We start from the raw sequence: 57671 nt of genomic DNA, 5'->3' as shown, positions 1-57671 counted from the left end.
CCGAGTATGACCAGACCCTCTACGCCAGCGTCGAGCAGGCGTTCAACATGGGGGCGGTGGCGGTCGGGGCGACGATTTACTTCGGCTCTGAACAGTCTCGTCGTCAGATTGAAGAGATCTCTGCGGCATTTGAGCGCGCGCACGAGCTGGGTATGGTGACCGTGCTATGGGCGTACCTGCGTAACTCGGCGTTCAAAAAAGACGGGGTGGATTATCACGTCTCCGCCGACCTGACCGGCCAGGCGAACCATCTGGCGGCCACCATCGGCGCGGACATCGTGAAGCAGAAAATGGCGGAGAATAACGGTGGCTATAAAGCGGTGAACTTTGGCTACACCGATGACCGCGTTTACAGCAAGCTGACCAGCGATAACCCGATCGACCTGGTGCGCTACCAGCTGGCGAACTGCTATATGGGTCGTGCAGGGCTGATTAACTCCGGCGGCGCGGCGGGCGGCGATACTGACCTGTCCGATGCGGTGCGTACGGCGGTTATCAACAAACGCGCGGGCGGCATGGGGCTGATCCTTGGCCGTAAGGCGTTCAAGAAATCAATGGCCGACGGCGTGAAGCTGATCAATGCGGTTCAGGACGTCTATCTGGACAGTAAAGTCACAATTGCCTGACGTCTCCATCTCCCTCTCCCTGCGGGAGAGGGTTGGGGTGAGGGCATCATCGCGCACCGTGTGAAACATCAGCGCAAAAGCACACAGTCCGGCGGCAGCCTGCACTCCAGCGCGCCGGGCAATACCTCAATGCGGAACTGCGTCCCGCTAAGAGGCTCTCCGTCGAGGTTAAACGTCATCCCGTGCGGAGCATTCACCTCGAACCACGCCGATTTACCGTCAATGATATTCGGGCTCTCTTCCGGCTGCGTCAGCGTGGTAAACAGCGCGGGCAGCAGACCGTCGCCGGTGAAAATGCGCAGCTGTAGCTGACCATCGTTAATCAGCGCCTCCGGGCAGAGCTGCTGTCCGCCGCCTGCCTGACGTCCGTTGCCAATCCCAATTACCAGCGCGTCGCCCTGCCACTGAAAATCCTCACCGCGAATTTCGCATCGGTCCGGCTTGAGGGTGTCCATACGCATCAATCCGTGGATCAGGTACGACACGCCGCCCAGCGCCGCCTTCAGTTTTTCCGGCGTTTCGCTGGTAATGCGCGTGCCGAATCCACCCGTCGCCATATTGATAAAGCAGGTTTTGTCATTCACCTGGGCGATATCCACGGCGGTGGCTTTGCCGAGGATCGCCAGCTGAAGCGCCTTCTCTAAATCTTCCGGGATCCCGGCGCTGGTGGCAAAATCATTGGCGGTGCCGAGTGGTAATATGCCCATCACCGGGCGATCTGCCGGTGGCAGGTCGATGAGCGCAGAGGCGATCTCATTGATGGTGCCATCGCCGCCGCCGGAAATGATGGTGCTGATACCTAACGCTAAGCCTTCGTTGATATAGCGTGCCGCGTCGCCTTTTTCCCACGTCACGCGCACGTGGATACGTGCGCCGTCGTCACGCAAACCCATAATCGCCTGACGCAACGGATCGTTGCCTGCACTTTTGCCATTGAGAATCAATAAACTGTCTGGATAGGTTGCCATCCGCGCTGCTCCCTTTTTTAGCGTTAGTAAGAGTGTATAGCAGAGAGGAAAAAAGCGGGTAAGAACAGGATGAAAGGAACAAAATATGCCCGAAAGCGCGTTACACTTCAGCGATGAGATTAATGTAATCACAGGAAAGTGATGATGAATAAAATTTTGGTAAGCGCTTGCCTGATGGGCTTCAGGGTCCGTTATAACGGAAGTGAAAAAGCGCGAATGAACGAGCAACTCGCTCGCTGGCAACAGGAACAACGTCTGGTTATCCACTGCCCAGAGCTTGCTGCCGGGTTGCCTGTGCCTCGTCCACCGGCAGAGATTATGTCTGCTGATGGGAAAAACGTGATGCACGGGCAAGCCAGAATTATTGAAAATACCGGGCAGGACGTTACTGAGCAGTATCAGCTTGCAGCCTGGCTCGCGCTACGCGCTGCTCAGGCGTCGGGGTGTAGCGCTGCATTGTTAACCGATGGCAGCCCAACGTGCGGCAGTGAGTTTATTTATGACGGATCTTTTCGCGGTATACAGAAGGCTGGGATGGGGGTTGCTGCATCGTTGCTCGCTGAGAATGGGATCGCCGTGTTCTCAGAGAAGCAAATCGACGAACTCATTGCCTGGGTTGAGGAGAGAGAAGGCAAAAAATAAGCCCGCGTAAGGGAGATTACGCAGGCTAAGGAGGTGGTTCCTGGTACAGCTAGCATTTATGGGTTATGTTTTTCAGCGGGGGGATAATACCCGTATTGAACGAAGCGGTATGTGATCCGATTCTAAGAATTATCCCAGCGCGAAAAAATTTCCCTGATTGACTATTTGCCGTGTGGATTACGTGTGCTTTCACCGTTAAAGTTACGCATCAGCAGCGCGAACTTCAGCTCCACCTCTTCCGGAACCGGCAGCCAGACGGTATGCCCGTCGCCCGGCGCAACCTCAATCGCTTCGCCTTTGCCGTTTTCCAGATGCTCCAGCGTGAAGTTCATGTTGCCCTGCGGGGTCATCAGCTCCAGGCTGTCGCCTTTGGTGAACTTGTTTTTCACCGCCACCGCCGCCAGCGCGCCTTTGCGCTCGCCGGTGAAGTCGCCGACAAACTGCTGGCGCTCGGAAACGGAGTAGCCGTGCTCGTAGTTCTGGTAGTCGTCGTGGGTATGGCGGCGCAGGAAGCCTTCGGTATAGCCGCGGTGCGCCAGGCCTTCCAGCGTTTCCAGCAGGCTGGTATCGAACGGTTTACCGGCCGCCGCATCGTCGATGGCTTTGCGGTACACCTGTGCGGTACGCGCGCAATAGTAATAGGATTTGGTGCGGCCTTCGATCTTCAGGGAGTGCACGCCCATCTGCGTCAGGCGCTCAACGTGGGCGATGGCGCGCAGATCTTTTGAGTTCATGATGTAGGTGCCGTGCTCGTCTTCAAAGGCGGTCATGTACTCGCCCGGACGTTTGGCTTCTTCAATCATAAACACGCTGTCGGTTGGCGCGCCGATGCCCAGCGTTGGCTCAACGTTGGTTACCGGGAGCGGCTCATGCTTGTGGACGATGTTGCCGATGTCATCCTCTTTGCCTTCCTGAACGTTATATTCCCAGCGGCAGGCGTTGGTGCAGGTGCCCTGGTTCGGGTCGCGCTTGTTGATATAGCCAGAGAGCAGGCAGCGGCCGGAGTAGGCCATGCACAGCGCGCCGTGAACGAAGATTTCAATTTCCATGTCCGGCACCTGGGTGCGGATCTCTTCGATCTCTTCGAGGGAAAGCTCGCGGGACAGAATGACGCGGGTCAGCCCCATCTGCTTCCAGAATTTTACCGTCGCCCAGTTGACGGCGTTAGCCTGTACGGAGAGGTGAATATCCATCTCCGGGAAGTTCTCCCGAACCAGCATGATTAAACCCGGGTCCGACATGATCAGCGCGTCCGGCCCCATATCAACCACAGGCTTCAGGTCGCGGATGAACGTTTTCAGCTTGGCGTTGTGCGGCGCGATATTCACCACCACGTAGAATTTTTTACCCAGGGCATGCGCTTCGTTGATGCCGAGCTGCAGGTTCTCGTGGTTGAATTCGTTGTTACGCACGCGCAGCGAGTAGCGCGGCTGGCCCGCATACACGGCGTCGGCGCCATAGGCGAAAGCGTAACGCATATTTTGCAGCGTTCCCGCCGGGGAAAGGAGTTCCGGTTTAAACATGTTTGTTCTCGTTCTGATGACAGGTCAGATCCGCATGCACCAGGTGCAGCGGTAAGGGGAGATCCCCCACTTTAAGGGCGGGCATTGTAGCGCTGCGGGGCAGGGAGGTAAAGTTATTGTGCCGGGTGACGGCTTCGCCTTACCCGGCCTGGATTAACCAGCGGCTAACTAGGCAATCCTGCACGCATCCGCTTCCCAGCGATATCCCACGCCGTACACCGCGCGAATAAATGACTGCTCGGCGTCCAGCGCCTCCAGCTTGCGGCGCAGGTTTTTGATGTGGCTGTCGATGGTGCGATCGGTCACCACGCGGTAATCGTCGTACAGGTGGTTCAGCAGCTGTTCGCGGGAGAAGACTTTTCCCGGCTCGTGGGAGAGGGTTTTCAGCAGGCGGAACTCCGCAGGGGTGAGGTCCAGCAGCTTGCTGCGCCAGCTCGCCTGGAAGCGGCTCTCATCCACAATCAGCGGGCTTTCGGCGTCCAGCATCTGAAGCTCGCGCTGCGGCCTGCAGCGGCGCAGAATGGTTTTCACGCGGGCCACTACCTCACGCGGGCTGTAGGGCTTGCAGATGTAGTCGTCCGCGCCGATTTCGAGCCCCAGCAGGCGGTCAATCTCTTCGATTTTAGCGGTAACCATGACAATAGGCACGTCGGAGAAGCGACGAATCTCCCGGCACAGGGTCAGGCCATCAACGCCAGGCAGCATTAAATCCAGCAGGATCAGATCCGGCGGGGTCTGGCGCACGTACGGCAGCACCTGGTCGCCGTGGCCGATCAGTGACGGGGCATAGCTGGCCGCGCGTAAATAGTCGATCAGCAGCTGTCCCAGCTTGGGTTCGTCTTCGACGATCAAAATGCGCGGCGTGTTTTCGTCAATCGGTAACTCGGTCATACTTCTCTCGATAAATCCCGTTCCAGAGGTAACTCTACTGTAATGCTAACCCCGCCAAAAGGCGAATGGGCGGCGCGAATGGTGCCATTATGCGCCTCGACGATGTTAACGCAAATCGCCAGCCCCAGGCCGGAACCGCCGCTGGCGCGGTTGCGGGAGCCTTCGGTGCGGTAAAAGCGCTCAAACAATTTTTCAAGCTGCGCGTCCTGCACGCCGGGGGCGGAATCCGCGAAGGTGAGGGCGAAGCGTCCGTTTTCCTGTTTGCCGGAGATATGCAGCCCGCCACCGCTGTCGGTGTAGCGCAGGCTGTTCTCCAGCAGGTTGTTGAACAGCTGCATCAGCCGGTCTTTGTCCCCAAATACCACCGCGCTGTCCGGCAGGGAGAGGTCGATTTTCAGGTTGCGGCTGGCAAACCGTTCCCGGAAGGCGCCGCTGGCAACTTCGAGCACGTTAATCACATCGACGGGCGCCTTCTGGTAGGCCAGTGCGCCTTCGTCGGACATGGAAAGCTGGTGGAGATCGTCCACCAGCTTGGTGAGCGTGCCCACCTCCGCCTGCAGGGAGGCCACCGATTCGGGCGTAAACTGGCGCACGCCGTCCTGAATGGCCTCGAGCTCACCGCGCAGCACCGCCAGCGGGGTGCGCAGCTCGTGGGAAATATCGGCCATAAAGTCGCGGCGCATCTGCTGGTTTTTCTCAAGCGTGCTGGCGAGTTGGTTAAAGTCCTGCGCCAGCTTGCCCAGTTCGTCCTGGCTGCGGGTGTCGACGCGGGTGGTGAAATCCCCGGCGGCCAGCTTGTGCGTGCCTTCCACCAGCCGTTTCACCGGCGCGAGCAGACCGCGCGCCAGCGGGAAGGTGGCGAGCGCGGCGAGCAGGGTGGAGAGAGCGACGATCAGCCAGCTGGTCCGGCGCTGCTGGCGGTCAAAGTTGATATCGGTGTTGCGCGTCAGGCGCTCCACCGGTGAGGCGATAACCCAGCCGACGGTCGCGTTATTCACCTTAATCGCCCGGCGGGTGCCGTCCGGCGGTATCGGCGCGCGCGGCCCAACCAGCGTGCGCATATCCTGATCGATTACCCAGAACTGGGTGCGCCAGCCGTGCGGCGGCATGCCCGGCCCCGGGCGATCTTCACCGGCATCGTGCTCCAGCGAGCGCAGGATCTGGAAAATAAAGCGGTCATTGTTGCGCAGAAAACGCCAGTTGCCGTGCTGGGCGTACTGTTCACTCAGCGCATCGCTTAAGCCCTGCAGGCGCTGCTCGTTGCCATGCTTAATGTAATCAATAAAACCGCGCTCAAAGCTGATCCGCACCGCCCAGTGCATAGTGATCAGCAGGACGATACAGGTGGCAAAAATCGCCACAAAAAGCTTGCCGGTAATACCCGGACGCCAGAATTTCATGAGCCACTCCTTTTGCCGCGCCTAATCACGACGTTCTTGCTGGTATCATCCGGCACGCGGGCAAAGATGACGGCGGGCAGGGCGATAATCACCGCCATGCTGATATAGGTATATAAAAAGACCTGATGCGCCACCGGCGTGTCGACGCTGAGGTGATGCTGGCCGTACATGCCGAGCAATAAACCCGCGATGGTCACGCCGACGCTCATGGAGAGCTGCATCACCATCGACAGCAGGCTGTTGCCGCTGCTCGCCAGATCGTCCGGCAGGTCTTTCAGCGTCAGGGTATTCATCGACGAGAAGCGCATGGAGTTGACCATCCCCTGGCAGAACAGCACCAGCGGCAGGACGTAGTACCAGCCCATCAGCGCCACGGTCATAAACAGCAGGCTGACCAGCGACAGCCCCAGCGTGGCGGCCACCAGCACGTGACGGTAGCCAAAGCGGTTCACCACCTGCACCACGATGCGCTTCATCCCCATGCTGCCGAGCACCATCGGGATCATCATCAGGCCCGCGTGGAACGGCGAAAACCCCATGCCAATTTGCAGAAACACGGGCGTCATAAACGGCAGCATGCCGCTGCCGATACGTCCGGCGAAGCTGCCGAACAGGCCAAGACGGTAGGTAGGGTTTTTAAACAGATTCAGGCTGAACAGCGCCTGGTCATTCCCGCGAGCGTGCCACCAATACCATCCAATGGCGGTAAGGCCGAGGGCAACCAGAACGCCCAGCGTCAGGGACGAAATGCCCAGCCCCTTTTGCCCGTCGAGCGCCAGGGTGAGCGTGGCCATGCCCGCCGCCAGCAGAATAAAGCCGAAGAAATCAAAGCGTCGGGTCTGCATTTTGTAGTTCGGCATCAGCGTTAGGGTGGCGATAGCGCCAATGATGCCAACAGGAAGATTGATTAAGAAAATCCAGTGCCAGGAGGCGTACTCCACCAGCATCCCGCCGAGCGCCGGCCCCAGCAGCGGCCCCACCTGACCGGGCAGGGTGACGAAGGTCATGGCCGCCATGTACTGCTCGCGTGGCACAATCTTCATCACCGTTAACCGCCCGACGGGCACCATCATCGCCCCGCCGACGCCCTGCAGCACGCGCGCCGTCACCAGCTGGTCGAGGGTGCTGGCCTGGGCGCAAAACAGCGAGCCAGCGGTAAACAGCACGATGGCGGTAAAGAAGATATTCCGCACGCCCACTTTGTCCGCCAGCCAGCCGCTGGCGGGCAGCATCACCGCAACCGTCAGCACGTAGGCGACAATTACCATATGCATATGCAGCGGGCTCTCCCCCAGGCTTTTCGCCATCGAGGGGAGGGCGGTGTTAACGATGGTCGTATCCAGCGACTGCATAAAGAAGCCGAAGGCGACTATCCACAATTGCCAGCGAACGTTGCTGGGAAGCTCAGTCATTTACCCGTTTACCGTTTCTCTGTTTTTACGCGAAAAGCGCAGCCGCAGGCGGTCGAAGAACAGATAGACCACCGGCGTGGTGTACAGCGTCAGCAGTTGGCTCATCACCAGGCCGCCGACGATGGTGATCCCCAGCGGCTGGCGCAGCTCTGAGCCGTCTCCGCCCGAGATAACCAGCGGCAGTGCGCCAAACAGCGCCGCCAGGGTGGTCATCATGATTGGACGGAAGCGCAGCAGGCAGGCCTGGAAAATGGCCTCTTCCGGCGAGAGGTTGCCGTTGCGCTGGGCGTCCAGCGCAAAGTCCACCATCATGATGGCGTTTTTCTTTACGATGCCGATTAACAGCATAATTCCGATAAGCGCGATCAGGCTGAATGGCGCGCCAAACAGCTCCAGCGCAAGCAGCGCCCCCACGCCCGCCGACGGCAGCGTAGAGAGGATGGTCAGCGGGTGAACGTAGCTCTCATACAGGACGCCCAGCACAATATAGACCGTGGCAATGGCCGCCAGGATCAAAATCACCTGCGAGTTCATCGTCTCCTGGAACACCTGCGCGGTCCCGGCAAAGCTGCCGCGCACGGTGGACGGCACGCCAAGCTGCGTCATCGCGCGGTTAATCGCGTCGCTGGCCTCGGAAAGCGATGAACCGGCGGGCAGGTTAAAGGAGATGGTCGACGCCGCCGACAGCCCCTGATGGTTCACCGACAGCGGCGCGTTGGCTGGCCGCCAGCTGGCAAAGTACGAGAGCGGTATCGCCTTGCCGTCGCTGTTAATCACAAACATTTTATCCAGCGCGCTGATGTCCTGGGTGTAGCGCGGATCCACCTCCATCACCACCTTATACTGGTTCATCGGCTGATAGATGGTGGAGATCTCGCGCTGGCCGAAGGCGTTATTTAGCAGGCTGTTGGCGGCTTCAACGTTGATGCCCAACCGCGACATGGTTTCGCGGTCGTAGGTGAGCGCCATCTCCGCGCCGTTGTCCTGCTGATCGGAGTTCACGTCCGCCAGCTCCGGCAGGGCGGCCAGCGCCTTACGGATCTTCGGCTCCCACTCGCGCAGGGCGGCTAAATCATCCGAGAGCAACGTGTACTGGTAGCTGGCGTTCGCCTGCCGCCCGCCGACGCGGATATCCTGAACGGCCATCAAAAACAGGTTTGCGCCCGGCTCTTTGGCGAGCTTCACACGCAGGCGGTCAATCACCTGCTGCGCCGTTTCGTTGCGCTCGCCGCGCGGCTTAAGGGTAATGAACATCATCCCGCTGTTAACGCGCGAGCCGCCGGTAAAGCCAGTGACGTTGTCTACAGCCGGATCCTCACGAATGATCTTCATAAAGTCCTGCAGCTTGCCGCGCATCGCCTGGAATGAAATGCTCTGGTCCGCCTGAATGCCGCCCATCAGCACGCCGGTGTCCTGCTCCGGGAAGAAGGTTTTAGGGATGGTGATGTACATCCAGACGTTGAGCCCAATGGTGGCGATCAGCACCAGGCCGACCAGCCGCGTGTGGTTCAGCACCCACTTCAGCGATTTGCCGTAGCTTTCCTGCATCGCCATCAGAAAACGACCAAAGCCTTTGCGGCGCGGCTGCGAGTGAGGCTTGCTGCGCTTGAGCATCCAGCCGCACATCATCGGCGTCAGCGTCAGGGAAATCACCAGCGAAATCCCGATGGCGACCGAGAGCGTGACGGCAAACTCCCGCAGCAGCCTGCCCGGCAGCCCGCCCATCAGCAGCAGCGGCAGGAAGACCGCCACCAGCGACAGGCTCATGGAAAGTACCGTAAAGCCCACCTCGCGCGTGCCCTGCAGCGCGGCCTGCAGCGGTTTCACGCCCGCTTCAAGGTGGCGGGAAATGTTCTCCAGCACCACGATGGCGTCATCCACTACGAAGCCCGTCGCAATCGTCAGGGCCATCAGCGACAGGTTGTTAAGGCTAAAGCCGCACAGGTACATGGCGGCAAAGGTCCCAATCAGCGACACCGGCACGGCCACCGCCGGGATCAGCGTCGCGCGGCCGGAGCGCAGGAACAGGAACACCACCAGGATCACCAGCGCGACGGAGATAATCAGCGTTTGCTCCACCTCTTCCAGCGAGGCGCGGATGGTCGGGGAGCGATCCTGGGCAATTTGCAGATCGATTGCTGCCGGGATGGTCTCCTGCAGGTCCGGAAGACGGGCGCGAATGCTGTTCACCGTCTCAATAATGTTCGCCTCCGGCAGCTTGCGGATCATCAGCAGGATGGCCGGTTTAGCGTTGGTCATCCCGGCGTTGCGCACGTCCTGCACTGAGTCAGTGACGCTGGCGACGTCGCTCAGGCGTACCGCCGCGCCGTTGTTGTAGTGAATGATCAGCGGCTGGTATTCCGCGGCGGTTTTTAGCTCGTCGTTGGTCTGGATCTGCCAGCGGTGGCTGCCGTCCTCAATCGCCCCCTGCGGTTTACGCACGTTGGCGCTGCTGATGGCGGAGCGCACGTCGTCCAGCGACACGCCCTGATTGAACAGCGCCTGCGGGTTCAGGCCCACGCGCACGGCGGGCAGAGAACTGCCGCCAACGCTCACGTCACCCACGCCGTTGATTTGTGAAATCGTCTGCGCCAGCTGGGTCGACGCAAAATCGTACAGCTGCCCCTGAGAATAGGTGTCCGAGGTCAGCGTCAGGATCATGATTGGCGCGTCGGACGGATTGGCCTTGCGGTAGGTCGGACGGCTCGGCATCCCGCTCGGCAGAAGGCTTTGCGCGGCGTTAATGGCCGCCTGCACGTCACGGGCGGCACCGTTAATATCCCGGTCGAAGCTGAATTCCAGAATGATGCGTGTGCTGCCCAGCGAGCTGCTGGAGGTCATCTCGTTGACCCCCGCAATCCGCCCAAGAGAACGCTCCAGCGGCGTGGCAACGGACGAGGCCATGGTCTCCGGTGACGCACCCGGCAGCGAGGCGCTGACCATAATCACCGGGAAATCCACCTGCGGCAGGGGGGCAACTGGCAGCAGCCGGAAGCCCAGCACGCCGCACAGGGTAATGGCGACGGAGAGTAAAATCGTCGCCACTGGACGGTAAATGAAGAGGGCGAAAAACTTCACTTACGCCTCCTCTTCACGTTTCGGGAAACGGCTTTTGGTCCACAGCGCCAGGCGGTCAAACAGCAGATAGATCACCGGCGTAGTGAAGAGCGTCAGCACCTGACTCACCAGCAGGCCCCCGACCATACCGATACCCAGCGGGCGGCGCAGCTCCGCGCCGACGCCGGTGCTGAGCATCAGCGGCAGCGCGCCCAACAGGGCGGCCAGCGTGGTCATCAGGATCGGACGGAAACGCAGCAGGCAGGCCTGGAAGATGGCATCGCTCGGCGACATGCCCTGCTCGCGCTCGGCGGCCAGCGCAAAGTCGATCATCATGATGGCGTTTTTCTTCACGATCCCGATAAGCAGGATGATGCCGATGATGGCAATAACGTCCAGCTCGCTGCCCGCCAGCATCAATGCCAGCAGCGCCCCCACGCCCGCCGTTGGCAGGGTAGAGAGGATGGTGATCGGGTGGATAAAGCTTTCGTACAGCACGCCGAGCACGATGTACATCGCCACGACCGCCGCGACGATCAGCCAGACGGTGTTGCCCAGCGCGGCCTGGAACGCCAGGGTGCTGCCCTGGAACTGGGTCTGAATGTCGGACGGGAAGCTGAGCGCTTTTTCAGCAGCCTGGATGGCTTCCACCGCCTCGCCCAGCGAGTAACCGTCCGGCACGTTGAAGGAAATGGTGGTGGACGGGAACTGATCCAGGTGGTTAATCGACAGCGGGGTATAGCGCTCCTCCACCGTGGCGATGGCGCTCAGCGGCACAATGCCGCCGTCTTTGCTGGTCAGGCGCACCGAGTCCAGGCCGGCCAGGCCGGGGGTGTGCTCGGTGTTGTGCTCCAGCACCACGCGGTACTGGTTCGCCTGGGTGTAGATGGTGGAGATCAGGCGCTGCCCGAAGGCGTTGTACAGGGCGTTGTCCACATCAGACATGGTGATGCCCAGACGGCTGGCGGTGTCGCGGTTAACGTTGACGTAGGCCGCCAGCCCCTTGTCCTGCCAGTCGCTGCTGACATCGGCGAGCTGCGGCAGGGTGTTAAGTTTTTCAACCAGCTGCGGCACCCAGGTGCTGAGGGCATCAAGCGACGTAGCCTGGAGCGTGAACTGATACTGCGTGCGGCTGACCTGGGTATCAATGGTCAAATCCTGAATCGGCTGCAGGTAAAGCTCAACGCCCGGCACGCGGGCCACGGCGCTTTGCAGGCGCTCGATGACGGCGTTCACGCGGTCGTCGCGCTCATCCAGCGGCTTGAGGTTGATCTGCAGACGCGCGCTGTTGAGCGACGGATTGGTGCCATCCACCCCCACGTAGGACGTCAGGCTCTCCACCGCCGGGTCTTTCATGATGATTTCAGACACCTGCTGCTGGCGCTGCGCCATGTTCGCGAAGGAGACCGACTGCGGAGCCTGAAGAGTGCCCTGAATAATGCCGTTATCCTGGATGGGGAAGAAACCTTTCGGAATAAAAATCCACAGCATTACGCTGAGCGCCAGCGTGCCCAGCGCCACGCCAAGTGTGGCCCACGGATGGTTCAGCACTTTCGCCAGCACGCGACCGTAGGCGGCAATAATTTGCTCGAACATCCGCTCGGAGGCGCGGGAGAAGCGGTTTTGCTTGCGCAGGGATTCGTGGCTCAGCATGCGGGCACACATCATCGGCGTCAGGGTCAGCGACACCACGGCAGAGATCAGAATGGCGACCGCCAGCGTCACGGCAAACTCGCGGAACAGCCGCCCGACGATGTCGCCCATAAACAGTAGCGGGATCAGCACCGCAATCAGCGAGAAGGTCAGCGAGATAATGGTAAAGCCGATTTCCCCTGCGCCCTTCAGCGCGGCGGCCAGCGGCTTTTCACCTTTTTCGATATAGCGCGAGATGTTCTCGATAACGACGATGGCGTCATCCACCACGAACCCGGTGGCGATGGTGAGCGCCATCAGCGTCAGGTTGTTAATCGAAAAGTCGAGGAACACCATCACCGCAAAGGTCCCGACCAGCGAGAGCGGCACGGCGACGGCGGGGATAATGGTTGCCGGAACGTTGCGCAGGAACAGGTAAATGATCATTACCACCAGCGCAATCGCCAGCATCAGCTCGAACTGGGTATCGGTGACCGACGCGCGAATGTTGGTGGTGCGGTCGGAAAGGACTTTTACGCTGACCGATTTCGGCAGGCTTTCAATCAGCTGCGGCAGCATGGTGCGGATGCTGTCGGCGGTTTCGATGATGTTGGCGCCCGGCTGGCGCTGCACGTTCATCACGATCGCCTGCTGCTTGTTCGCCCACGCGCCGAGCCAGCTGTTTTCCGCGCCTTGTTCCACGGTGGCGACATCGCCCAGGCGGATCGGCGCGCCGTTCTGGTAGGCCACAATCAGCTGACGGTATTCGTCGGCGGACTGCATCTGGTCGTTTGCCGAGAGGGTGACCGCACGGGTCGGGCCGTCCAGCGAGCCTTTCGCCGAGTTGACGTTGGCACTGCTGATGGCGGTGCGGATGGTTTCGCTGGTCAGCCCCAGCGCGGCAATCGCCTGTGCGTTAAGCTTCACGCGCACGGCCGGGCGCTGGCCGCCCGCCAGCGTGACGAGGCCGACGCCGGAGACCTGAGAAATCTTCTGCGCCACGCGGGTTTCGACCATGTCTTCGACCTGGGTCATCGGCATGGCGGAGGAGGTGACGGCCAGCGTCATGATTGGCGGATCCGCCGGGTTCACCTTGCTGTAGACCGGCGGGTTAGGCAGGTCCGACGGCAGCAGGTTGGTGGCGGCGTTGATGGCGGCCTGCACTTCCTGCTCGGCGACGTCCAGCGACAGCGTTAGCTGGAACTGCAGCGTCACGACGGATGCCCCACCGGAACTCTGGGAGGACATCTGTTTTAACCCGGACATCTGGCCAAACTGGCGCTCCAGCGGGGCGGTAATGGCGGACGTCACCACGTCCGGGCTGGCGCCAGGATAGAGAGTGACAACCTGAATCGTTGGATAATCCACCTCCGGCAGCGCCGACACGGGCAGAAAGCGGTAGCCAATGATCCCGGCCAGCAGGATCGCCACCATCAACAGCGTGGTGGCGACAGGGCGGAGGATAAACAGGCGTGACGGCCCACCTGTAGAGCTCGGGGGCATAACCTGCATCAGGAGGTCGCTCCCTGTTTCGCAGGTTCAACCACCTCAACTTTCGCGCCTTCGGTGAGGCGGTCGATGCCGTCGGTGACCACGCGGTCGCCGGCGGAGAGCCCGGCGCTGATGACCACCGTCTGGCTGTCCTGAATCCCGGTTTTCACCAGATGCTTGCTCACTTTATTGTCGCTGTTCAGCACCCAGACAAAGCTTCCTTCGTTACCCATCTGCAGCGCTGCGGTGGGGATCACTACCGCGTTCTCTTCGGTAGCGACCAGCATTCGCGCGTTGACGAACTGGTTCGGGAAGAGGGCATCGTCCTGGTTGTTAAAGCGCGCCTTCAGCTTGATGGTGCCGGTGGTGGTATCGATCTGGTTGTCCAGACTGAGCAGGGAACCCTCGCTCAGCTTCTGCTTGTTGGTGCGGTCCCAGGCTTCCACCACCAGGCCTTTACCGGCTTTTTGCGCCTGCATGACGGTTGCGATATCGCTTTCCGGCAGGGTAAAGACTAAATCAATCGGGTGGGTCTGGGTGATCACCACGATGCCCGTGGTGTCGCCGCTGGAGATCTGGTTACCGATATCGACCTGCTTCAGGCCCACGCGTCCGTCAATCGGCGCGGTGATGCGGCTCCAGTCCAGCTGCAGCTGCGCGCTGGCGACGGCGGCCTCGTCGGCTTTGATGGTGCCCTGCGTTTCGCTGACCAGCGACTGCTGGGTGTCCAGCTCCTGACGAGAAACGAGGTTGGTTTTCACCAGCTGCTGGTAGCGCGCCAGATCGCGACGGGCGTTGGCGAGGGTGGCTTTGTCTTTCGCGAGCTGCCCCTGCGCCTGAGCGAGGGCGACTTTAAACTGGCTCGGGTCGATTTCCGCCAGCAGATCGCCCGCTTTGACCTGCTGACCTTCCTGGAAGTGGATCGCGATGAGCTGACCGTCAACGCGGCTGCGCACCGTGGCGGTGTTGGCGGCGGTGATGGTTCCGAGCCCCGTCAGATAACGCGGAACGGCTTTGCTCACCGCCGTTGCCGCCTGAACCGGTGCCAGCGCGCCGCCGCGCATGCCGTGACGGCCGCCGCCAGCCGGGCGCTGGGCCTGGCTGCTGGCGCCAGCGGGAGCGGCGGAGTTCGCAGATTGACTGTGCCAGTACCAGGCGGCGGCAAGGACCACCACAATGATGCCAGCGGCGATTGCCCAGCGGGATTTGTTACTGCCTTTCATCGTTATACGTTCTCATCCTGAATACTTCGGGGAATGATACTAGTTTAGTCAGCTAACACAGCGGAAAAATGGAGGAAATATGGAAGACTGTCAGGAATGGTCTGAGTGTGGCGATCGTTTTAGCCGGGTAAGGCGAAGCCGCCACCCGGCACAACCGCATTAGCTAAACATCACCTGCGCCCAGCGCGCCAGCCCTGCGGTAACGGAGCCAAAGTCATCCCCACCGGCAATCGGAATGCCCGGCAGCTGTTCCGCCAGCGCTTTCTTGATCAGCGGCGAACGGGCGCTACCGCCGGTCAGGTAGATCACATCCGGCTTCTCTTTGCCGTTCTCCAGCGCCAGCTGGACTTGCTCCAGAATGCGCTGCAGCGGCTGGGCAAGCGCCGTTTCCAGCCCCTCCTGTGAAATCGCCGTGGCCAGATCCTCGCTGATAAACGGCAAGGAGACCGCATGTTCAGGACGGTCGGAAAGGGCGATTTTGCACTCCTCCGCAGTACGCACCACGCGGTAGCTCAGGCGCTGACGCCAGACTTTATAGAGCAGGGCGACCTTCTCGGCATCCTGCGCGTCGCGCACCAGATCGTTGAGGAAGCGCCCGTTCGCGGTGCTGTAAAAATCACTCTGCGCCGGAACGTCGTTGATGGCAATCGCGTTCCACCACGGCAGGATCGGCAGGGCGATGCCTTTTTCCGTTTGCCCGCCCATGCCCAGCAGCGGCATCAGGCTCTTAAAGGCCAGGGCGATATCCAGATCGTTGCCGCCTACGCGGCAGCCGCTGTGCCCGAGCAGGCTGTTTTCGCGGTCACGACGGTGATGCCACTGCGGTCCCATCAGCAGCAGCGAGCAGTCCGTTGTACCGCCCCCGATGTCGACGACCAGCACGCGCTTCTCTTCCGTCAGCGTGGCTTCAAAATCCAGCCCCGCCGCAACCGGCTCGTACTGAAACACCACGTCGCGGAATCCCGCCCGGTGCGCCGCACGTTCGAGGATCCCCTGCGCCTGCTGGTTGGCTTCGTCACCGCCCAGCCCCTGGAAGTTGATCGGGCGGCCAATCACCGCCTGGGTGATAGTATCCGGCACCTGCGACTGCGCCTGATTGCGGATATGCAGCATCATGGCGCACACCAGATCTTCAAACATCGCCACCTGCTGCGGCTTCAGGCCGCTCGCGCCGAGGAAGGACTTTGGCGATTTAACGAAGTAGACCTCTTCCGGGTCTTCAATGTAATGCCCGAGCGAGGAGAGGCCAAACTGCACGCTTGAAGGGGTAACGTCGATGTCTTCCTCGCGGTTAAAGCTGACCGCCCGACGCAGCAGCGCCTGGGTCTCCGCCGCGGTAGCCGGAACCTGATGGTGGCGGAACAGCCACTCGCTCACCGCCTCACGCGTCGGCGCGCAGAGCATTGATGGCAGCAGCGTGCTCTCTTTTTCCATTTTCAGAAGCTGCGGTTGGCCGTTTTGCATGATCGCAACCGAGCAGTTTGCCGTACCGTAGTCAAATCCAATAAACACGATTAATCCCCATGCCGGTGAGAAGGGGCGAGACTTTAACGAAATGTCTGCACCGCGACAACAGGAATATGAAAGCAAGGCAAAACAAGGTCTTTCCGTTTATGCTGATAAAAATAAAAAAGGAGCAGCGATGTATACCCTGACGTGGCAACCCCCTTACGACTGGCAGTGGATGTTTGGCTTTCTCGGCGCTCGTGCGGTGACGGGCATTGAAACCGTCACGAGCGACTACTACGAGCGCAGCTTTGCCTGCGACGGCCATCAGGGGATATTTCGCGTGACGCCGGATATCGCTACCCATACGCTGACCGTGACGCTCAGCCCGGGGTTGGTTCCGGTTGCGCAGACGTGTCTTGAACGCATCGCGCGCCTGTTCGATCTCGCCTGTAACCCGCAGCACATCGCGGATACGCTGGGGGATCTCGGCGCTGCCCGCCCCGGCTTGCGTCTGCCGGGGGCGATGGATGCGTACGAGCAGGGCGTACGGGCCATTCTCGGGCAGTTGGTCAGCGTGGCGATGGCGGCGAAACTGGCTTCCCGCGTTGTCGCCCTGTGCGGTGAGCCGGTGAAGGATGCACCGGGTTATGTCTGCTTTCCCTCCCCGCAAGCGCTGGCCGCTGCCGATCCGCTGGCGCTCAAGGCGCTCGGGATGCCGCTAAAACGCGCGGAGGCGCTGATTCATCTGGCGCAGTCGGTTGTTGACGGGACGTTTCCGCTGACGCCGCCCGAGGACGTTGAGGCGGGCATGAAGGCGCTACAGCAGCGGCCGGGCATCGGGCGCTGGACGGCAAATTACCTGGCCCTGAGAGGCTGGCAGGCGAAAGATGTGTTCCTGCCGGATGATTATCTGATTAAGCAACGCTTCGCCGGGATGACCCCCGCGCAGATCCGTCGTTACGCCGAGCGCTGGCAGCCGTGGCGCTCCTACGCGCTGCTGCACATCTGGTATACCGACGGCTGGACGCCGTCAGTTGATGGCGAAATAACTGGTGTTGAGCAGTAGATCCAGCGGCTGCGGCTCGGCGATGGTGTCGCCATAGATAAAATCAATGCCGATGCCGGAAAGCGTATCCATCATGATGGGCTGGTTGCAGGGACCCGCGATGGTTTTCATCCCCAGACGCTGGGCGTGGCCCTGAACGATGGTCACCATCATCTCATCCATCAGATTACCATACACGTTGCTCACCACCTCGGCGTCCAGCATCAGATAATCGGCCATGTTCGGGCTCAGGTGGCTGAAGACGTTCATGTCGCGCCCTATCTGGCTGAAGATCACCCGGCAGCCCGCCTGGCGAAGCTTTTGCAGCCCTCGCTGCAGGTTCTCATCCGGGTTACACACCACGTCGCTCGCGATAACCAGATGCAGCAGACGGCCCGGCATGGGGCTGTTATCGAGCAGCTCGAGGAGTTCATCGACCAGCGTTACGCTGGCTAAACCGGCGGCAGAAAGCGGCAGTGCTACCCCCATCCCTTTACGGGCGACCTGTGCGGCAGAGGTGCGGAAAAACTCACCAAAGATACGTCTGTCGAGGGCGTGCAGCAGTTCGGGCTCCGCCAGACCAGAACGGAAGGCGTGCTCCTCCTGGACTTCACCCTGGCTGGTCCACAGGCGTAGCGAAATCAGCCAGAAGTTACAGCTTTCCGGTATGCGCGGGGAGGCGACGCTGCGGGCTATCATCATCAGATGATTGTCTTTGATCATATGCCACTGTTCGTCCAGCGACATCATGCTGCGCGCGCTCCGATCCCGCTCCTGCTGCGGTTCGTACACCGTCACGATGCCGCGGCCGCTGTTTTTCGAGGCATAACAGGCAATATCCGCCTGCGACATCACTTCTGACGCCTGGTTATTATGCTCATCAATCAGCGTGATCCCTGCGCTGGCGCCAATCCGGTGCAGGCGACCTTCCCACATAAAGTGATAGTCATTGATGGTATGGATCAAACGACCGGTGATATAGCGCGCGCTCTCAATATTGCAGTCCGGCAGCAGCAGCCCAAACTCGTCGCCGCCCAGGCGCGCCAGCACGTCGCTGGAGCGAAGCATGGTTAACATCATGGAAGAGAGTTCCCGCAGCAGGGCATCTCCCGCCGCATGGCCTGCGCTATCATTGACGGCTTTGAAGCGGTCCAGATCGATAAAGACCAGCGCATGACGCTGACGCGTCTCGCGAACGGTTTGCAGAAGCCGTTTGAGATGGTTTTCGAAGCTGACCCGATTTGCCAGGTGGGTGAGGGCATCGTGCGACGCGCTGTAGCTTAGCTGACGCAGCATTTTGCGCGACTCGGTGACGTCCTGAATAACGATCACCGAGCCAATACTGTGCCCATCAAGGGTACCGAGTGGCGTAATGCTGTAGTGGATATCAAACGATCCGCCGGTGCGGCAGTTCAGCACTACATCCTGGTCGATATCGGAGCGTGACATATCGCCGCTGTGAATATTCTCCATCAGCGGGCCCCGTTCCCCAAAGGTGATGTGTAACACCTTCAGGATCGGCTGGCCGATGGCCTCGGTCTGCAGCCAGCCGCTCATCTTCTCGGCGACCGGGTTCATAAAGGTGACGTTCATGTCGATATCGGTACAGAGCACCGCTTCGCCGATGGAGTCGAGCGTGATGTGCAGGCGCTCTTTTTCCTGAAACAGCGCTTCGTTAAGCTCCTTCACCTCGGTCATGTCCATATTGATGCCGAGCAAACGTTCGACTTCACCCTCTTTATTCAGCACCCGGTTGGCCAGGGAGCGTATATGGCGCACGCCTTCCTTCACGCGGATACGGAATTCAAGCTTAAACGGCAGACGCGAAACCAGTGAATCCCGCAGCACCTGCTCCGCATGGGCGCGATCCTCCGGCAATATTCTTTCGTGCCAGAGCTGCCAGGTGGGCTTAATGTGCGGCGGAATTTCATACAGCTCAAACATCCGCTTATCCCAGCTGATGATGTCTGGCTCCAGATCCCACTCCCAGATACCGATGCCGCCCGCTTCGTTGGCCAGCGTAATGCGCTCCATCAGCCGTTTATTGACCCACTCGGTTTGCTTCAGATCGTTAATGTCTTCAATCTGGGCGATGAAATAGAGCGGCGAGCCATCGGCATGGCGCACGACGGAGACGGCCAGAAGCGCCCAGACGACCTCTCCGTTGCGCGTGTAATAGCGCTTTTCAAGGGTGTAGGTGTTGATCTCGCCGTTGACCAGCTGTTCCAGCTGTTCCAGGTCGGTATGCAAATCTTCCGGCCAGGTGAGCTGCTGGAAGGTGAGCGACTGTAGCTCGGTCTGGCTGTAACCGAGGAAATTGCACAGCGCCTTGTTGGCCTGAAGCCACTGGCCCTCCATGCTGACTAACGCCATACCGATGGCGGAATACTCCATTGCATTACGAAAGCGCTCTTCGCTCTCGGTGATGTGTTTGCGTTCGGCACGGAAGGCATACATCACCATGGTCATCACGTTAGCGGGGAGGAGGAGCATCAGGAACGGCAGCCACGGCGCGTTCATCATCGGCCCGGCATGTTGGGTGGTCAGCGCCGAAGGGTTATGGGCAATCATCAGTGAAACGACCATCACGGTAACCAGAAACACCATGAACGCTTCCATCCGCGGCAAGCGCACAGCGCTCCACATCAGCAGGACAATCACGCAGGTAAAGGGCCACGGCAGCCAGGTGATGGATGCCCAACTGAGGGCCAGCGTTACGGCCATGGTAACCAGGGTTTCCAGCAGCAATCTCGGATCACGGTGGCGGAGCAGGTAATGGGATTTAAACAGCAGCCCCAGCGGCACCAGCGCCAGCGCGCCAATGGATTCAGATAGCACCCAGACGATGAAATTACGCAGCGGCTCAGGGCCGGGGATCAGAAGCGTCATCAGAATACCGCCCACCAGCGGCGGCACCAGCGCGCTGCCTATTGCCAGGCGGATCCAGTCGTTTAAATTTTGCAGCGGGTTGTACCACGGAAGCAGCTTGCGCAGTAACACGGCACCGATGATGGCCTCAATAACGTTTATTGCGGTGTAGGTGGGGTTTATCGACGCCCAGGAGAACAACATCCACGAGGCCAGAATATTGCCAAATGAACAGGCCAGGGCTATCCCGGGCCACATTTTTCCTGCATGGCGGTAAAACGCCACCATCATAATGGCGGTAGGAAACCAGAGTGGCGCCAGCAGGGTACCGAAGCGGGTAAGCTCCAGCGAAAATAAGGTAAAGATAAAGGTGACCAGGCCCAGACAGACAAGTCGTAATAAAGGATGTGGGGTGGTAACCAAAACCCGCTGGTATTGTTTATTCATTACCGCTTTATCCAGAGACGCCATGCCGTCAGGAGAGAAGTGCGCACGAGTGAATTTGATAATTTGGTTTATGCTAGTACAAACAATTTACAATTCATATGGCGACTGCTCATAATTTGACATCATAGACTTATTAAATAGTTACTCGCTAAAAAATTCCTGTTAAACGCTGAAAAAACGGTCATTAAAATTTCTCTCAGGGATCAATGCGCCACTTTTCAGCCTGTCTCGCAGAACCTGCGCATTCGACTGGTATCACGCCCGCGAAATCCCTATAATTGCCGCGTTTGACGCTCCGGCGTCGTCCTTCCTTAACATCCAGGTTATTCAGGTCGCTAAATTTATGACTGATAAGTCTCATCAGTGCGTCATTATAGGCATCGCCGGCGCATCGGCTTCAGGTAAAAGTCTAATTGCCAGTACGCTTTATCGCGAACTGCGTGAACAGGTAGGTGATGAGCATATCGGCGTCATTCCCGAAGACAGCTACTACAAAGATCAATCCCATCTGTCGATGGAAGAACGTGTAAAAACCAACTACGACCACCCGAATGCGATGGATCACAGTTTACTGTTCCAGCATTTAGAAGCGCTTAAGAGCGGCCAGGCGATCGAACTGCCCGTTTACAGTTACGTAGAACACACCCGTACCCAGGAAACGATCCGCATCGAGCCGAAGAAGGTCATTATCCTTGAAGGCATCCTGCTCCTGACTGACGCCCGCCTGCGTGAATCCATGAACTTCTCCATCTTCGTCGATACCCCGCTGGATATCTGCCTGATGCGCCGCATCAAGCGTGACGTTAACGAGCGCGGCCGTTCGATGGACTCCGTCATGGCGCAATACCAGAAAACGGTCCGTCCGATGTTCCTGCAGTTTATTGAACCCTCCAAACAATACGCCGATATCATCGTGCCTCGCGGGGGCAAAAACCGCATTGCTATTGATATCTTAAAAGCGAAAATCAGCCAGTTTTTTGAATAAGCCGCGCGAATTGTGTACCGTTCAGAGATAACCTGGTTTTACCCTGAGCGTTCAACGGCTCAGGGTACGATGCATGAAAGGAGAAAGAACCATGCGTCTTTGCGATCGTGATATTGAAGCCTGGCTGGATGAAGGCCGCTTGTCTATTACCCCACGTCCCCCCGTGGAGCGTATCAATGGGGTGACCGTTGATGTGCGGTTGGGGAATAAATTCCGCACCTTTAGCGGCCATACTGCGCCGTTCATCGACCTCAGCGGGCCGAAGGATGAAGTCAGCGCCGCGCTCGATCGCGTCATGAGTGATGAAATCATCATTGACGAAGGTGAAGCTTTTTATCTGCACCCGGGTGAACTGGCGCTGGCGGTGACGTATGAATCCGTGACCCTGCCTGCGGATCTCGTCGGCTGGCTTGATGGCCGTTCTTCTCTGGCCCGCCTGGGGTTGATGGTTCACGTGACCGCGCACCGTATCGACCCAGGCTGGTCCGGCCGTATCGTGCTGGAGTTCTTCAATGCCGGTAAACTGCCGCTGGCGCTGCGCCCCGGAATGATGATCGGTGCGTTAAGCTTTGAACCGCTCACAGGCCCGGCAGACAGGCCTTATAACCGCCGCCAGGACGCAAAATACCGCGACCAGCAGGGTGCGGTTGCCAGCCGTATTGATAAAGACTGATCGTTAGTCCATTGAGGATGCCATGAGAAGAGTTCTGACAACGCTGATGATTTTGCTGGTAGTGCTGGTTGCTGGCCTTTCGGCGTTGGTTCTGCTGGTTAACCCGAATGATTTCCGCGCTTACATGGTGCGGCAGGTCGAGGCACGCAGTGGTTACCAACTGAAGCTTGACGGGCCGCTGCGCTGGCACGTCTGGCCGCAGCTCAGCATTCTCTCTGGCCGCATGTCGTTAACCGCGCCGGGCGCGGCACAGCCGCTGGTCTCTGCGGACAACATGCGTCTCGATGTGGCGCTGATCCCGCTCATCTCCCATCAGCTGCAGGTTAATCAGGTGATGCTGAAGGGCGCGGTCATTCAGCTTACCCCGCAGACCGAAGCCGTGCGCGACGCGAATGCGCCGGTTGCGCCGCGCGAGAATACCTTACCGGATGAACCGTCCGATGAGGGCTGGTCCTTTGATATAGGCAAACTGAAAGTGGCCGATAGCGTGCTGGTATTCCAGCATGAGGATCAGGAGCAGGTCACCGTTCGCAACATCAACCTGCAGATGGAACAGGATGAACACCATCTTGCGTCGCTGGAATTTAGCGGACGGATAAACCGCGACCAGCGCGATCTGTCCCTCTCGTTGAATGCAAACGTGAATGCGTCGGACTACCCGCATCAGTTGACGGCCGACATCAAGCAGCTTAGCTGGCAGCTGACGGGAGCGGATCTCCCGACCCAGGGGATCGCCGGGCAGGGGACGCTGCAGGCCGTATGGCGCGAAGAGCAAAAACAGCTGGCGCTGGAAAACCTTAATCTGCAGGCCAACGACAGCAGCCTGAAAGGGCAGGCGAGCGTCACGCTCGACGATAAGCCGAAGTGGGTGCTGAACCTGCAGTTTGACAAGCTCAACCTGGAGAACATCCTGCCACCGGTGCCGGCAAGCGCAACGGACAGCGATGCCGTGCAGACGGGGCAAAGCCAGTCACCGGTGTCGCGTCCGGTTATCTCATCCAACCTTGAACAGCCTGACTATAACGTGCTGCGCGGCTTCACGGCGGATATTCTGCTGAAAGCCAACAGCGTGCGCTGGCGCGGTATTGATTTTACCGACGTGAGCGGCCAGATGTTCAACCACAACGGGTTGCTGGTAATTTCAGAACTGAGCGGCAAAATGGGGGCGGGTCACCTGTCACTTCCGGGTACGCTGGACGTGCGTAAGGACGTTGCCAGCGCTGAATTCCAGCCGCGTCTCGACAACGTTGAGATTGGCAGCATCCTCAAAGCCTTTAACTATCCGATATCCCTGACGGGTCAGCTGACGCTGGCGGGCGATTTCTCAGGCACCAAAATTGATGCCAACGCCTTCCGCCGTGAGTGGCAGGGCGAGGCGCATGTTGACCTGAAAGATTCGCGAATGGAAGGGCTCAACTTCCAGCAGCTGGTTCAGCAGGCGGTGGAGCGCAGCAGCGATGTTAAAGCCCAGGAAAACTACGACAGCGCAACTCGCCTCGACAGCTTCACCACTGACCTGACGCTGGATAATGGGGTGCTGACGCTGGCCGGGATGCAGGGAACTTCATCTATGCTGTCGTTAACCGGAGAAGGCTCGCTGGATCTGGTCAAAGAGACGGCGGACACGCGCTTTAACGTCCGGGTGCTTTCCGGCTGGCAGGGCGAAAGCAAGCTGATTGACTTCCTCAAAGAGACGCCGGTTCCGCTTAGCGTATACGGCAAATGGCAGGCGCTGAACTACAGCCTTCAGGTAGATCAGATCCTGCGTAAGCATCTGCAGGATGAAGCGAAGCGTCGGCTCAACAGCTGGGCGGATCGTAATAAAGATTCCCAGAACGGCAAGGATGTGAAGAAGCTGCTGGATAAGCTTTGACGGCGGTGTGGCCTGATGGCCTCACCCCGACCCTCTCCCACGGGAGAGGGAGCAAACACTAAAACGGCAACGGGGTTGCCGTTTTGGTTTACCTAGACCTCAAAATCCAGCTCTTCCTCATCCCGCAGTGGAATTAGCTGAACTTTCTGCACGCGATGGTTTTCAATCTGCAGTGTTTTAAGCAGATAGTCGCCCACCTGAACCTCTTCCCCCGGCTGCGGGATGCGCTGCAAATACTCCATCAGCAGACCGGCAATGGTGTGGTATTCCCTTTTTTCATCCAGCGGTAGCGGCACGTACTGCACAAGGTCTTCCAGCGGCATGTGGCCGTTGGCCGTCCACGAGCCGTCTGCGTTTTTCTGAATGTCGTGGCGGGCATCAATCTCATCCACCTCGTTTGGCAGATTACCGGCGATGGTTTCCATTACGTCGCTGAGCGTGACCAGCCCTTCCACCGAACCAAATTCATCCACCACAAACGCGAAATGGGTGCGCGCGTTGCGGAACTGCTCCAGCGCGGAGAGCAGCGGAAGCGCTTCCGGGAAGACCAGCGGCTGGCGTACCAGCGCGCGCAGGTTGAGCGGCTCGCCGTGCAGCTGCTGCTGGAGCAGGTCAATCACGTGTACCACCCCCAGCAGCTCCTCTTCCTCTTCACCGCCGGTGACCACCAGCCGGGTGTGCTGGTTTTTATCCAGCAGGGCGCGGATCTGCTCTTCTGGTGCCGTGAGGTCAATATGCTCAATGTCATGCCGGGAGGTCATGATGCTGCTGACCGTGCGCTGATTCAGGTTGAGCACGCGCTCGATCATCAGCCGCTCCTGCGTGTTAAAGATTTGCCCGTCGCTGTGATCGGCCAGCAGGGCAGAGGATTCGGCGTCCAGCTCGGCATCCTCTTTCCTGCCGCTCAACAGGCGCATCACGGTGTCGGCCGTGCGCTGGCGCAGGGTCTGATTCGCGGAGAGAAACCGGCGGCGGTTAAATATCGCCAGCTGGTTGAGCGCTTCAATCATGACGGAGAAGCCAATGGCGGCGTACAGGTAGCCTTTCGGAATGTGGAAGCCGAAACCGTCGGCGACCAGGCTGAAGCCAATCATCAGAAGGAAGCTGAGGCAGAGGATCACGATTGTCGGGTGGCTGTTCACAAAGCGGGTCAGTGCTTTGCTCGCCATCACCATCAGCGTGATGGCGATAATTACCGCGGCCATCATGACGGCGAGATGGTCCACCATCCCGACGGCGGTAATCACCGAATCCAGGGAGAAGACTGCATCGAGCACCACAATTTGCGCCACCACCGGCCAGAATCTCGCCCCGCGTCGCTGGGTCGGGTTCTCGCTGTCCTTGCCTTCGAGCCGCTCGTTAAGCTCCACCGTGGCTTTGAACAGCAGGAACAGCCCGCCGAAGAGCATGATCAGGTCGCGCGCGCTAAAGCTCAGGCCACGAACGGAGAACAGAGGCTGAGTGAGCGTGACCATCCAGGAGATAGAGGCCAGCAGCAGTAAACGCATCACCATCGCCAGCAGCAGACCCGTCACGCGCGCGCGGTCGCGCTGGGAAGGGGGCAGTTTTTCAGCGAGGATGGCGATAAACACCAGATTATCAATACCGAGCACTAATTCGATGACGACCAGCGTCACCAGCCCGGCCCAGATTGATGGATCGGCAATCCATTCCATAGTAATAGCAATACCTTCTGTTATATGACGAATGTCACACTTCGATCATGGATAAAGCTGGGGGAAAATGCAATGTCGGGCTGAGATTTCTCTTAATACGATGCATAAAAAAGAGAGCAGTCTCAGGTGAGTGTAAATAAGCAAAATATGTATATTTTATTATTCTGAGTGCTTTTTAGGATATATCGCAGATAATGGTTTTTACTCTCTTTTTGTCAATATAAAGAAAATCCTAAAAGGTCAAAACTTTGCTCTTAATATTAATCTTAAAAACAGATATTAGGACAGTTGTCTCCTTGCCTGCTATTAGGTTAGCTGCAACAATTCTCCCAGCATCAAATGTTAAATCTTGTTGTTGCTATTATTGTTTTGGTCTTCGGAATGGTCATTCATTATCCGTTGTGTATTTCAAGCGGCTGATATATTTCCAGAAGACCTTACTCAAGAGGGTGTCTATCCATAACACATTGTTTAGTCAGTGGATTGGTAACTGAAAGCCAAGGGCGGTAGCGTGCCTGAAAGCGTGTGAATCAGCCTCGATTATTCTGTCAATAGCCAATGGATGAATAAGCTTTTTTTAGGACTGATGCCAGTTATATTTCTATTTGATTAACTGCATGCTGAAACCCAATACGTCTCAGGCTTATTTAAATTGCACAGGATAATTACTCTGCCAAAGTGATAAATAATCAATGATGAAATCCAAAATGAAATTGATGCCATTATTGGTGTCTGTGACCTTGATGAGTGGTTGCACGGTCTTTCCCGGCAGCAATATGTCAACAATGGGTAAGGATGTGATCAAGCAACAGGATGCCGATTTTGATCTCGACAAAATGGTGAATGTTTACCCACTTACGCCACGTCTGGTCGAACAATTACGTCCACGTCCGAATGTTGCCCAGCCGAATATGTCTCTGGACCAGGAAATTGCCTCCTATCAGTATCGTGTGGGGCCGGGCGACGTGATCAACGTGACCGTCTGGGACCACCCTGAACTGACCACGCCAGCGGGCCAGTACCGTAGCTCAAGCGACACCGGGAACTGGGTACAGTCAGATGGCACCATGTTCTATCCGTACATTGGTAAAGTACATGTCGCCGGGAAAACGCTTGCCGAGATCCGTAGTGATATTACCGGCCGCTTAGCGCAGTACATCGCCGACCCGCAGGTGGACGTTAATATCGCCGCATTCCGCTCGCAAAAAGCCTATATCTCCGGTCAGGTGAACAAATCCGGCCAGCAGGCCATCACCAACGTTCCGCTCACCGTTCTGGACGCCATTAACGCCGCGGGCGGCTTAACTGACGGCGCCGACTGGCGCAACGTGGTGCTGACCCACAACGGCAAAGAGCAGCGCATTTCGCTGCAGGCGCTGATGCAAAACGGCGACCTGACCCAGAACCGCCTGCTCTATCCGGGCGATATTCTCTACGTACCGCGCAACGACGATCTGAAAGTCTTCGTGATGGGTGAAGTGAAGAAACAGAGCACCCTCAAAATGGACTTCAGCGGCATGACCCTGACCGAAGCGCTGGGCAATGCTGAAGGTATCGATCTGACCACCTCTAACGCGACCGGTATCTTCGTCATCCGTCCGCTGAAGGGTGAAGGCAGCGCGAAGGGCAAGATTGCCAACATCTACCAGCTGGATATGTCCGATGCGACGTCTCTGGTGATGGCGACGGAGTTCCGTCTCCAGCCATACGATGTGGTTTACGTCACCACCGCGCCGGTTGCCCGCTGGAACCGTCTGATCAACCAGTTGCTGCCAACCATCAGTGGCGTTCGCTACATGACGGATACGGCGCGCGACATTCATACCTGGTAATCCGCGATGTTTAACAAAATTCTGGTGGTATGCGTGGGGAACATTTGCCGTTCCCCCACGGCTGAACGGCTGTTGAAACAGTACCAGCCCGAGTTAACGGTCGAGTCCGCAGGGCTGGGCGCGCTGGTGGGCAAAGGTGCCGACGAGCGCGCCACGAGCGTGGCCCGCGATCACAACCTCTCTCTTGACGGGCATATCGCCCGCCAGGTCACCGGCCACATGTGCCGGGAGTATGACCTGATTCTGGCAATGGAAAAACGCCATATTCATGCGCTATGCGATATCGCTCCGGAGATGCGCGGCAAGGTGATGCTGTTTGGTCACTGGGACAACGAACGCGAAATCCCCGATCCGTATCGCAAGAGCCATGAAGCCTTCGAGGCGGTTTACACCTTACTTGACCAGTCTGCCCAACAGTGGGCGCAGGCACTGAAAGCTCAGCAGGGATAACAATGACAGAAAAAACAAGACCTTCTGCCGCCCCGACTTCGGGCAGTGATGAAATTGATATTGGTCGCCTGGTCGGCACGGTTATCGAGGCAAAGTGGTGGGTGCTTGGCATTACTGCCGTGTTTGCCGCAGCGGCCGTCGTGTATACGCTGTTCGCCACACCAATCTACAGCGCCGACGCGCTGGTGCAGATCGAGCAGAATACCGGCAACTCGCTGGTGCAGGATATCGGCTCCGCGCTGGCGAACAAACCGCCAGCATCCGACGCTGAAATTCAGCTGATCCAGTCGCGTCTGGTGCTGGGTAAAACGGTTCACGACCTCGGACTCGACATCTCCGTCACCAAAAATACGTTCCCGATCTTCGGTGCCGGCTGGGACCGTCTGATGGGGCGCAGCAATGACACCGTAAAGGTCACTGACTTTGTGCTGCCTAAAGGGGCGGGGAATCAAACCTTTACCCTGACGGTGCTGGGCCCGAAACAGTATCAGCTGACCAGCGATGCGGGCTTTAGCGCACGCGGTGAAGTGGGGCAGATGCTGAACAAAGACGGCGTTAGCATGATGGTTAGCGCGATCCACGCCCAGGAGGGCGGTGAATTCACCGTCACCAAATTCTCCACGCTGGGAATGATCAACAATCTGCAGAACAACCTGACCGTCACCGAAAACGGTAAGGACACCGGCGTGCTGAGCATGACCTTTACCGGTGAAGATAAAGATCAAATTCGCGACATCCTGAACAGCATTACCCGCAACTACCTTGAGCAGAACGTCGAGCGCAAGTCGGCGGAAGCGGCGAAAAGCCTGGCTTTCCTCGCTAAACAGCTCCCGGAAGTGCGTGCCCGGCTGGACGATGCCGAGAACAAGCTGAACGCCTACCGTCAGGATAAAGACTCCGTCGACCTGCCGCTGGAGGCGAAATCGGTTCTCGACTCGATGGTGAATATTGATGCGCAGCTCAACGAGCTGACCTTCAAAGAGGCAGAGATTTCCAAGCTTTACACCAAACGCCACCCGGCCTACCGCACGCTGCTGGAGAAGCGCCGCACTCTCGAAGAGGAGAAGGCGAAGCTGAACGACCGCGTGACCGCGATGCCGAAAACGCAGCAGGAGATCGTGCGTCTTACCCGCGACGTGGAATCCGGACAGCAGGTTTACATGCAGCTGCTGAACAAACAGCAGGAGCTGAAAATCACCGAGGCCAGCACCGTGGGTGACGTGCGTATCGTCGACCCGGCCATTACCCAGCCTGGCGTGCTGAAACCGAAGAAAGCGCTGATTATTCTCGGCAGCATCATTCTTGGCCTGATGCTCTCTATCGTTGGCGTCCTGCTGCGCTCGCTGTTCAACCGCGGCATCGAAAGCCCGCAGGTGCTGGAAGAGAGTGGTATCAACGTCTATGCCAGCATTCCGCTGTCTGAGTGGCAAAAATCCCGTGACAGCGTCAAGACCATCAAGGGCGTTAAGCGTTACAAACAGAGCCAGCTGCTGGCCGTGGGTAACCCAACCGACCTGGCGATTGAAGCGATCCGCAGCCTGCGTACCAGTCTGCACTTCGCCATGATGCAGGCTAAAAACAACGTCCTGATGTTAACCGGCGTCAGCCCGTCAATCGGTAAGACCTTTGTCTGTGCCAACCTGGCGGCCGTGGTGAGCCAGACCAACAAGCGCGTGCTGCTGATCGACTGCGATATGCGTAAGGGTTATACCCACGAACTGCTGGGCACCAACAACGTGAACGGTCTGTCGGAAATCCTGCTGGGTCAGGGAGAGATTAGCCAGAGCGCCAAGCCGACCTCGATTCCGAGATTCGACCTGATCCCGCGTGGTCAGGTGCCGCCGAACCCGTCTGAACTGCTGATGAGCGAACGCTTCACCCAGCTGATTGAGTGGGCGAGCAAAAACTATGACCTGGTGCTGATCGATACGCCGCCAATTCTGGCCGTGACCGATGCCGCCGTGGTTGGCCGTCATGCGGGTACCACGCTGATGGTGGCGCGCTATGCGGTGAACACCCTGAAGGAAGTGGAAACCAGCCTGAGCCGCTTCGAGCAGAACGGCATTGAGGTGAAAGGGGTCATCCTGAACTCCATCTTCCGCCGCGCGACCGGGTACCAGGATTACGGCTATTACGAGTACGAATACAAGTCTGACAGCAAATAACAAAACACCCCCCCTCACCCTAACCCTCTCCCCAGAGGGGAGAGGGAACTGTCCGGTGCCGCCTTTCACCCTCTCCCCTCAGGGGAGAGGGCCGGGGTGAGGGGTAGGAGGAAAAGATGACCACACAACGCCCTTTAGTTTCTATCTATATGCCGACATGGAACCGTCAGCAGCTGGCGATCCGCGCTATTAAGTCGGTCTTACGTCAGGATTACGATAACTGGGAACTGATCATCGTGGATGACTGTTCTTCCTCGTATGAACAGCTGCAAAAATTTGTCACCGAACTCAACGATCCGCGCGTGATGTATACCCATAACCCGATTAACTCCGGGGCGTGCGCGGTGCGTAATCAGGCCATTATGCAGGCCAAAGGGCAGTATTTGACCGGCATCGACGATGACGACGAATGGACGCCGAACCGCCTGTCCGTCTTCCTTTCGCATAAAGAGCAGCTGGTCACGCACGCTTTTCTGTATGCCAACGACTATGTCTGCCAGGGCGAGGTTTACTCGCAGCCCGCGAGCCTGCCGCTGTACCCGAAATCACCGTACTCCCGTCGCCTGTTCTACAAGCGCAACATTATCGGTAATCAGGTGTTTACCTGGGCGTGGCGCTTTAAGGAGTGCCTGTTCGATACCGAACTGAAGGCCGCGCAGGATTACGACATCTTCTTGCGGATGGTGGTGGAGTACGGCGAGCCGTGGAAAGTGGAAGAGGCCACGCAGATCCTGCACATCAACCACGGGGAGATGCAGATCACCTCCTCACCGAAGAAGTTTTCAGGCTACTTCCATTTTTACCGCAAGCACAAGGACAAGTTTGACCGTGCCAGCCGTAAGTATCAGCTCTTTACCCTGTATCAGATCCGCAATAAGCGCATGAACTGGCGCACCCTGCTGACGCTGCTGTCGGTGCGTAACGGCAAGCGTCTGGCTGACGGGCTTCGGGGGAAATAATGTTTCTGGAAGATTGCCGCGCAAACAGCTGGAGCCTGCGCCCGTGCTGCATGGTTCTGGCGTACCGCATCGCGCACTTTTGCTCGGTGTGGCGCAAGAAAAACGTACTGAACAATATCTGGGCGGCACCGATTCTGGTGCTGTACCGCATCATCACCGAATGCTTTTTTGGCTATGAAATCCAGGCCGCTGCCACCATTGGCCGCCGCTTTACCATCCACCACGGCTATGCGGTGGTGATCAACAAGTTCGTGGTCGCGGGCGATGATTTCACCATTCGCCACGGGGTGACGATCGGCAACCGCGGGCCGGACAGCCTGGCCTGTCCGGTTATCGGCAATAACGTCGAGCTGGGGGCGAACGTAGTGATGATTGGCGACATCACGATTGGTAACAACGTGACGATCGGGGCGGGCAGCGTGGTGCTGGACAACATCCCCGATAACGCGCTGGTGGTGGGAGAGAAAGCCCGCGTGAAGGTGATTAAATGAACATTCTGCAATTTAACGTACGCCTCGCAGAAGGCGGAGCGGCAGGCGTGGCGCTGGATCTGCACCAGCGTGCCCTGCAAAAAGGACTTCAGTCCCGATTTATTTACGGCTACGGCAAAGGCGGCAAGAAAAGCGTCAGCCATGATAACTTCCCGCAGGTGCACAAGCACACGCCGCGTCTGACCTCTGTTGCCAACATTGCGCTGTTCCGCCTGTTTAACCGCGATCTGTTTGGCAACCTGAACAGTCTTTATCGCACCGTGACCCGCACTACCGGCCCGGTTGTGCTGCATTTTCACGTGCTGCACAGCTACTGGCTGAATCTGGAAGAGGTGGTGGCGTTTTGTCAGAAGGTGCAGGCCCACAAGCCCGACACCCGCTTCGTCTGGACGCTGCACGATCACTGGAGCGTGACGGGCCGCTGCGCCTTTACCGACGGCTGCGAAGGCTGGAAAGATAACTGCCAGAAGTGCCCGACGTTAAGTAACTATCCGCCGGTGAAGGTGGATCGCGCGCATCAGCTGGTAGACGGAAAGCGTCAGTTGTTCCGCGACATGCTTTCGCTCGGCTGCACGTTTATCTCCCCGAGCCAGCACGTGGCCGACGCCTTCAACAGCCTGTATGGGGCAGGGCGCTGTCAGATTATCAACAACGGTATCGACGTGGCGACGGAAGCCATCCTGGCCGAGCTGACGCCGGTGGCGGAAACCGCGGGCAAACCGAAAATTGCCATCGTTGCGCACGATCTGCGCTACGACGGCAAAACCAACCAGCAGCTGGTGCGCGACATGATGGCGCTCGGCGACAAAATTGAACTGCATACCTTTGGCAAATTTTCGCCGTTCGAAGGCGCTAACGTGGTGAATCACGGGTTTGAAACCGACAAGCGCAAGCTGATGAGCGCCCTGAATGGTATGGACGCGCTGGTGTTCAGCTCTCGTGTGGATAATTACCCGCTGATCCTCTGCGAGGCGCTCTCCATCGGCGTGCCGGTGATTGCTACCCACAGCGATGCGGCGTGCGAAGTGCTGGAAAAATCTGGCGGAAAAACCTTCGCCGCGCACGAGGTCCTGCCTCTGGTGCAACTGCCGAAGGCGCAGATCGCCGAGGCCGTTTTTGGCACTGACCTGGAATCGTTCCGCAACCGTAGCCGCAAGGCCTACAGTGGACAACAGATGCTGGAGGAGTATGTCTCGTTCTATCAGAATCTGTAGTTATCTGCTGCTGCCGCTGATCTACCTGCTGGTCAACGTCAAAATTGCCCAGCTCGGCGAAAGCTTCCCGATAACCATCGTGACTTTTTTGCCCGTTCTGCTTCTGCTGTATGTCGATAAAATCAACCTGAAGAAGCTGATGATTGCCCTGGGGCTGGGCACGGGCCTGACGCTGTTTAACTACATCTTTGGCCAGTCGCTTGATGCCAGTAAATACGTCACTTCAACCATGCTGTTTGTTTATATCGTTATTATTATTGGCATGGTCTGGAGTATTCGCTTCAAAACTATTTCACCGCACAATTATCGGAAAATCCTCAGGTTCTTTTATATTGCCGTTGCGTTAATTGTTGTGCTTGCCGCACTGGAAATGGCGCAGATTATTTTGACCGGTGGCAGCAGCCTGATGGAGATAATTTCGAAATATCTCATTTACAGTAACAGCTATGTACTGAACTTCATTAAGTTTGGTGGTAAGCGTACAACGGCGCTCTATTTTGAACCGGCGTTTTTCGCTCTGGCGTTAATCTCAATTTGGCTCAGCATCAAACAGTTTGGTATCAAAACGCCTAAGACCGATGCTATGATTCTTGCAGGAATCGTTCTGTCTGGATCGTTCTCAGGGGTAATGACATTTATCCTGTTTTACCTGCTGGAGTGGGCGTTCCAGTACCTGAACAAAGATGCGATTAAGAAAAAACTGCCGCTGGCGATAATCTCTCTGACGGTATTTTTAGTGGGCGTCATATTCGCGTTTCCGTACATTTCAGAACGTCTGGGTGATTTGGGAACGGAAGGGTCATCGTCCTATTATCGCATCATTGGTCCGCTGGTGATGGTGGGTTATTCCTTAACCCATATCGATGGTGTAGTAAGATTCGGCTCACTTTACGAATATGTTGCATCATTCGGAATCTTTAACGGTGCGGATGTCGGTAAAACCATAGACAATGGTCTGTATCTGTTAATTATTTATTTTTCGTGGTTCGCCGTACTGTTGACGCTGTGGTATCTGTTTAAAGTTTTCAAAATGATGATCAACGCGTTTGGTGATAACCAGAACTTCCGCGTGCAGCTTTATCTTTTTACGCCGGTGTCGCTGTTTTTTACCGGGTCAATATTTAGCCCGGAATATGCTTTCTTGATTGTCTGTCCGTTTATTTTGCGTAAGGCGCTTAATATTACGTACGTATGACGAAATGAGGTGATTTATGTTTCTTAGCGTCATTACTGTCGCTTTTCGTAATTACGAAGGGGTGGTAAAAACCTGGCGCTCGCTGCGCAACCTGGCGCGCGATCCAAGCCTCACCTTTGAGTGGATCGTGGTCGACGGCGGCTCGAACGATGGCACGGCGGAGTTTCTGGAAAAACTCAACGGTGAGTTCAACTTACGCTACATCAGCGAGAAAGATAAAGGCATCTACGATGCGATGAACAAGGGCATTTCTATGGCCCAGGGCCGTTATGCCATCTTCCTCAACTCCGGCGATATTTTCCACAACGACGTGGCGCTGTTTGCTCGTCAGCTGGCGCGCCAGAAAGAGGATGCCATGTATATTGGCGATGCGCTGCTCGATTTTGGCGACGGGCATAAAGTCTGCCGCAGCGCCAAGCCAGGCTGGTATATCTACCACAGCCTGCCGGCCAGCCATCAGGCTATTTTCTTCCCGGTAAACGGTCTGAAAAAACAGCCTTACGATTTGCAGTACAAGGTGTCATCCGATTATGCGCTGGCCGCCAGCCTGTATAAATCAGGTTACCCGTTCCGTCGAATTAAAGGGCTGGTGTCTGAATTTTCGATGGGCGGCGTGTCAACGTCTAATAATCTGGAATTATGCCAGGATGCAAAAAAGGTGCAGCGTCAAATATTACGCGTGCCGGGATTCTGGGCGGAATTGTCTTATTTATTACGCCTGCGTACGACAGGTAAAACGAAAACCTTATATAAAAAAGCCTGAATATAAGGAAAAGCAATGCAGGATTTAAAAGGTTTCTCCGTGCCGAAAGGTTTTCGGGGCGGGAACGGTATTAAGGTACAGCTATGGTGGGCGGTTCAGGCAACCTTATTTGCCTGGTCGCCACAAATACTGTACCGCTGGCGAGCCTTTTTATTGCGCCTGTTTGGCGCAAAAATCGGAAAAAACGTAGTTATTCGACCTTCGGTAAAGATTACCTACCCCTGGAAATTAACCCTCGGGGATTACGCCTGGGTAGGGGATGACGCGGTGTTATATACCCTGGGCGAGATTACGATTGGCGCAAATTCGGTGGTTTCACAGAAGTGTTATTTGTGCACCGGCAGCCACGACTTTATGAGCCCGCATTTTGATATTACCGCTTCGCCTATTGTGATCGGTGAAAAGTGCTGGCTGGCAACGGATGTTTTTGTTGCACCAGGTATTTCTGTTGGCGATGGCACGGTAGTCGGTGCCCGCAGCAGCGTTTTTAAATCGCTACCGGCAAATAAAGTTTGCCGTGGCAACCCCGCAGTGGTGATACGCGAACGCGTTGAAACTGATTAAATTCATAAGTAGAGGAATATAAACATGTCTAAAGTCGCTCTCATCACCGGCGTTACCGGGCAGGATGGTTCTTACCTGGCAGAACTGCTGCTGGAGAAAGGGTATGAAGTGCACGGTATTAAACGTCGTGCCTCTTCATTCAACACCGAACGTGTGGATCACATCTATCAGGATCCTCACGCGGCAAACCCGAAATTCCACCTGCACTACGGCGACCTGACCGATACCTCCAACCTGACCCGTATCCTGCAGGAAGTACAGCCGGATGAAGTGTACAACCTGGGGGCGATGAGCCACGTAGCGGTCTCCTTCGAGTCCCCGGAATACACCGCTGACGTTGACGCCATGGGTACCCTGCGTCTGCTGGAGGCGATTCGCTTCCTCGGTCTTGAGAAGAAAACTCGCTTCTACCAGGCATCTACCTCCGAGCTGTACGGCCTGGTGCAGGAAATTCCACAGAAAGAGACCACGCCGTTCTACCCGCGCTCTCCGTATGCGGTAGCAAAACTGTACGCCTACTGGATCACCGTGAACTACCGTGAATCCTACGGCATGTACGCCTGTAACGGCATTCTGTTCAACCACGAATCCCCGCGCCGCGGCGAAACCTTCGTGACCCGTAAAATCACCCGCGCGATCGCCAACATTGCTCAGGGTCTGGAATCTTGCCTGCACCTCGGCAACATGGACTCCCTGCGTGACTGGGGCCATGCCAAAGACTACGTGAAAATGCAGTGGATGATGCTGCAGCAGGAACAGCCAGAAGACTTCGTGATCGCGACCGGCGTGCAGTACTCCGTGCGTCAGTTCGTTGAGATGGCTGCGGCACAGCTGGGCATCAAGCTGCGCTTCGAAGGCACGGGCGTGGAAGAGAAGGGTATCGTTGTGTCCGTGACCGGCCACGACGCGCCAGGCGTGAAGCCAGGCGACGTAATTGTGCAGGTTGACCCGCGTTACTTCCGTCCTGCTGAAGTAGAAACTCTGCTGGGCGACCCAACCAAAGCGCACGAGAAGCTGGGCTGGAAACCAGAAACCACTCTGCAGGAGATGGTTTCCGAGATGGTGGCCAAAGATCTTGAAGCAGCGAAAAAACACTCCCTGCTCAAGTCTCATGGCTACGAGGTTGCCATCGCGCTGGAGTCCTGAGAATGACAAAACAACGTATTTTTGTCGCCGGTCATCGCGGAATGGTGGGTTCCGCGATTGTCCGCCAGCTGGAACAGCGCGGTGACGTAGAGGTAATTGTCCGCACCCGTGACGAGCTGAACCTGCTCGACAGCCGTGCGGTACAGGACTTCTTTGCGAACGAACGCATTGACCAGGTGTATCTGGCGGCGGCGAAGGTGGGCGGCATTGTCGCTAACAACACCTACCCGGCGGATTTCATCTACGAGAACATGATGATCGAGAGCAACATCATTCACGCGGCGCATCTGCACAACGTGAACAAGCTGCTGTTCCTCGGTTCATCCTGTATCTACCCGAAGATGGCGAAGCAGCCGATCGCCGAAAGTGAGCTGCTGCAGGGCACGCTGGAAGCGACTAACGAGCCCTACGCGATTGCAAAAATTGCCGGGATCAAGCTGTGCGAGTCCTACAACCGTCAGTACAACCGCGACTATCGCTCGGTGATGCCGACTAACCTGTACGGACCGCACGACAACTTCCATCCGAGCAATTCCCACGTGATCCCGGCGCTGCTGCGTCGCTTCCACGAGGCGACTGCCGAAAACGCCCCGGACGTGGTGGTGTGGGGCAGCGGAACGCCAATGCGCGAGTTCCTGCACGTGGACGACATGGCGGCTGCCAGCATTCACGTGATGGAGCTGGATCGCGAGGTGTGGCAGGAAAACACCGAGCCGATGCTGTCGCACATTAACGTGGGTACCGGCGTGGACTGCACCATCCGCGAGCTGGCGCAGACCATCGCGCAGGTGGTGGGCTACAAGGGCCGCGTGGTGTTTGACGCGACCAAACCGGACGGCACGCCGCGCAAGCTGCTGGACGTGACCCGTCTGCATCAGCTGGGCTGGTATCACGAGGTCTCACTGGAGCAGGGGCTGGCCAGCACCTACCAGTGGTTCCTGGAAAACCAGCACCGCTTCCGGGGGTAATGATGTTTTTAAGTCAGGAAGATTTTGCCACGGTAGTGCGTTCCACTCCGCTCATCTCGATTGATTTGATCGTGGAGAACGAACGCGGCGAGTTCTTGCTGGGGAAACGAACCAATCGTCCTGCACAGGGCTTCTGGTTCGTGCCCGGCGGGCGCGTGCAGAAGGATGAGACGCTGGTTGATGCGTTTGAGCGTCTCACTCTGGCGGAGCTGGGCCTGCAGCTGCCGATGGCAGCGGGCCAGTTTTACGGGGTCTGGCAGCACTTCTATGACGATAACTTTTCGGGCACCGGGTTCTCCACGCACTACATCGTGCTGGGGTTCCGCCTGAAGGTGAGTGAGGCAGACCTGCGTCTGCCTGATTCTCAGCATGACGATTACCGCTGGCTAACGCCAGAGGCGCTGCTGGCAAGCGACAACGTCCATGACAACAGTCGGGCGTACTTCCTCGCGGAACGTCAGGCCGAGGTGCCAGGACTATGAAAATCCTCGTCTACGGAATTAACTACTCGCCGGAATTAACCGGTATCGGGAAATACACCGGCGAGATGGTCGAGTGGATGGCGAGCCAGGGACATGACGTGCGGGTGATTACTGCCCCGCCGTACTACCCGGAGTGGAAGGTAGGCGAACGCTATTCCAGCTGGCGCTATCGCCGCGAAGAGGGTGCCGCGACCGTCTGGCGCTGCCCGCTCTACGTGCCGAAACAGCCCTCGACGCTGAAACGTTTAATTCATCTGGGCAGCTTTGCCCTCAGCAGTTTCTTCCCGCTGATGGCGCAGCGTCGCTGGAAGCCGGATCGCATTATCGGCGTGGTGCCGACGCTGTTCTGCACGCCGGGCATGCGCCTGCTGGGAAAACTCTCCGGCGCGCGCACCCTGCTGCACATTCAGGATTATGAAGTGGACGCCATGCTCGGTCTGGGTATGGCCGGGAAAGGCAAGGGCGGCAAGGTGGCGAAGCTCGCCAGCGCCTTTGAGCGCAGTGGCCTGCATAACGTGGATTACGTTTCGACGATCTCTCGCTCGATGATGAATAAGGCGCAGGAGAAGGGCGTCCCGGCGGAGAAGGTGATCTTCTTCCCGAACTGGTCCGAAGTGGCGCGTTTTCGCGACGTGACGGAGCAAGAGGCTCAGGTGCTGCGCGCCCGGCTCGGTTTGCCTGAAGACCAAAAAATCATTCTTTACTCAGGCAACATCGGCGAAAAGCAGGGGCTGGAGAGCGTTATTGAAGCGGCCCAGCTGCTGATCGAACAGCCGTGGACGTTTGTGATTGTCGGACAGGGCGGGGGAAAAGCGCGGCTGGAGAAGATGGCCAGTGAACGCGGCCTGACCAACGTGAAGTTTTTCCCGCTGCAATCGTACGATGCGCTGCCCGCGCTGCTGAAAATGGCGGATTGCCATCTGGTCGTGCAAAAACGCGGCGCGGCGGATGCGGTGCTGCCGTCCAAGCTGACCAACATTCTGGCAGTGGGCGGTAACGCGGTGATTACGGCGGAAGCCGAAACTGAATTAGGCCAGCTGTGTGGCAGCTATCCGGGGATTGCCGTGTGCGTGGAGCCGGAATCCGTTCCCGCGCTGGTCACCGGCATTGAACAGGCACTCGCCATGCCAAAAGTGAACACGGTGGCACGTGAATATGCCGAACGCACGCTCGAGAAAGAGAACGTGCTGAGCCAATTTATTGCAGATATACGGGGATAAATCATGAGTCAAACCACTTTGTATCCGGTTGTGATGGCTGGTGGCTCTGGTAGCCGGTTGTGGCCGCTGTCCCGCGTGCTCTATCCAAAACAGTTCCTCTGCCTGAAAGGGGATCTCACCATGCTGCAGACGACGGTAAACCGTCTGCACGGCGTGGAGTGTGAAAGCCCGGTGGTGATTTGTAACGAACAGCACCGCTTTATCGTTGCCGAGCAGCTGCGCCAGCTGAACAAGCTCACGGAAAACATCATTCTGGAGCCTGCCGGACGTAATACCGCGCCCGCGATCGCCCTGGCGGCGCTGGCGGCAAAACGCAGCAGCCCTGACTGTGACCCGCTGATGCTGGTCCTGGCGGCAGATCACGTTATCCAGCAGGAAGACGCATTCCGCGACGCGGTGCGTGCCGCGATCCCTTACGCCGAGAGCGGCAAGCTGGTGACCTTCGGCATCGTGCCGGATCTGCCGGAAACCGGCTACGGCTACATCCGTCGCGGCAGCGTAACGCCGGGTGAGGGCGATAGCGTAGCGTTTGACGTGGCGCAGTTTGTCGAAAAACCGAATCTCGAAACCGCCCAGGCCTATGTCGCCAGCGGTGAATATTACTGGAACAGCGGGATGTTCTTGTTCCGCGCCGGACGCTATCTCGAAGAGCTGCGCAAATACCGCCCGGATATTCTGAACGCCTGCGAAAAAGCGATGGCGGTGGTGGACCCGGATCTCGACTTTATCCGCGTGGATGAAGAGGCGTTCCTCGCCTGCCCGGAAGAGTCTATCGACTACGCCGTGATGGAACGCACGGCTGACGCGGTGGTTGTACCGATGGATGCAGGCTGGAGCGATGTGGGCTCCTGGTCCTCCCTGTGGGAGATCAGCGCCCATACCCCGGAGGGTAACGTCCATCACGGCGATGTGATTAGCCACAAAACCGAAAACAGCTACGTTTACGCCGAGTCCGGCCTCGTCACCACCGTCGGGGTGAAGGATCTGGTGGTTGTCCAGACCAAAGACGCGGTGCTGATTGCCGACCGCAACGCCGTGCAGGACGTTAAAAAAGTGGTTGAGAAGATCAAGGCCGATGGCCGTCACGAACACCACATTCACCGTGAAGTGTACCGTCCGTGGGGCAAATATGACTCCATCGACGCGGGTGACCGCTATCAGGTGAAGCGCATCACCGTGAAGCCGGGCGAGGGGCTGTCGGTGCAGATGCACCATCACCGCGCTGAACACTGGGTGGTGGTGGCGGGTACGGCCAAAGTGACCATCGACGGCGAAGTGAAGCTGCTGGGTGAAAACGAGTCCATTTATATTCCGCTGGGCGCCACGCACTGTCTGGAAAACCCGGGAAAAATTCCTCTCGATTTAATTGAGGTGCGCTCCGGCTCGTATCTGGAAGAGGACGATATTGTGCGCTTCCAGGATCGCTACGGGCGCGTGTAGCACGCCGCATCATGCCCGGCGGCGCTGCGCCTGCCGGGCCTACGAATGACAAAAATAAATTTGGCCATTAAGTGGTCAGGGCCAACTGTTGCCTGAAAAAGGGGTCATCATGGAAAAATTAACCTGTTTTAAAGCCTACGATATTCGCGGCAAGCTGGGCGAAGAGCTGAATGAAGACATCGCGTGGCGCATCGGTCGCGCGTACGGCGAATATTTAAAACCTAAGACCATCGTGCTGGGCGGCGACGTGCGTCTGACCAGCGAATCCCTGAAGCTGGCGCTGGCAAAAGGGCTGCAGGACGCGGGCGTGGACGTGCTGGACATCGGCCTGTCCGGTACCGAAGAGATCTATTTTGCCACCTTCCACCTCGGCGTGGACGGCGGTATCGAAGTGACGGCCAGCCACAACCCAATGGACTACAACGGCATGAAGCTGGTGCGCAAGGGCGCCCGCCCGATTAGCGGCGACACCGGCCTGCGCGACGTGCAGCGCCTTGCGGAAGCCAACGACTTCCCGCCAGTGAACGAGGCGAAGCGCGGCAGCTACAAGCAGATTAACCTGCAGAAAGAGTACATCGACCACCTGCTGGGCTACATCAACGTGGCGAATCTCAAGCCGCTGAAGCTGGTTATCAACTCCGGTAACGGCGCTGCCGGCCCGGTTGTCGATGCGCTGGAAGCCCGCTTTAAGGCGCTGAACGTGCCGGTGACCTTCGTCAAGGTACACAACACGCCGGACGGTAACTTCCCGAACGGTATTCCTAACCCGCTGCTGCCGGAGTGCCGCGACGACACCCGTAACGCGGTGATTGAGCACGGTGCCGATATGGGCATCGCCTTCGACGGCGACTTCGACCGCTGCTTCCTGTTCGACGAGAAAGGGCAGTTTATCGAAGGCTACTACATCGTTGGCCTGCTGGCGGAAGCGTTCCTCGAGAAAAACCCGGGCGCGAAGATCATTCACGATCCGCGTCTTTCCTGGAACACCGTCGACGTGGTGAAGGCCGCGGGCGGCGAGCCGGTGATGTCTAAAACCGGCCATGCCTTCATCAAAGAGCGCATGCGCGAAGAAGACGCCATCTACGGCGGCGAGATGAGCGCCCACCACTATTTCCGTGATTTTGCCTACTGCGACAGCGGAATGATCCCGTGGCTGCTGGTGACCGAGCTGCTGTGCCTGAAGGGGCAGAGCCTGGGCGAGCTGGTGCGCGACCGCATGGCGGCCTTCCCGGCAAGTGGGGAGATCAACAGCAAGCTGGCGCAGCCGGCCGAGGCGATTGCCCGCGTTGAACAGCACTTTGCCATTCACGCGCTGGAGATTGACCGTACGGACGGCATCAGCATGGCGTTCCCGCAGTGGCGCTTTAACCTGCGTTCGTCCAACACCGAGCCGGTGGTGCGTCTGAACGTAGAATCCCGCGCTGATACGGCGCTGATGGAAGCCCGAACGAAGGACATTCTGGCGCTGTTGAATCAGTAACAATTGCCCCTCCCGGCGGGAGGGGGAACCGAATACAGGAACAACGATGACGAATCTAAAAAAACGCGAACGAGCGAGAACGAATGCATCGTTAATCTCTATGGTGCAGCGTTTTTCTGATATCACCATCATGGTCGGTGGATTGTGGGCGGTGTGTCGGATCAGCGGGCTGCCGTTCTTATATATGCATCTTCTGATGGCCCTGATTGCGCTGGTTGTGTTTCAGATGATCGGCGGAATGACCGATTTCTACCGCTCGTGGCGCGGCGTGAAAATGACCACCGAACTGATGCTGCTGCTGCAGAACTGGACCCTGAGCCTGATCTTCAGCGCCGGTCTGGTGGCGTTCAGCCATGATTTTGACAACCGCTTCGTGACCTATCTCTGCTGGTACCTGTTAACCAGCGTCGGCATGGTGGTGTGCCGTTCCCTGATCCGCTTTGGCGCGGGCTGGCTGCGTAACCGCGGCTATAACCGTCGTTTCGTCGCCGTGGCGGGTGATTTACCGGTCGGGAGAGTGCTGCTCGACAGCTTCCGTAAAGAGCCGTGGTTAGGGTTTGAAGTGGTGGGGATTTACCACGACGCGAAGCCGGGCGGCGTGCCTGCGGACTGGGCGGGCAATTACGCGCAGCTTATTGAAGACGCGAAGGCCGGAAAAATTCATAACGTCTATATCGCCATGCAGATGAAAGACGAAACCCGCATCAAGCAGCTGATGCGCGAGCTGGCGGACACCACCTGTTCGGTGATCCTGATCCCGGACGTGTTTACCTTCAACATTCTGCACTCCCGCATTGAAGAGGTGAACGGCGTGCCGGTGGTACCGCTGTACGACACGCCGCTGTCGGGTATTAACCGCGTGCTCAAGCGCGTGGAAGATATCGTACTCTCTTCCCTGATTTTACTGCTTATTTCCCCGGTGCTGTGCTGCATCGCTCTGGCGGTGAAGCTGAGCTCTCCCGGCCCGGTTATCTTCCGTCAGACCCGCTACGGCATGGACGGTAAGCCAATCATGGTGTGGAAATTCCGCTCTATGAAGGTGATGGAGAACGACAAGGTGGTGACCCAGGCGACGCAGAACGATCCGCGCGTCACCCGCGTGGGGAACTTCCTGCGCCGCACTTCGCTTGACGAGCTGCCGCAGTTCATCAACGTCTTTACCGGCGGCATGTCGATTGTTGGCCCGCGTCCGCACGCGGTGGCGCATAACGAGCAGTACCGTTCGCTGATTGAAGGCTACATGCTGCGCCATAAGGTGAAGCCGGGCATCACCGGCTGGGCGCAGATCAACGGCTGGCGCGGCGAGACCGACACGCTGGAAAAAATGGAAAAACGCATCGAGTTCGATCTGGAGTACATCCGCGAGTGGAGCCTCTGGTTCGATATCAAGATTGTTTTTCTGACCATCTTCAAAGGTTTCGTGAACAAAGCGGCGTACTAAGATGAGCTTACGTGAAAAAACCATCAGCGGCGCCAAGTGGTCAGCGATGGCGACCATCGTCATCATTGGCCTCGGCCTGGTGCAGATGACGGTGCTGGCGCGCATTATCGATAATCACCAGTTCGGCCTGCTGACCGTCTCGCTGGTGATTATCGCGCTGGCCGACACGCTGTCTGACTTTGGTATCGCCAACTCCATTATCCAGCGCAAAGAGATCAGCCATCTTGAGCTGACCACGCTCTACTGGCTGAACGTGGGGCTGGGGATTTTCGTGTTTGTGCTGGTGTTCCTCCTGAGCGACGTGATTGCCAGCGTGCTGCACAACCCGGACCTCGCTCCGCTGATGCGTACGTTGTCCTTTGCATTCGTGGTGATCCCGCACGGGCAGCAGTTCCGCGCTCTGATGCAAAAAGAGCTGGAGTTCAACAAGATCGGCATGATCGAGACCAGCGCCGTGCTGGCGGGCTTTACCTTTACCGTGGTGAGCGCCCATTTCTGGCCGCTGGCGATGACCGCCATCCTCGGTTACCTGGTTAACTCTGCCGTGCGTACGCTGCTGTTCGGCTACTTTGGCCGCAAGATTTATCGTCCGGGGCTGCACTTCTCTCTCGCGTCCGTCTCGTCCAACCTGCGCTTTGGCGCGTGGCTGACGGCGGATAGCATTATTAACTATGTGAATACCAACCTCTCGACGCTGGTGCTGGCGCGCATCCTGGGCGCGAGCGTGGCGGGGGGCTACAACCTGGCCTATAACGTTGCGGTTGTTCCTCCTATGAAGCTGAACCCCATTATCACCCGCGTGCTGTTCCCGGCGTTCGCCAAGATTCAGGACGACACCGAGAAGCTGCGCGTCAACTTCTACAAGCTGCTTTCCGTGGTGGGGATTATCAACTTCCCGGTGCTGCTGGGGCTGATGGTGGTTTCCAGTAACTTCGTGCCGCTGGTGTTTGGCGAGAAGTGGAACGGCATTATCCCGATCCTGCAGCTGCTGTGTGTGGTGGGGCTGCTGCGCTCCGTGGGCAATCCGATTGGTTCTCTGCTGATGGCGAAGGCGCGCGTGGATATCAGCTTTAAGTTCAACGTGTTCAAAACTTTCCTGTTTATTCCGGCGATTATCATCGGCGGGCATATGGCGGGCGCCATCGGCGTCACGCTGGGCTTCCTGCTGGTGCAGATCGTTAATACCGTTCTGAGCTACTTCATCATGATCAAACCGGTGCTGGGCTCCAGCTACCGTCAGTACATCCTGAGCCTGTGGCTGCCGTTCTATCTCTCATTGCCGACCCTGGCGGTGAGCTACGGTCTGGGCATTATCCTCAGCGGGCATCTGCCGCTGGCCGCGCTGCTGGCGGTGCAGGTTGCCGCGGGCGCGCTGGCGTTTGGCGTGATGATTGTGCTGTCGCGCAACGCGCTGGTGGTAGAGATGAAGCGCCAGTTTTGCCGTAACGAAAAAATGAAAACGCTGCTTCGCGCAGGCTAGTTCTTTAAGAGGCCATTATGAAATTATTAATTCTTGGCAACCATACCTGCGGCAACCGTGGCGACAGCGCCATCCTGCGCGGTTTACTGGATGCAATTAACACCCTTAAGCCTGAGACTGAAGTGGACGTGATGAGCCGTTATCCGGTCAGCTCATCCTGGTTACTGAACCGCCCGGTGATGGGCGACCCGCTCTACAGCCAGATGAAACAGCACAACAACGCCGCGGGCGTGATGGGGCGCGTGAAGAAAGTGCTGCGCCGTCGCTACCAGCATCAGGTGCTGCTTTCCCGCGTCACCGACACCGGCAGGCTGCGCAACATCGCGATCGCGCAGGGATTTACGGACTTCGTGCGTCTGCTTTCCGGCTATGACGCCATTATTCAGGTCGGCGGCTCGTTCTTCGTCGATCTCTACGGCGTGCCGCAGTTTGAGCATGCGCTGTGCACGTTCATGGCGAAAAAGCCGCTGTTTATGATCGGCCACAGCGTCGGGCCGTTCCAGGATCCGCAGTTTAACCAGCTGGCAAATTATGTGTTTGGCCACTGCGACGCGCTGATCCTGCGCGAATCGGTCAGCCTCGACATGATGAAGCGTAGCGAAATTGACACCTCTAAAGTAGAACACGGCGTGGATACCGCCTGGCTGGTGGATCACCAGGACGATAACTTCCAGCCGAGTTACGCGGTGCAGCACTGGCTCGACGTGACGGCGAAACAGAAGACCGTCGCGATTACCCTGCGTGAACTCGCCCCGTTCGATAAGCGTCTTGGCACCACCCAGGCAGCCTATGAGAAAGCGTTCGCCGACGTGGTGAATCGCGTGCTGGACAGCGGTTATCAGGTGCTGGCGCTCTCAACCTGTACCGGCATTGACAGCTACAACAAAGATGACCGCATGGTGGCGCTGAACCTGCGCAACCTGGTGAACGACCCGTCCCGCTACCACGTGGTGATGGACGAGCTGAACGACCTGGAGATGGGCAAACTGCTCGCAGCCTGCGACCTGACCGTGGGTACCCGTCTGCACTCGGCAATTATCTCCATGAACTTTGGCACGCCGGCCATTGCCATTAACTACGAACACAAATCAGCAGGCATCATGCAGCAGCTCGGTATGCCGGAAATGGCCGTGGATATCCGTCATCTGCTGGATGGTTCGCTGGGTGCGATGGTGGGGGACACCCTGGGTCAACTGCCCGCCATCAATGAACGCCTGGCCGTGGCGGTGAAAGCCGAGCGCGAGAAGGGCATTGGAATGGTGAAATCGGTGCTTGAACGCGTGCGGGAGGGGAAATGAAGGTTGGTTTCTTCTTACTGAAATTTCCGCTGTCGTCTGAGACCTTTGTACTGAACCAAATTACCGCGTTTATCGATATGGGATATGACGTGGAGATCGTTGCCCTGCAAAAGGGCGACACCAAAAATACCCATGCGGCGTATACCCATTATGGGCTGGAGGCGAAGACCCGCTGGCTGCAGGACGAACCGGCCGGGAAGCTGAGCAAGCTACGCTACCGGGCCAGCCAGACGTTACGCGGGATCCACCGCGCGTCGACGTGGCGCGCGCTGAACGTTTCCCGCTATGGATCGGAATCTCGCAATTTAATTCTGTCGGCCATCTGTGGGCAAACGGCGCAGCCGTATCGTGCCGACGTGTTTATCGCCCACTTTGGCCCGGCGGGGGTCACCGCCGCGAAACTGCGTGAGCTTGGCGTAATTGACGGCAAAATTGCGACCATCTTCCACGGTATCGATATTTCCAGCCGCGAGGTGCTGAACCACTACACGCCGGAGTATCAGCAGCTGTTCAGGCGCGGCGACATAATGCTGCCTATCAGCGACCTGTGGGCCGGACGCCTGAAAAACATGGGCTGCCCGGGAGAGAAAATTGCCGTTTCGCGTATGGGCGTGGATTTAACGCGCTTCACTCGCCGCCCGGTTAAGGTGCCGGGAAAACCGCTGCAGATCATCTCCGTAGCCCGTCTGACCGAGAAGAAAGGTCTGCACGTGGCCATCGAAGCCTGCCGACAGCTGAAGGCACGCGGGGTGGCGTTCCACTATCGCATTCTCGGCATTGGCCCGTGGGAACGTCGTCTGCGCACGCTTATCGAACAGTATCAGCTGGACGATGTCGTGGAGATGCCGGGCTTCAAGCCGAGCCATGAGGTTAAAGCCATGCTCGATGAGGCTGACGTGTTCCTGCTGCCTTCGGTAACGGGCGCCGATGGCGATATGGAAGGCATTCCGGTGGCGCTGATGGAGGCGATGGCCGTTGGGATCCCGGTGGTATCGACGCTGCACAGCGGGATCCCGGAGCTGATCAAATCTGATCATTCCGGCTGGCTGGTGCCGGAGAATAACGCGATGGCTCTTGCGGATCGATTGGCTGCCTTCAGCGACATCGACCAGCAGGCGCTGGAGCCTGTGCTCCAGAATGCCCGACAAAAAGTTGAAACCGATTTTAACCAGCAGGTAATCAATCGCCAGTTAGCGAGCCTGCTGCAAACGCTGTAACGCCGAGGTTGTATGCTGAAAAAGATTACCCGACGCACCTTTGTCTCTTCTCTGTCTGTTCTGGCGGCCTCGCCGCTGCTGTCGTCCCGCATGGTGCGGGCGGCAAGCGGAAAGACGGTCTCCATTAATCAGTACAATAACAACGACTGGATCGCCGCTTTTAAGCAGGCGTTTAAGGACGGTGACACCGTCGTTGTCCCGGCCGGACTTACCTGCGAAAACATCAATACGGGCATTTTCATTCCCGACGGTAAAACGCTGCTGATCCGCGGAGCGTTGACCGGCAACGGACGTGGGCGTTTTGTGCTGCAGGAAGGCTGCAAAGTGATCGGTGAAGGCAGCGGCCGCACGGAGAACATCACGCTCGATGTTCGCGGCTCGGACTGCGCGATCAAAGGGCTGGCAATGAGCGGATTTGGGCCGGTGACGCAGATTTACATTGGCGGCAAGAAACCTCGCGTGATGCGCAATCTGGTTATTGATAACATCAGCGTGAGCCAGGCTAACTACGCCATCCTGCGCCAGGGCTTCCACAATCAGGTTGATGGCGCCCGGATCACCAACAGCAAATTCAGCCATCTGCAGGGCGATGCGATCGAGTGGAACGTTGCCATCAATGACCGCAATATTCTGATCTCCGATCATGTGATCGATAACATCAACTGCACCAACGGCAAGATCAACTGGGGCATCGGCATCGGCCTCGCCGGCAGCACCTACGATAACGACTACCCGGAAAAGCAAACCGTGAAGAACTTCGTGGTGGCAAATATCACCGGCAGCAACTGTCGCCAGCTGGTGCACGTTGAGAACGGGAAACACTTTGTTATCCGCAATATAAAGGCCAAAAATATTACCCCCGATTTCAGTAAAAAGGCGGGTATAGACAACGCAACGGTCGCCATTTATGGCTGTGATAATTTCATTATTGATAATGTCGACATGGTCAATAGTGCCGGAATGTTAATCGGCTATGGCGTTATTAAAGGCGATTATTTGTCCATCCCGCAGAACTTCAAGCTTAACAATATCCATCTGGATAATCGCCAGCTAGCGTATAAGCTGCGCGGAATTCAAATTTCATCCGGTAATGCGACCTCCTTTGTAGCGATCACCAACGTGGAGATGAAGCGGGCGACGCTTGAGCTGCACAATAAGCCGCAGCATCTTTTCTTACGTAATATCAACGTGATGCAGGAGGCAGCTATTGGCCCCGCGCTGAAGATCAACTTCGACCTGCGTAAAGATGTGCGGGGTAAATTTATGGCCAAAGACGAAACCTTGCTGTCGCTGGCGAACATCAAAGCGGTGAATGAGAAGGGGCAGAGTTCAGTGGATATTGACCGGGTGGATCAGCAGGTTGTGAATGTGGAAAGGCTGAATTTTGCGCTTCCGCACAGATAATCGACAACTTTCTTTTTTGAGACTATTCCTGGCACAGAAGTGTGATCTATTCAGATTGCAACTACAGAAATTTGTGGGGCTAAGGCGTAACATTGCCAGAGGATTACGGCAAATCATGCTGGCGAAAACAGGTTTAAGAGCTATAATTCGTCAACCATTTTAAGGTGGAAGAAATAATGATTAATTTGAAAGCAGTCATTCCGGTAGCAGGCCTGGGCATGCATATGCTGCCAGCCACAAAAGCCATTCCTAAAGAGATGCTGCCGATCGTCGACAAACCGATGATTCAATATATCGTCGACGAGATTGTTGCTGCAGGGATCAAAGAAATCGTCCTGGTTACCCATTCGTCCAAGAATGCGGTTGAGAACCACTTCGACACCTCTTACGAACTCGAAGCGCTGCTTGAGCAGCGCGTCAAACGCCAGCTGCTTGCAGAAGTGCAGTCTATCTGTCCGCCAGGCGTAACCATTATGAACGTGCGTCAGGCACAGCCGCTGGGTCTGGGTCACTCGATTTTGTGTGCCCGTCCGGTAGTGGGTGATAACCCATTCATCGTTGTTCTTCCGGACATCATCATCGATACCGCTTCAGCCGATCCGCTGCGTTACAACCTGGCGGCAATGGTGGCTCGTTTCAATGAAACGGGCCGTAGTCAGGTGCTGGCGAAACGTATGAAGGGCGATCTCTCCGAGTACTCCGTTATCCAGACAAAAGAAGCGCTGGAGACGGAAGGGCAGGTGAGCCGCATCGTTGAGTTCATCGAAAAACCCGATCAGCCGCAGACGCTGGATTCGGATCTGATGGCGGTTGGCCGTTATGTTCTGAATGCCGATATCTGGGCGGAACTGGAAAAAACTGAGCCAGGCGCCTGGGATCGTATCCAGTTGACCGATGCAATTGCAGCACTGGCGAAAAAACAGTCCGTTGACGCGATGCTGATGACAGGTGACAGCTACGACTGCGGTAAGAAGCTGGGATACATGCAGGCGTTTGTGAACTATGGGCTGCGCAACCTGAAGGAAGGGGCGAAGTTCAGAAACCGGATTGAGAAGCTGTTGACTAACGACTGATATTCCTTCCGCGTCCAGAACAAACGGCAGTTATCATTTTTGGTGTTGAGACATAACCAAAATGATAACTGCCGTTTTTTGTTATTAATTTTAATGATTACATAGGGTTATCTGATTCAAATCTCAGCAGCTTTGTAGCGATTTGTGCTTGTTTCTCTGGTCGTTTAGGACGACAATTAACGCCAGTTTTTGTCTGTAACCAGACAAGCAAAATCATTAATCAAACATCGCTCAGTGCACTGGTAGCTGTTAAGCCAGGGGCGGTAGCGTGCTCAATTTCTGAAACCGTTATTAAACACTCAGGTTTCAGAACCCCAGTATCCAGACATATACATTAGACGGAACAGATAACGTGAAAATTCTTGTAACGGGCGGGGCTGGTTTTATCGGCTCAGCGGTTGTGCGACATATTATTAAAAATACACAGGACGATGTCGTCAATGTAGATAAGCTCACCTATGCCGGAAATCTGGAGTCGCTAACAGAAGTTAGTGATAGCAACCGATATGCCTTTGAGCATGCCGATATTTGCGACAAAGACGCCATGGATCGGATCTTTGCAAATCATAAGCCTGATGCGGTAATGCATCTGGCTGCTGAAAGCCACGTTGACCGTTCTATTACGGGCCCGGCTGCGTTTATCGAAACCAATATCGTCGGCACTTATGTGCTTCTGGAAGCCGCCCGTGCGTACTGGTCCACGCTTGATGAGCAGGCGAAGAAAGCGTTTCGTTTCCATCACATCTCTACCGACGAAGTGTATGGAGATTTGCCGCATCCTGATGAGCATCCTGCATCAACTGAGCTGCCACTCTTTACTGAAACTACCGCGTATGCGCCCAGCAGTCCGTATTCAGCGTCAAAAGCCTCCAGCGATCATCTCGTTCGTGCCTGGATGCGTACCTACGGTTTCCCGACCATCGTCACCAACTGTTCAAATAACTATGGCCCTTACCATTTCCCGGAAAAACTGATTCCGCTGGTTATCCTGAATGCATTGGACGGCAAAGCGCTGCCTATTTACGGCAAGGGCGATCAAATCCGCGACTGGCTCTATGTTGAAGACCATGCGCGTGCACTCTATACCGTGGTCACCCAAGGGAAACCGGGGGAGACGTACAACATTGGTGGACATAACGAAAAGCAAAACCTGGATGTGGTGCATACGATTTGCGATCTGCTGGATGAGATTGTGCCTAAAGAGGGGTCGTATCGCGAGCAGATTACCTATGTTGCTGACCGTCCGGGCCATGACCGCCGCTATGCGATTGATGCTGAGAAAATTGGACTTGAGCTTGGCTGGAAGCCTGCGGAAACATTTGAAAGTGGGATTCGTAAAACAGTTGAATGGTATTTGGCAAACACAACATGGGTAGAAAACGTTAAAAGCGGGAATTATAAGACCTGGATTGTACAAAATTATCAAAATCGTTAAGGGCTATCCGCCTCGATATTTATATGGTTAATTAGCTGATAGGGGACGACAATGAAAATTTTAGTGACTGGGGGAACTGGATTTCTCGGTACTGCTTTAGTCAAAACGTTAAGATCAGCAGGTCACCAGGTAATTTTCACTACGCGTCGAGAAGAAAATATTGAACAGGGAATGTATAATCTTGGCGATATTTCGGCTCAAACGAATTGGACTACGCTTTTACAAGGTTGTGATACTGTCATTCATACCGCAGGAAGAGCTCATATCCTTAAAGATGATGCTGAAGATGCGCTGACAGAATTTCGTCGTGTCAACCATGATGCGACAATGAAATTAGCTAATGACGCTGCAAACTGTGGCGTAAAACATTTCATCTTCGTCAGTTCAATTGGAGTAAATGGTAATTCCACATCGGGAATCCCTTTCAGTGAATCGACACCTGCCAGACCAACGTCAGATTATGCTATTTCCAAGCTGGAAGCCGAGGAAAGCCTTCTCAAGGCATTTTCAGGAAGTAATATGGCAATAACAATCGTTCGTCCGGCTTTAATCTGTGGTCCAAATGCTCCGGGTAATATTCAACGCTTATTAAAGTTAGTGTCTAAAAACCTGCCTCTGCCTTTTAAGTCAGTAAAAAATAAGCGCGCCCTTGTTTCACTGGACAATGTTGTGAGCTTTATAAGCGAATGTACAACAAATGAAAAGTCAAAAAATGAACTTTATCTTTTGGCTGACCAGGAGCATCCTTCAACTGAAGAAATGATTACGGCATTTTCTACCGGGATGGGCATGACAGCGCGGATTGTTTATTTCCCTCGGGCATTACTTAAAATTTTTCTTTCAGCAATGAGGAAAAAAAGTATATATGACCAACTGTATGGCGATCTGGAAGTCGACTCAACGAAATCAAGGGAACAGCTTCAATGGACTCCACCCGTTACGTTGCAGGAAACGATGGTAAAAACAGCGAAGAATTTTATTGAAGGTAAAAAATAATGTTGTATCTGGGGATTGTCGTTTTTGCATTCTTTATCTCATGCGCGATGACCTGGGGGTTAAGGTTGTACGCCATCAAGAATAATGTGATTGATCAGCCAAACCAAAGAAGCTCACATAGTGTGCCGACGCCGCGCGGTGGAGGGGTTGCTATAGTATTAACATTATTAGCTGCATTACTATGGTTGGTACTGACGAAACATATCTCTTATGAGACATTTTTAGGCTTCTTCGTGCCGGGCTTATTGATTGCGGTTATCGGTTTTCTCGATGATCATGGACACATTGCTGCGCGCTGGCGTTTGCTGATGCATTTCTTAGCAGCAGCAATAGGTCTCTATTTCTTAGGAACGTTTCCGGATATTGATATATTTGGCTATGTCGTATCTTTGTCATGGTTTGGAATAATCATAGGAAGCGTCTATCTTGTGTGGATGTTGAATCTATATAACTTTATGGATGGCATTAATGGTCTTGCAAGCTCTCAAGCCATTACTTTTTCTCTGTGCAGTGTCGTTATAATAACGCTTAGCCAAAACGCTGGTTCTCCTGATGCGATGACGATGATTGCACTGGCTCTCGCTGGGGCTGCCGCAGGATTCATTGTGTGGAACTTCCCTGTGGCAAGGATCTTTATGGGGGATGCTGGAAGTGGTTTTTTAGGTATTACTATTGGCCTGATGATTCTTTATTTTGCAAAGCTAGATTCACATGTCTTGTTCGCTGAACTTTGTCTGCTTGGCATTTTTATTGTGGATGCAACTACTACCTTGCTTAGAAGATTACTGGCTGGTAAAAAAGTTTATGAAGCACATGCAAGCCATTGCTATCAAATTCTTGCCCGCAAATATAAGAGCCATGTTCCGGTAACATTGGCGGCGATTGCAATAAATATTGTGTGGTTGTTCCCAATTGCATACTTAATCATTTCTGCAAAAATTGATGGAATTGTTGGCATCATCATCGCGTGGCTACCATTGATATTTATCGCTTTCAAATGTGGGGCTGGAGTCAAAGACAAAGAGAATGCATAAATGAATGATCTGATCATTATAGGAGCTGGAGGGCATGGACGTACGCTGTACGAAACTGCTAGACTTTTGGGATATGAAAATATTGTATTCCTCGATGATAATGAATCGTGCTTAAATACTTCAGAGATTCATGTTATTGGGAAAACATCAGATCTTAATCTCTATGCGGACACTGCCAAACATATTGCTATAGGCATTGGCAATAATAAGCTAAGAGAAGTATTCCACCATCAGCTTCAAAATTTAAGTATTACTCCTACAACGCTGGTACACCCCTTTGCATTTGTGAGTCCGTCCGCTACCTTGGGGAGCGGGAGCGTAGTTTTAGCCGGTGCAGTTATTGGCGCAAACTCAACCTTAGGAGCCGGTACGATAGTTAATAGTCATTCGACGGTGGATCATGATTCGACTCTTGGTGATTTTGCCCACTTAGGGGTTGGCGTGCATCTTGCCGGTGGTGCGAATATTGGGAGATCGGCTTTTCTGCAAGCGGGAACAGTGGGTGGATATAGTGCAACAGTGGATGAGCATGCCATATGCCCTCCCGGTACTATTTTATAAATTAATAGCAAGCTTTAACGAGGCGACTAGTTTTTAGTATGCTAACTTATTTAATTTCTTTGCCAAGACCAATAAAACGGATTATTACACTCTCCATTGATGTTGTTTTGTTAACGTGTGCATTTTGGTTTGCATTTTGGGTTCGTATTGATTCTATGACACCGTTAACTAGCGTATCCCACTGGTTACTGCTCACATCAATAATAGTAATTACTCTTGCCATCTTTGTAAAACTTGGACTTTATAGAGCTGTAATACGTTACATAACCGCGAAAATACTGCTTGTTGTTTCTCTTGGAATGCTAATTTCGTCGTTACTCCTGATTATTGCCGCTTTTTACACAAACCTCTATCTTCCAAGAACCATCCCCTTTATTTATTTCTCGTTCGGGGTATTGCTTGTGGCGGGCTCGCGCCTTGGAATGAGAATGCTAGTTAATCGTGGCTTAAAATTGGGAACACGCGTCATCATATATGGGGCCGGAGCTTCAGGACGACAGTTACTTCCCGCGTTGAGTCAGATGGATGAATACTATCCCGTTGCGTTTGTTGACGACAATCGCTCATTACAGGGGCAGGTTATCCATGGTGTAAGTGTGTTTTCGCCAGAAAAATTGGCATGGCTAATCGAGAAGTATGAGGCTAAGAAAATTCTGCTGGCGATGCCAAGTGCCAGCCGTGCGAGAAAAAATGAGGTGATTTCTACACTCGAAGGACTACCTTGTGAGGTGCTTTCGATTCCGGGAATGGTTGACTTGGTTGAAGGAAAAGCGAGAATCGATGCTTTACGTAAAGTAGTAATTACCGATCTGTTAGGACGCGACCCTGTTTCACCGATCCCTGAATTAGTCTCAAAGAATATTCTTGATAAAACGGTCATGGTCACTGGCGCAGGAGGATCTATTGGTTCTGAACTATGCCGACAAATAATCAAAAATAAACCTTCACAACTAATTCTTTTCGAGTTATCAGAATACTCACTTTATTCTATCGATTCTGAGCTAAGAAATTTAATTCTGACACAATCCTTGAATACTAAGATTTACCCAATTTTAGGTAACGTTCAGGATATGGAACATCTTGAAAGGCTAATCAAGGCATTTAACGTTGAGACTATATACCATGCGGCAGCCTATAAGCATGTTCCGCTAGTTGAATTCAATGTTATTGACGGTGTCCGTAACAATATCTTTGGAACTTTGTGCTGCGCTCAAGCTGCCGAAAATTGTGGCGTCGAAAGTTTTGTTCTTATCTCTACAGATAAAGCTGTGCGGCCAACAAACACAATGGGTGCGACAAAGCGTATGGCGGAGCTGATTCTGCAGGCCCTGGCATCAGAATCGAGTAAAACCTGCTTCAGCATGGTCCGGTTCGGGAATGTGTTAGGTTCGTCCGGTTCGGTTGTGCCCCTATTTGAAAAACAAATCGCTGCTGGTGGTCCGGTAACATTAACGCACCCTGATATCACCCGTTATTTCATGACCATTCCTGAAGCAGCGCAGCTTGTGATCCAGGCTGGAGCAATGGGTAGTGGGGGAGATGTTTTTGTGCTGGATATGGGCGACCCGGTTAAAATTATTGATCTCGCCCACCGCATGATTGCCTTGCAGGGACTTTCCGTTCGCGATGATAAAAATCCTTATGGTGATATTGCTATCAAAACGACGGGACTGCGGCCTGGTGAGAAGCTTTATGAAGAGCTTTTAATAGGCGATAACGTCTCTATAACACAACATCCACGAATTAAAACGGCTAATGAAGTCATGCTTCCGTGGAGTGAAATGAAAAATATTCTTGCAGAATTGGATATCTCATGTCGCAACTTTGATTATGAACGGGTGCGCAAAATATTGCTAAATGCACCTACTGCATTTAATCCTACTGATGACATCTGTGACTTACTCTGGAAAGAAAACAACAGTTAAGTATTTTAAATCAGTACCAAAATTTGAAATTAACTCACAAAGTAGATGGGAAAGAGATTCTTTCCCGCCGAAGGATTTATAATGAACGTAATTCAAACACCTTTAAAAGATTGTGTAATCATTGAGCCTAAGGTTTTTGGTGATTCTCGCGGTTTTTTTCTTGAAGCCTGGCATAAAGAAAAATATGAAGATGCAGGAATTAAAGGTACTTTTGTACAGGATAATCGCTCACGTTCGAGTCGAAATGTTCTACGTGGACTGCATTTCCAGAAAACGAAGCCTCAGGGTAAATTAGTTAGCGTAATCAGCGGTGAAGTTTATGATGTTGCAGTGGATCTTCGCCAAGATTCTGATACGTTTGGCCAATATGTTGGTGTACTTCTTTCAGGCGAGAAGAATAACCAGTTGTACGTTCCTCCTGGGTTTGCCCATGGATTCTGCGTATTAAGCAATTATGCCGATTTCCACTATAAGTGTACTGATTTTTACGATCCAAAGGATGAAGGTGGGATTATCTGGAATGATCCGGATATTGCCATTGACTGGCCGATAACATCACCAATCCTCTCTGAAAAAGACATCAAATTAATTACACTCGCTGAGTATAAGAAAACGTTATGAAAGCACATTATACAGTGATCGGTGGACGTGGTTTCATTGGTAGTGAAATCGTGGAAAACCTTCTGGCTAAGGGCGAAAAAGTTGAAGTCCCGCCACGCGATGATGAGACTCTTTTTGATAGAGATCTGGGCATTGTCATCTATGCTGCTGGCAATGGTGATTGTGCAAACACACCTTTTGATGTATATAAATCAAACACCGAGTTGCTGGCATCAATTTTGGAACGCGCTGAGTTCTCGAAATTAATCTATATTTCATCAACGCGCGTATATATGGAACAAGATAGCGCGTCGGAAAATGATAATCTTACGGTATGCAGTAGCGATAACCGAAGACTTTTTAACCTTACTAAACTGGTAAGTGAAGAGTTATGCCTTAAAAGCAGCCGAGATACGATTATTGTCAGACCTAGTAACGTTTACGGTTTGGCATTAAAAAGTAAGTTATTCCTGCCAAGCATAATAAGAAATGCAATTTCGGATAAACATATTGATATGTATGTTTCGCCTGCATATGCAAAAGATTATGTTTCAGTTACGGATGTTGCAGAAATGATTTACCTCATCAGCCGTAATAATGAACATCACATCTATAACATTGCTTCTGGTGTAAATACCAAAGCATCTGATATTGCAGATTTAATTGCAAGTAAAACTGGCTGTACGATCAAATGGCATGAAGGTTTCAAAGGTGAGTATTTCCCTCCTACGGATAATACCAGAACTATAAATGAGTTCGGCCATGTCTATAAAAATGTATTGTCTGATATAGAAATAATGATCGATAACTTTAAAAAGAATATGACAGATGTCTAATTTTTTCTTATCAGCCATTAAAAAAAATGTGGCGGATGAAGATAAAAGAAAAGTCTTTGTGAACTTTTTTTATCTTAGCCTCGAGAGAATCACTCAACTCGTTATCATTATTATTATTAAT

The 57671-nt window shown here is 55.5% G+C and carries 45 protein-coding genes and 1 pseudogene (1 of these 46 running past the window's edge); 35 read left to right on the top strand and 11 right to left on the bottom strand.

What is annotated here, in order from left to right; genetic code table 11:
• A protein-coding gene (gene fbaB / locus IM314_RS18550) for a class I fructose-bisphosphate aldolase (RefSeq protein WP_008500869.1) crosses the window boundary here: on the top strand, positions 1 to 626 show its 3' portion. Its footprint begins 427 nt before the window's first position; the window shows 626 of its 1053 coding nt (coding positions 428–1053); the start codon falls outside the window, past its left edge; the stop codon is at positions 624 to 626.
• A 68-nt stretch (positions 627 to 694) separates the two neighbouring features.
• Here the strand turns inward: fbaB and yegS are convergent, their stop codons facing one another.
• The gene (gene yegS, locus IM314_RS18545) at positions 695 to 1594 is read right to left on the bottom strand and encodes a lipid kinase YegS (protein WP_088204811.1); all 900 of its coding nucleotides are present in this window, start codon (positions 1592 to 1594) and stop codon (positions 695 to 697) included.
• Positions 1595 to 1735: 141 nt separating this feature from the next.
• On the opposite strand from yegS, the gene IM314_RS18540 reads away from it, so the two are divergent.
• Positions 1736 to 2236 carry a DUF523 domain-containing protein gene (locus IM314_RS18540; RefSeq protein WP_193358795.1) on the top strand — a complete coding sequence of 167 codons (501 nt, stop codon included), beginning with the start codon at positions 1736 to 1738 and terminating at the stop codon, positions 2234 to 2236.
• Between the two features lie 161 nt (positions 2237 to 2397).
• Here IM314_RS18540 and yegQ read toward each other — a convergent pair whose 3' ends face one another.
• The 8 genes from yegQ to yegD all read right to left on the bottom strand — a co-directional run bounded on the left by yegQ (position 2398) and on the right by yegD (position 16377).
• Entirely contained in the window at positions 2398 to 3759 is a 1362-nt protein-coding gene (yegQ, locus tag IM314_RS18535) for a tRNA 5-hydroxyuridine modification protein YegQ (protein WP_193358794.1), read from the bottom strand.
• A gap of 168 nt (positions 3760 to 3927) precedes the next feature.
• The gene (baeR, locus tag IM314_RS18530; RefSeq protein WP_028013814.1) at positions 3928 to 4650 is read right to left on the bottom strand and encodes a two-component system response regulator BaeR; all 723 of its coding nucleotides are present in this window, start codon (positions 4648 to 4650) and stop codon (positions 3928 to 3930) included.
• Positions 4647 to 6050 carry a two-component system sensor histidine kinase BaeS gene (baeS, locus tag IM314_RS18525; protein WP_193358793.1) on the bottom strand — a complete coding sequence of 468 codons (1404 nt, stop codon included), beginning with the start codon at positions 6048 to 6050 and terminating at the stop codon, positions 4647 to 4649. The genes baeR and baeS overlap by 4 nt, the downstream gene beginning before the upstream one ends.
• Positions 6047 to 7462, bottom strand: a complete 1416-nt coding sequence (locus IM314_RS18520; protein ID WP_193358792.1) for an MFS transporter — start codon at positions 7460 to 7462, stop codon at positions 6047 to 6049. The genes baeS and IM314_RS18520 overlap by 4 nt, the downstream gene beginning before the upstream one ends.
• The gene (gene mdtC / locus IM314_RS18515) at positions 7463 to 10540 is read right to left on the bottom strand and encodes a multidrug efflux RND transporter permease subunit MdtC (protein WP_193358791.1); all 3078 of its coding nucleotides are present in this window, start codon (positions 10538 to 10540) and stop codon (positions 7463 to 7465) included.
• Positions 10541 to 13663 (bottom strand): MdtB/MuxB family multidrug efflux RND transporter permease subunit, encoded by a 3123-nt coding sequence (locus tag IM314_RS18510; RefSeq protein ID WP_193358790.1) that lies wholly within the window; start codon positions 13661 to 13663, stop codon positions 10541 to 10543. It abuts the gene before it with no gap.
• Positions 13663 to 14865: an MdtA/MuxA family multidrug efflux RND transporter periplasmic adaptor subunit gene (locus IM314_RS18505; RefSeq protein WP_041909096.1), complete on the bottom strand. Its 1203-nt coding sequence runs from the start codon at positions 14863 to 14865 to the stop codon at positions 13663 to 13665. Before IM314_RS18505 ends, IM314_RS18510 begins: the two co-directional genes overlap by 1 nt.
• Positions 14866 to 15024: 159 nt before the next feature.
• A complete protein-coding gene (gene yegD / locus IM314_RS18500) occupies positions 15025 to 16377 on the bottom strand; it encodes a molecular chaperone (RefSeq protein ID WP_041909098.1) in 1353 nt (450 codons plus the stop codon).
• Between the two features lie 130 nt (positions 16378 to 16507).
• Between yegD and alkA the strand changes: the two genes are divergently transcribed.
• Entirely contained in the window at positions 16508 to 17380 is an 873-nt protein-coding gene (gene alkA / locus IM314_RS18495; protein ID WP_047363147.1) for a DNA-3-methyladenine glycosylase 2, read from the top strand.
• On the opposite strand, the gene IM314_RS18490 is transcribed toward alkA, so the two are convergent.
• Positions 17345 to 20674: a diguanylate cyclase gene (locus IM314_RS18490; RefSeq protein WP_193358789.1), complete on the bottom strand. Its 3330-nt coding sequence runs from the start codon at positions 20672 to 20674 to the stop codon at positions 17345 to 17347. The two genes, alkA and IM314_RS18490, sit on opposite strands and share 36 nt — an antisense overlap.
• A 343-nt stretch (positions 20675 to 21017) precedes the next feature.
• Here IM314_RS18490 and udk point away from each other — a divergent pair, with 343 nt between their 5' ends.
• From udk to asmA, 3 genes are all read left to right on the top strand, one after another.
• Positions 21018 to 21659, top strand: coding sequence for a uridine kinase (gene udk, locus IM314_RS18485; RefSeq protein ID WP_008500855.1), 642 nt, complete (start codon positions 21018 to 21020; stop codon positions 21657 to 21659).
• Between the two features lie 91 nt (positions 21660 to 21750).
• Positions 21751 to 22332, top strand: coding sequence for a dCTP deaminase (dcd, locus tag IM314_RS18480; RefSeq protein WP_028013805.1), 582 nt, complete (start codon positions 21751 to 21753; stop codon positions 22330 to 22332).
• Between the two features lie 22 nt (positions 22333 to 22354).
• The gene (gene asmA / locus IM314_RS18475) at positions 22355 to 24205 is read left to right on the top strand and encodes an outer membrane assembly protein AsmA (RefSeq protein ID WP_193358788.1); all 1851 of its coding nucleotides are present in this window, start codon (positions 22355 to 22357) and stop codon (positions 24203 to 24205) included.
• Between the two features lie 92 nt (positions 24206 to 24297).
• Here the strand turns inward: asmA and IM314_RS18470 are convergent, their stop codons facing one another.
• Complete coding sequence (locus tag IM314_RS18470) at positions 24298 to 25881, bottom strand: TerC family protein (protein WP_041909106.1); 1584 nt, start codon at positions 25879 to 25881, stop codon at positions 24298 to 24300.
• Between the two features lie 692 nt (positions 25882 to 26573).
• Between IM314_RS18470 and IM314_RS18465 the strand changes: the two genes are divergently transcribed.
• From IM314_RS18465 to IM314_RS18325, 29 genes and pseudogenes are all read left to right on the top strand, one after another.
• Positions 26574 to 27713: a polysaccharide export protein gene (locus tag IM314_RS18465; RefSeq protein WP_014170829.1), complete on the top strand. Its 1140-nt coding sequence runs from the start codon at positions 26574 to 26576 to the stop codon at positions 27711 to 27713.
• 6 nt (positions 27714 to 27719) lie between these two features.
• A complete protein-coding gene (gene wzb / locus IM314_RS18460; protein ID WP_193358787.1) occupies positions 27720 to 28163 on the top strand; it encodes a low molecular weight protein-tyrosine-phosphatase Wzb in 444 nt (147 codons plus the stop codon).
• A 2-nt stretch (positions 28164 to 28165) separates the two neighbouring features.
• The gene (gene wzc / locus IM314_RS18455) at positions 28166 to 30328 is read left to right on the top strand and encodes a tyrosine-protein kinase Wzc (RefSeq protein WP_193358786.1); all 2163 of its coding nucleotides are present in this window, start codon (positions 28166 to 28168) and stop codon (positions 30326 to 30328) included.
• 116 nt (positions 30329 to 30444) lie between these two features.
• Positions 30445 to 31287, top strand: a complete 843-nt coding sequence (gene wcaA, locus IM314_RS18450) for a colanic acid biosynthesis glycosyltransferase WcaA (RefSeq protein WP_028013800.1) — start codon at positions 30445 to 30447, stop codon at positions 31285 to 31287.
• Positions 31287 to 31778 carry a colanic acid biosynthesis acetyltransferase WcaB gene (gene wcaB, locus IM314_RS18445; RefSeq protein WP_045629830.1) on the top strand — a complete coding sequence of 164 codons (492 nt, stop codon included), beginning with the start codon at positions 31287 to 31289 and terminating at the stop codon, positions 31776 to 31778. The genes wcaA and wcaB overlap by 1 nt, the downstream gene beginning before the upstream one ends.
• Positions 31775 to 32992 (top strand): colanic acid biosynthesis glycosyltransferase WcaC, encoded by a 1218-nt coding sequence (gene wcaC, locus IM314_RS18440; protein ID WP_193358785.1) that lies wholly within the window; start codon positions 31775 to 31777, stop codon positions 32990 to 32992. Before wcaB ends, wcaC begins: the two co-directional genes overlap by 4 nt.
• A complete protein-coding gene (gene wcaD / locus IM314_RS18435; RefSeq protein ID WP_193358784.1) occupies positions 32967 to 34187 on the top strand; it encodes a colanic acid polymerase WcaD in 1221 nt (406 codons plus the stop codon). The genes wcaC and wcaD overlap by 26 nt, the downstream gene beginning before the upstream one ends.
• 16 nt (positions 34188 to 34203) lie before the next feature.
• Positions 34204 to 34950, top strand: coding sequence for a colanic acid biosynthesis glycosyltransferase WcaE (gene wcaE / locus IM314_RS18430; protein WP_193358783.1), 747 nt, complete (start codon positions 34204 to 34206; stop codon positions 34948 to 34950).
• A 15-nt stretch (positions 34951 to 34965) separates the two neighbouring features.
• Positions 34966 to 35514, top strand: coding sequence for a colanic acid biosynthesis acetyltransferase WcaF (wcaF, locus tag IM314_RS18425; protein WP_045260414.1), 549 nt, complete (start codon positions 34966 to 34968; stop codon positions 35512 to 35514).
• A 24-nt stretch (positions 35515 to 35538) separates the two neighbouring features.
• Positions 35539 to 36660, top strand: coding sequence for a GDP-mannose 4,6-dehydratase (gene gmd / locus IM314_RS18420; protein WP_003863514.1), 1122 nt, complete (start codon positions 35539 to 35541; stop codon positions 36658 to 36660).
• A 2-nt stretch (positions 36661 to 36662) separates the two neighbouring features.
• Positions 36663 to 37628, top strand: a complete 966-nt coding sequence (locus IM314_RS18415; protein ID WP_024908102.1) for a GDP-L-fucose synthase — start codon at positions 36663 to 36665, stop codon at positions 37626 to 37628.
• Positions 37629 to 37630: 2 nt separating this feature from the next.
• Complete coding sequence (locus tag IM314_RS18410) at positions 37631 to 38110, top strand: GDP-mannose mannosyl hydrolase (protein WP_074135958.1); 480 nt, start codon at positions 37631 to 37633, stop codon at positions 38108 to 38110.
• Positions 38107 to 39330 (top strand): colanic acid biosynthesis fucosyltransferase WcaI, encoded by a 1224-nt coding sequence (wcaI, locus tag IM314_RS18405; protein ID WP_193358782.1) that lies wholly within the window; start codon positions 38107 to 38109, stop codon positions 39328 to 39330. Before IM314_RS18410 ends, wcaI begins: the two co-directional genes overlap by 4 nt.
• A gap of 3 nt (positions 39331 to 39333) precedes the next feature.
• Positions 39334 to 40770, top strand: coding sequence for a mannose-1-phosphate guanyltransferase (gene cpsB, locus IM314_RS18400; RefSeq protein WP_028013792.1), 1437 nt, complete (start codon positions 39334 to 39336; stop codon positions 40768 to 40770).
• A 109-nt stretch (positions 40771 to 40879) separates the two neighbouring features.
• Positions 40880 to 42250: a colanic acid biosynthesis phosphomannomutase CpsG gene (cpsG, locus tag IM314_RS18395; RefSeq protein ID WP_059355550.1), complete on the top strand. Its 1371-nt coding sequence runs from the start codon at positions 40880 to 40882 to the stop codon at positions 42248 to 42250.
• A gap of 46 nt (positions 42251 to 42296) precedes the next feature.
• Complete coding sequence (gene wcaJ, locus IM314_RS18390; protein WP_041909129.1) at positions 42297 to 43691, top strand: undecaprenyl-phosphate glucose phosphotransferase; 1395 nt, start codon at positions 42297 to 42299, stop codon at positions 43689 to 43691.
• Between the two features lies 1 nt (position 43692).
• Positions 43693 to 45171 carry a colanic acid undecaprenyl disphosphate flippase WzxC gene (wzxC, locus tag IM314_RS18385; protein WP_163332517.1) on the top strand — a complete coding sequence of 493 codons (1479 nt, stop codon included), beginning with the start codon at positions 43693 to 43695 and terminating at the stop codon, positions 45169 to 45171.
• 17 nt (positions 45172 to 45188) lie between these two features.
• Positions 45189 to 46469: a colanic acid biosynthesis pyruvyl transferase WcaK gene (wcaK, locus tag IM314_RS18380; RefSeq protein WP_047363165.1), complete on the top strand. Its 1281-nt coding sequence runs from the start codon at positions 45189 to 45191 to the stop codon at positions 46467 to 46469.
• Positions 46466 to 47686, top strand: a complete 1221-nt coding sequence (gene wcaL / locus IM314_RS18375; RefSeq protein WP_193358781.1) for a colanic acid biosynthesis glycosyltransferase WcaL — start codon at positions 46466 to 46468, stop codon at positions 47684 to 47686. The genes wcaK and wcaL overlap by 4 nt, the downstream gene beginning before the upstream one ends.
• A gap of 12 nt (positions 47687 to 47698) precedes the next feature.
• A complete protein-coding gene (gene wcaM, locus IM314_RS18370; RefSeq protein ID WP_193358780.1) occupies positions 47699 to 49090 on the top strand; it encodes a colanic acid biosynthesis protein WcaM in 1392 nt (463 codons plus the stop codon).
• 176 nt (positions 49091 to 49266) lie between these two features.
• Positions 49267 to 50163 carry a GalU regulator GalF gene (gene galF / locus IM314_RS18365; protein WP_045629823.1) on the top strand — a complete coding sequence of 299 codons (897 nt, stop codon included), beginning with the start codon at positions 49267 to 49269 and terminating at the stop codon, positions 50161 to 50163.
• A 352-nt stretch (positions 50164 to 50515) separates the two neighbouring features.
• A complete protein-coding gene (rfbB, locus tag IM314_RS18360) occupies positions 50516 to 51598 on the top strand; it encodes a dTDP-glucose 4,6-dehydratase (RefSeq protein WP_193358779.1) in 1083 nt (360 codons plus the stop codon).
• Between the two features lie 51 nt (positions 51599 to 51649).
• Positions 51650 to 52594 (top strand): NAD-dependent epimerase/dehydratase family protein, encoded by a 945-nt coding sequence (locus IM314_RS18355; protein ID WP_047367926.1) that lies wholly within the window; start codon positions 51650 to 51652, stop codon positions 52592 to 52594.
• Entirely contained in the window at positions 52594 to 53628 is a 1035-nt protein-coding gene (locus IM314_RS18350; protein WP_047363174.1) for a glycosyltransferase family 4 protein, read from the top strand. Before IM314_RS18355 ends, IM314_RS18350 begins: the two co-directional genes overlap by 1 nt.
• Positions 53629 to 54189 carry a sugar O-acyltransferase gene (locus tag IM314_RS18345; RefSeq protein WP_072059925.1) on the top strand — a complete coding sequence of 187 codons (561 nt, stop codon included), beginning with the start codon at positions 53629 to 53631 and terminating at the stop codon, positions 54187 to 54189. It begins immediately after the preceding gene.
• Positions 54190 to 54227: 38 nt separating this feature from the next.
• Positions 54228 to 56114, top strand: a complete 1887-nt coding sequence (locus IM314_RS18340; protein ID WP_047363176.1) for a nucleoside-diphosphate sugar epimerase/dehydratase — start codon at positions 54228 to 54230, stop codon at positions 56112 to 56114.
• Between the two features lie 81 nt (positions 56115 to 56195).
• The gene (gene rfbC, locus IM314_RS18335) at positions 56196 to 56735 is read left to right on the top strand and encodes a dTDP-4-dehydrorhamnose 3,5-epimerase (protein ID WP_193358778.1); all 540 of its coding nucleotides are present in this window, start codon (positions 56196 to 56198) and stop codon (positions 56733 to 56735) included.
• Positions 56732 to 57550, top strand: coding sequence for an NAD(P)-dependent oxidoreductase (locus tag IM314_RS18330; RefSeq protein ID WP_193358777.1), 819 nt, complete (start codon positions 56732 to 56734; stop codon positions 57548 to 57550). Before rfbC ends, IM314_RS18330 begins: the two co-directional genes overlap by 4 nt.
• Positions 57543 to 57671 (top strand): annotated as a pseudogene (locus IM314_RS18325) (O-antigen flippase); the annotation flags it as partial. The gene IM314_RS18330 and the pseudogene IM314_RS18325, both read left to right, overlap by 8 nt.

The sequence above is a fragment of the Enterobacter cloacae complex sp. P42RS genome, assembly GCF_014930595.1.
Lineage (GTDB): Bacteria > Pseudomonadota > Gammaproteobacteria > Enterobacterales > Enterobacteriaceae > Enterobacter > Enterobacter bugandensis.
Note: the sequence above shows the minus strand (reverse complement) of the source record. Positions and strands in the feature narration are given on the sequence as shown.

Excerpts from the sequence above, each read along its gene's own strand:
- yegS (WP_088204811.1), bottom strand. The coding sequence starts at position 1,594 with ATGGCAACCTATCCAGACAGTTTATTGATTCTCAATGGCAAAAGTGCA.
- IM314_RS18540 (WP_193358795.1), top strand. The coding sequence starts at position 1,736 with ATGATGAATAAAATTTTGGTAAGCGCTTGCCTGATGGGCTTCAGGGTC.
- yegQ (WP_193358794.1), bottom strand. The coding sequence starts at position 3,759 with ATGTTTAAACCGGAACTCCTTTCCCCGGCGGGAACGCTGCAAAATATG.
- baeR (WP_028013814.1), bottom strand. The coding sequence starts at position 4,650 with ATGACCGAGTTACCGATTGACGAAAACACGCCGCGCATTTTGATCGTC.
- baeS (WP_193358793.1), bottom strand. The coding sequence starts at position 6,050 with ATGAAATTCTGGCGTCCGGGTATTACCGGCAAGCTTTTTGTGGCGATT.
- IM314_RS18520 (WP_193358792.1), bottom strand. The coding sequence starts at position 7,462 with ATGACTGAGCTTCCCAGCAACGTTCGCTGGCAATTGTGGATAGTCGCC.
- IM314_RS18510 (WP_193358790.1), bottom strand. The coding sequence starts at position 13,663 with ATGCAGGTTATGCCCCCGAGCTCTACAGGTGGGCCGTCACGCCTGTTT.
- IM314_RS18505 (WP_041909096.1), bottom strand. The coding sequence starts at position 14,865 with ATGAAAGGCAGTAACAAATCCCGCTGGGCAATCGCCGCTGGCATCATT.
- alkA (WP_047363147.1), top strand. The coding sequence starts at position 16,508 with ATGTATACCCTGACGTGGCAACCCCCTTACGACTGGCAGTGGATGTTT.
- IM314_RS18490 (WP_193358789.1), bottom strand. The coding sequence starts at position 20,674 with ATGAATAAACAATACCAGCGGGTTTTGGTTACCACCCCACATCCTTTA.
- udk (WP_008500855.1), top strand. The coding sequence starts at position 21,018 with ATGACTGATAAGTCTCATCAGTGCGTCATTATAGGCATCGCCGGCGCA.
- dcd (WP_028013805.1), top strand. The coding sequence starts at position 21,751 with ATGCGTCTTTGCGATCGTGATATTGAAGCCTGGCTGGATGAAGGCCGC.
- asmA (WP_193358788.1), top strand. The coding sequence starts at position 22,355 with ATGAGAAGAGTTCTGACAACGCTGATGATTTTGCTGGTAGTGCTGGTT.
- IM314_RS18470 (WP_041909106.1), bottom strand. The coding sequence starts at position 25,881 with ATGGAATGGATTGCCGATCCATCAATCTGGGCCGGGCTGGTGACGCTG.
- IM314_RS18465 (WP_014170829.1), top strand. The coding sequence starts at position 26,574 with ATGATGAAATCCAAAATGAAATTGATGCCATTATTGGTGTCTGTGACC.
- wzb (WP_193358787.1), top strand. The coding sequence starts at position 27,720 with ATGTTTAACAAAATTCTGGTGGTATGCGTGGGGAACATTTGCCGTTCC.
- wzc (WP_193358786.1), top strand. The coding sequence starts at position 28,166 with ATGACAGAAAAAACAAGACCTTCTGCCGCCCCGACTTCGGGCAGTGAT.
- wcaA (WP_028013800.1), top strand. The coding sequence starts at position 30,445 with ATGACCACACAACGCCCTTTAGTTTCTATCTATATGCCGACATGGAAC.
- wcaB (WP_045629830.1), top strand. The coding sequence starts at position 31,287 with ATGTTTCTGGAAGATTGCCGCGCAAACAGCTGGAGCCTGCGCCCGTGC.
- wcaC (WP_193358785.1), top strand. The coding sequence starts at position 31,775 with ATGAACATTCTGCAATTTAACGTACGCCTCGCAGAAGGCGGAGCGGCA.
- wcaD (WP_193358784.1), top strand. The coding sequence starts at position 32,967 with ATGTCTCGTTCTATCAGAATCTGTAGTTATCTGCTGCTGCCGCTGATC.
- wcaE (WP_193358783.1), top strand. The coding sequence starts at position 34,204 with ATGTTTCTTAGCGTCATTACTGTCGCTTTTCGTAATTACGAAGGGGTG.
- wcaF (WP_045260414.1), top strand. The coding sequence starts at position 34,966 with ATGCAGGATTTAAAAGGTTTCTCCGTGCCGAAAGGTTTTCGGGGCGGG.
- gmd (WP_003863514.1), top strand. The coding sequence starts at position 35,539 with ATGTCTAAAGTCGCTCTCATCACCGGCGTTACCGGGCAGGATGGTTCT.
- IM314_RS18415 (WP_024908102.1), top strand. The coding sequence starts at position 36,663 with ATGACAAAACAACGTATTTTTGTCGCCGGTCATCGCGGAATGGTGGGT.
- IM314_RS18410 (WP_074135958.1), top strand. The coding sequence starts at position 37,631 with ATGTTTTTAAGTCAGGAAGATTTTGCCACGGTAGTGCGTTCCACTCCG.
- wcaI (WP_193358782.1), top strand. The coding sequence starts at position 38,107 with ATGAAAATCCTCGTCTACGGAATTAACTACTCGCCGGAATTAACCGGT.
- cpsB (WP_028013792.1), top strand. The coding sequence starts at position 39,334 with ATGAGTCAAACCACTTTGTATCCGGTTGTGATGGCTGGTGGCTCTGGT.
- cpsG (WP_059355550.1), top strand. The coding sequence starts at position 40,880 with ATGGAAAAATTAACCTGTTTTAAAGCCTACGATATTCGCGGCAAGCTG.
- wcaJ (WP_041909129.1), top strand. The coding sequence starts at position 42,297 with ATGACGAATCTAAAAAAACGCGAACGAGCGAGAACGAATGCATCGTTA.
- wzxC (WP_163332517.1), top strand. The coding sequence starts at position 43,693 with ATGAGCTTACGTGAAAAAACCATCAGCGGCGCCAAGTGGTCAGCGATG.
- wcaK (WP_047363165.1), top strand. The coding sequence starts at position 45,189 with ATGAAATTATTAATTCTTGGCAACCATACCTGCGGCAACCGTGGCGAC.
- wcaL (WP_193358781.1), top strand. The coding sequence starts at position 46,466 with ATGAAGGTTGGTTTCTTCTTACTGAAATTTCCGCTGTCGTCTGAGACC.
- wcaM (WP_193358780.1), top strand. The coding sequence starts at position 47,699 with ATGCTGAAAAAGATTACCCGACGCACCTTTGTCTCTTCTCTGTCTGTT.
- galF (WP_045629823.1), top strand. The coding sequence starts at position 49,267 with ATGATTAATTTGAAAGCAGTCATTCCGGTAGCAGGCCTGGGCATGCAT.
- IM314_RS18355 (WP_047367926.1), top strand. The coding sequence starts at position 51,650 with ATGAAAATTTTAGTGACTGGGGGAACTGGATTTCTCGGTACTGCTTTA.
- IM314_RS18350 (WP_047363174.1), top strand. The coding sequence starts at position 52,594 with ATGTTGTATCTGGGGATTGTCGTTTTTGCATTCTTTATCTCATGCGCG.
- IM314_RS18345 (WP_072059925.1), top strand. The coding sequence starts at position 53,629 with ATGAATGATCTGATCATTATAGGAGCTGGAGGGCATGGACGTACGCTG.
- IM314_RS18340 (WP_047363176.1), top strand. The coding sequence starts at position 54,228 with ATGCTAACTTATTTAATTTCTTTGCCAAGACCAATAAAACGGATTATT.
- rfbC (WP_193358778.1), top strand. The coding sequence starts at position 56,196 with ATGAACGTAATTCAAACACCTTTAAAAGATTGTGTAATCATTGAGCCT.
- IM314_RS18330 (WP_193358777.1), top strand. The coding sequence starts at position 56,732 with ATGAAAGCACATTATACAGTGATCGGTGGACGTGGTTTCATTGGTAGT.